Annotated in this window: 48 protein-coding genes, 1 tRNA gene, 1 other RNA gene and 1 pseudogene; 37 read left to right on the top strand and 14 right to left on the bottom strand. The window is 35.1% G+C overall.

What is annotated here, in order from left to right:
• Positions 1 to 277: 277 nt before the first annotated feature.
• The gene (fabB, locus tag QV06_RS10640) at positions 278 to 1,501 is read right to left on the bottom strand and encodes a beta-ketoacyl-ACP synthase I (RefSeq protein WP_065238116.1); all 1,224 of its coding nucleotides are present in this window, start codon (positions 1,499 to 1,501) and stop codon (positions 278 to 280) included.
• A 304-nt stretch (positions 1,502 to 1,805) separates the two neighbouring features.
• Between fabB and mnmC the strand changes: the two genes are divergently transcribed.
• The 18 genes from mnmC to QV06_RS10550 all read left to right on the top strand — a co-directional run bounded on the left by mnmC (position 1,806) and on the right by QV06_RS10550 (position 23,071).
• On the top strand, positions 1,806 to 3,842 hold the full coding sequence (gene mnmC, locus QV06_RS10635) for a bifunctional tRNA (5-methylaminomethyl-2-thiouridine)(34)-methyltransferase MnmD/FAD-dependent 5-carboxymethylaminomethyl-2-thiouridine(34) oxidoreductase MnmC (RefSeq protein WP_209435896.1): 2,037 nt from the start codon (positions 1,806 to 1,808) through the stop codon (positions 3,840 to 3,842).
• Positions 3,843 to 3,846: 4 nt separating this feature from the next.
• A complete protein-coding gene (folP, locus tag QV06_RS10630) occupies positions 3,847 to 4,674 on the top strand; it encodes a dihydropteroate synthase (protein ID WP_065238114.1) in 828 nt (275 codons plus the stop codon).
• Positions 4,675 to 4,751: 77 nt separating this feature from the next.
• The gene (glmM, locus tag QV06_RS10625; protein ID WP_065238113.1) at positions 4,752 to 6,086 is read left to right on the top strand and encodes a phosphoglucosamine mutase; all 1,335 of its coding nucleotides are present in this window, start codon (positions 4,752 to 4,754) and stop codon (positions 6,084 to 6,086) included.
• Positions 6,087 to 6,144: 58 nt separating this feature from the next.
• Positions 6,145 to 6,897, top strand: a complete 753-nt coding sequence (locus tag QV06_RS10620; protein ID WP_065238112.1) for an OmpA family protein — start codon at positions 6,145 to 6,147, stop codon at positions 6,895 to 6,897.
• Between the two features lie 194 nt (positions 6,898 to 7,091).
• Positions 7,092 to 8,207 (top strand): Wzz/FepE/Etk N-terminal domain-containing protein, encoded by a 1,116-nt coding sequence (locus QV06_RS10615; RefSeq protein ID WP_065238111.1) that lies wholly within the window; start codon positions 7,092 to 7,094, stop codon positions 8,205 to 8,207.
• A gap of 1 nt (position 8,208) precedes the next feature.
• Complete coding sequence (locus QV06_RS10610) at positions 8,209 to 9,615, top strand: oligosaccharide flippase family protein (protein ID WP_065238110.1); 1,407 nt, start codon at positions 8,209 to 8,211, stop codon at positions 9,613 to 9,615.
• Positions 9,612 to 10,607, top strand: a complete 996-nt coding sequence (locus QV06_RS10605) for a polysaccharide pyruvyl transferase family protein (RefSeq protein WP_065238109.1) — start codon at positions 9,612 to 9,614, stop codon at positions 10,605 to 10,607. Before QV06_RS10610 ends, QV06_RS10605 begins: the two co-directional genes overlap by 4 nt.
• A complete protein-coding gene (locus tag QV06_RS10600; protein WP_245174288.1) occupies positions 10,604 to 11,512 on the top strand; it encodes a glycosyltransferase family 2 protein in 909 nt (302 codons plus the stop codon). The genes QV06_RS10605 and QV06_RS10600 overlap by 4 nt, the downstream gene beginning before the upstream one ends.
• Positions 11,513 to 11,548: 36 nt before the next feature.
• Positions 11,549 to 12,814: a hypothetical protein gene (locus tag QV06_RS10595; protein WP_065238108.1), complete on the top strand. Its 1,266-nt coding sequence runs from the start codon at positions 11,549 to 11,551 to the stop codon at positions 12,812 to 12,814.
• On the top strand, positions 12,795 to 13,934 hold the full coding sequence (locus QV06_RS10590; protein ID WP_065238107.1) for a glycosyltransferase: 1,140 nt from the start codon (positions 12,795 to 12,797) through the stop codon (positions 13,932 to 13,934). The genes QV06_RS10595 and QV06_RS10590 overlap by 20 nt, the downstream gene beginning before the upstream one ends.
• A gap of 11 nt (positions 13,935 to 13,945) precedes the next feature.
• Entirely contained in the window at positions 13,946 to 14,755 is an 810-nt protein-coding gene (locus QV06_RS10585; RefSeq protein WP_065238106.1) for a glycosyltransferase family 2 protein, read from the top strand.
• Between the two features lie 9 nt (positions 14,756 to 14,764).
• Positions 14,765 to 15,910, top strand: a complete 1,146-nt coding sequence (locus QV06_RS10580; protein ID WP_065238105.1) for a GDSL-type esterase/lipase family protein — start codon at positions 14,765 to 14,767, stop codon at positions 15,908 to 15,910.
• A gap of 12 nt (positions 15,911 to 15,922) precedes the next feature.
• Entirely contained in the window at positions 15,923 to 17,824 is a 1,902-nt protein-coding gene (locus QV06_RS10575; RefSeq protein WP_065238104.1) for an LTA synthase family protein, read from the top strand.
• A complete protein-coding gene (gene ubiG, locus QV06_RS10570) occupies positions 17,821 to 18,552 on the top strand; it encodes a bifunctional 2-polyprenyl-6-hydroxyphenol methylase/3-demethylubiquinol 3-O-methyltransferase UbiG (protein ID WP_065238103.1) in 732 nt (243 codons plus the stop codon). The genes QV06_RS10575 and ubiG overlap by 4 nt, the downstream gene beginning before the upstream one ends.
• Before the next feature lie 12 nt (positions 18,553 to 18,564).
• Positions 18,565 to 18,834: a YcgL domain-containing protein gene (locus QV06_RS10565; protein WP_065238102.1), complete on the top strand. Its 270-nt coding sequence runs from the start codon at positions 18,565 to 18,567 to the stop codon at positions 18,832 to 18,834.
• A 26-nt stretch (positions 18,835 to 18,860) separates the two neighbouring features.
• Positions 18,861 to 19,946: a lytic murein transglycosylase gene (locus tag QV06_RS10560; RefSeq protein WP_065238101.1), complete on the top strand. Its 1,086-nt coding sequence runs from the start codon at positions 18,861 to 18,863 to the stop codon at positions 19,944 to 19,946.
• A gap of 835 nt (positions 19,947 to 20,781) precedes the next feature.
• Positions 20,782 to 21,798 (top strand): porin, encoded by a 1,017-nt coding sequence (locus tag QV06_RS10555; RefSeq protein WP_065238100.1) that lies wholly within the window; start codon positions 20,782 to 20,784, stop codon positions 21,796 to 21,798.
• A 241-nt stretch (positions 21,799 to 22,039) separates the two neighbouring features.
• Positions 22,040 to 23,071 (top strand): porin, encoded by a 1,032-nt coding sequence (locus tag QV06_RS10550; RefSeq protein ID WP_065238099.1) that lies wholly within the window; start codon positions 22,040 to 22,042, stop codon positions 23,069 to 23,071.
• Between the two features lie 909 nt (positions 23,072 to 23,980).
• On the opposite strand, the gene QV06_RS10545 is transcribed toward QV06_RS10550, so the two are convergent.
• Positions 23,981 to 24,487 carry an NlpC/P60 family protein gene (locus tag QV06_RS10545; protein WP_065238098.1) on the bottom strand — a complete coding sequence of 169 codons (507 nt, stop codon included), beginning with the start codon at positions 24,485 to 24,487 and terminating at the stop codon, positions 23,981 to 23,983.
• Positions 24,488 to 24,622: 135 nt separating this feature from the next.
• The gene (gene nfo, locus QV06_RS10540) at positions 24,623 to 25,468 is read right to left on the bottom strand and encodes a deoxyribonuclease IV (protein ID WP_065238097.1); all 846 of its coding nucleotides are present in this window, start codon (positions 25,466 to 25,468) and stop codon (positions 24,623 to 24,625) included.
• A gap of 98 nt (positions 25,469 to 25,566) precedes the next feature.
• Between nfo and QV06_RS10535 the strand changes: the two genes are divergently transcribed.
• The 3 genes from QV06_RS10535 to QV06_RS12035 all read left to right on the top strand — a co-directional run bounded on the left by QV06_RS10535 (position 25,567) and on the right by QV06_RS12035 (position 27,010).
• Positions 25,567 to 26,133, top strand: a complete 567-nt coding sequence (locus QV06_RS10535) for a TorD/DmsD family molecular chaperone (protein WP_065238096.1) — start codon at positions 25,567 to 25,569, stop codon at positions 26,131 to 26,133.
• 74 nt (positions 26,134 to 26,207) lie between these two features.
• Positions 26,208 to 26,510 carry a DUF3800 domain-containing protein gene (locus QV06_RS12040; protein WP_245174287.1) on the top strand — a complete coding sequence of 101 codons (303 nt, stop codon included), beginning with the start codon at positions 26,208 to 26,210 and terminating at the stop codon, positions 26,508 to 26,510.
• Positions 26,511 to 26,542: 32 nt separating this feature from the next.
• Entirely contained in the window at positions 26,543 to 27,010 is a 468-nt protein-coding gene (locus tag QV06_RS12035; protein WP_245174286.1) for a DUF3800 domain-containing protein, read from the top strand.
• Positions 27,011 to 27,238: 228 nt separating this feature from the next.
• Here the strand turns inward: QV06_RS12035 and QV06_RS10525 are convergent.
• Positions 27,239 to 27,328 (bottom strand) — tRNA-Ser (locus tag QV06_RS10525).
• Between the two features lie 210 nt (positions 27,329 to 27,538).
• Here QV06_RS10525 and QV06_RS10520 point away from each other — a divergent pair.
• The 6 genes from QV06_RS10520 to QV06_RS10495 all read left to right on the top strand — a co-directional run bounded on the left by QV06_RS10520 (position 27,539) and on the right by QV06_RS10495 (position 32,224).
• Entirely contained in the window at positions 27,539 to 28,201 is a 663-nt protein-coding gene (locus QV06_RS10520) for a Bax inhibitor-1 family protein (protein ID WP_065238095.1), read from the top strand.
• A gap of 146 nt (positions 28,202 to 28,347) precedes the next feature.
• A complete protein-coding gene (locus QV06_RS10515) occupies positions 28,348 to 28,683 on the top strand; it encodes a TusE/DsrC/DsvC family sulfur relay protein (RefSeq protein WP_065238094.1) in 336 nt (111 codons plus the stop codon).
• 79 nt (positions 28,684 to 28,762) lie between these two features.
• Complete coding sequence (locus tag QV06_RS10510; RefSeq protein WP_065238093.1) at positions 28,763 to 29,647, top strand: metal ABC transporter substrate-binding protein; 885 nt, start codon at positions 28,763 to 28,765, stop codon at positions 29,645 to 29,647.
• A complete protein-coding gene (locus tag QV06_RS10505) occupies positions 29,644 to 30,522 on the top strand; it encodes an ATP-binding cassette domain-containing protein (RefSeq protein ID WP_065238092.1) in 879 nt (292 codons plus the stop codon). Before QV06_RS10510 ends, QV06_RS10505 begins: the two co-directional genes overlap by 4 nt.
• Before the next feature lies 1 nt (position 30,523).
• Positions 30,524 to 31,375, top strand: a complete 852-nt coding sequence (locus QV06_RS10500; RefSeq protein WP_065234080.1) for a metal ABC transporter permease — start codon at positions 30,524 to 30,526, stop codon at positions 31,373 to 31,375.
• 6 nt (positions 31,376 to 31,381) lie between these two features.
• A complete protein-coding gene (locus QV06_RS10495; protein ID WP_065238119.1) occupies positions 31,382 to 32,224 on the top strand; it encodes a metal ABC transporter permease in 843 nt (280 codons plus the stop codon).
• 10 nt (positions 32,225 to 32,234) lie between these two features.
• Here QV06_RS10495 and QV06_RS10490 read toward each other — a convergent pair whose 3' ends face one another.
• Positions 32,235 to 32,507, bottom strand: coding sequence for an acylphosphatase (locus tag QV06_RS10490; protein WP_065238091.1), 273 nt, complete (start codon positions 32,505 to 32,507; stop codon positions 32,235 to 32,237).
• Positions 32,508 to 32,602: 95 nt separating this feature from the next.
• Here QV06_RS10490 and QV06_RS10485 point away from each other — a divergent pair, with 95 nt between their 5' ends.
• The 4 genes from QV06_RS10485 to yccS all read left to right on the top strand — a co-directional run bounded on the left by QV06_RS10485 (position 32,603) and on the right by yccS (position 36,435).
• A complete protein-coding gene (locus QV06_RS10485; protein WP_065234083.1) occupies positions 32,603 to 33,265 on the top strand; it encodes a curli polymerization inhibitor CsgI-related protein in 663 nt (220 codons plus the stop codon).
• A gap of 89 nt (positions 33,266 to 33,354) precedes the next feature.
• Positions 33,355 to 33,813, top strand: coding sequence for a methylglyoxal synthase (locus QV06_RS10480; protein WP_065238090.1), 459 nt, complete (start codon positions 33,355 to 33,357; stop codon positions 33,811 to 33,813).
• 1 nt (position 33,814) lies between these two features.
• The gene (locus QV06_RS10475; protein WP_065238089.1) at positions 33,815 to 34,249 is read left to right on the top strand and encodes a YccF family protein; all 435 of its coding nucleotides are present in this window, start codon (positions 33,815 to 33,817) and stop codon (positions 34,247 to 34,249) included.
• A gap of 5 nt (positions 34,250 to 34,254) precedes the next feature.
• Positions 34,255 to 36,435, top strand: a complete 2,181-nt coding sequence (gene yccS, locus QV06_RS10470) for a YccS family putative transporter (RefSeq protein ID WP_065238118.1) — start codon at positions 34,255 to 34,257, stop codon at positions 36,433 to 36,435.
• 24 nt (positions 36,436 to 36,459) lie between these two features.
• On the opposite strand, the gene QV06_RS10465 is transcribed toward yccS, so the two are convergent.
• The 4 genes from QV06_RS10465 to QV06_RS10450 all read right to left on the bottom strand — a co-directional run bounded on the left by QV06_RS10465 (position 36,460) and on the right by QV06_RS10450 (position 39,213).
• Complete coding sequence (locus tag QV06_RS10465; RefSeq protein ID WP_065238088.1) at positions 36,460 to 36,900, bottom strand: GNAT family N-acetyltransferase; 441 nt, start codon at positions 36,898 to 36,900, stop codon at positions 36,460 to 36,462.
• 340 nt (positions 36,901 to 37,240) lie between these two features.
• Positions 37,241 to 37,607: a transfer-messenger RNA gene (gene ssrA / locus QV06_RS10460) on the bottom strand.
• A 108-nt stretch (positions 37,608 to 37,715) separates the two neighbouring features.
• Complete coding sequence (locus QV06_RS10455; RefSeq protein ID WP_065238087.1) at positions 37,716 to 38,276, bottom strand: hypothetical protein; 561 nt, start codon at positions 38,274 to 38,276, stop codon at positions 37,716 to 37,718.
• Between the two features lie 43 nt (positions 38,277 to 38,319).
• Positions 38,320 to 39,213, bottom strand: a complete 894-nt coding sequence (locus tag QV06_RS10450; protein WP_065238086.1) for a Dyp-type peroxidase — start codon at positions 39,211 to 39,213, stop codon at positions 38,320 to 38,322.
• Between the two features lie 199 nt (positions 39,214 to 39,412).
• Between QV06_RS10450 and guaB the strand changes: the two genes are divergently transcribed.
• The 6 genes and pseudogenes from guaB (at position 39,413) to QV06_RS10425 (ending at position 45,636) form a co-directional block, all read left to right on the top strand.
• Positions 39,413 to 40,882, top strand: a complete 1,470-nt coding sequence (guaB, locus tag QV06_RS10445; protein ID WP_065238085.1) for an IMP dehydrogenase — start codon at positions 39,413 to 39,415, stop codon at positions 40,880 to 40,882.
• A gap of 13 nt (positions 40,883 to 40,895) precedes the next feature.
• The gene (locus QV06_RS12030; RefSeq protein ID WP_245174285.1) at positions 40,896 to 41,051 is read left to right on the top strand and encodes an ADP-ribosylglycohydrolase family protein; all 156 of its coding nucleotides are present in this window, start codon (positions 40,896 to 40,898) and stop codon (positions 41,049 to 41,051) included.
• A gap of 12 nt (positions 41,052 to 41,063) precedes the next feature.
• Positions 41,064 to 41,720 (top strand): annotated as a pseudogene (locus QV06_RS10440) (ADP-ribosylglycohydrolase family protein); the annotation flags it as partial.
• 214 nt (positions 41,721 to 41,934) lie between these two features.
• Positions 41,935 to 42,606 carry an HAD family hydrolase gene (locus QV06_RS10435; protein WP_065238084.1) on the top strand — a complete coding sequence of 224 codons (672 nt, stop codon included), beginning with the start codon at positions 41,935 to 41,937 and terminating at the stop codon, positions 42,604 to 42,606.
• Between the two features lie 50 nt (positions 42,607 to 42,656).
• A complete protein-coding gene (gene guaA, locus QV06_RS10430) occupies positions 42,657 to 44,231 on the top strand; it encodes a glutamine-hydrolyzing GMP synthase (RefSeq protein ID WP_065238083.1) in 1,575 nt (524 codons plus the stop codon).
• 205 nt (positions 44,232 to 44,436) lie between these two features.
• Positions 44,437 to 45,636, top strand: coding sequence for a tyrosine-type recombinase/integrase (locus QV06_RS10425; RefSeq protein ID WP_065238082.1), 1,200 nt, complete (start codon positions 44,437 to 44,439; stop codon positions 45,634 to 45,636).
• A gap of 2 nt (positions 45,637 to 45,638) precedes the next feature.
• On the opposite strand, the gene QV06_RS10420 is transcribed toward QV06_RS10425, so the two are convergent.
• The 5 genes from QV06_RS10420 to rdgC form a co-directional block, all read right to left on the bottom strand.
• The gene (locus tag QV06_RS10420) at positions 45,639 to 45,818 is read right to left on the bottom strand and encodes a helix-turn-helix transcriptional regulator (RefSeq protein WP_065238117.1); all 180 of its coding nucleotides are present in this window, start codon (positions 45,816 to 45,818) and stop codon (positions 45,639 to 45,641) included.
• Between the two features lie 44 nt (positions 45,819 to 45,862).
• Positions 45,863 to 46,021, bottom strand: coding sequence for a hypothetical protein (locus QV06_RS11745; protein ID WP_156542063.1), 159 nt, complete (start codon positions 46,019 to 46,021; stop codon positions 45,863 to 45,865).
• Positions 46,022 to 46,103: 82 nt separating this feature from the next.
• Positions 46,104 to 46,280, bottom strand: coding sequence for a hypothetical protein (locus tag QV06_RS11740; RefSeq protein ID WP_156542060.1), 177 nt, complete (start codon positions 46,278 to 46,280; stop codon positions 46,104 to 46,106).
• Positions 46,281 to 46,282: 2 nt separating this feature from the next.
• Positions 46,283 to 46,438, bottom strand: a complete 156-nt coding sequence (locus tag QV06_RS12225; RefSeq protein ID WP_082985094.1) for a DUF551 domain-containing protein — start codon at positions 46,436 to 46,438, stop codon at positions 46,283 to 46,285.
• Complete coding sequence (rdgC, locus tag QV06_RS10415; protein WP_065238081.1) at positions 46,434 to 47,339, bottom strand: recombination-associated protein RdgC; 906 nt, start codon at positions 47,337 to 47,339, stop codon at positions 46,434 to 46,436. Before rdgC ends, QV06_RS12225 begins: the two co-directional genes overlap by 5 nt.
• Positions 47,340 to 47,501 lie beyond the last annotated feature (162 nt).

Here is a 47,501-nt window from a genome sequence, read left to right as displayed (position 1 = left end):
AGATTTTCAGGCAAAAAAGTGATCATTTTTCGAACACAGTGAGAAAAATCTCTGTTTTTTGCCGCCCGGAAAATCTTATTGGAATGAGGAACAGCAAGTGTGCGAGGGCGTATTTTCTTTTGCCTACTTTTCTTTATACGTATAAAGAAAAGTAGGTCGTCCTTTAGGACGAAACCTAAATATTAATTAGAGTAAAAATATCTAAAAATATTAAATAGTTATCAAACTAAAATCCCTTCGTAATGAAGGGATTTTATAAAAAGTAACAGTTTTAAACTTATTTATTTGCAAAGCGTTTAAATACAAGTGTTGCGTTAGTACCACCGAAACCAAAACTGTTTGACATAACTGTTTGTAAGTTTGCATTACGGCGAGTTTCGGTAACGATATTGCAACCTTCAGCACGTTCATCAAGTGTTTCAATGTTGATACTTGGTGCAATGAAATCATTATTTAACATTAATAGGGTATAAATTGCTTCATGTACACCAGCTGCACCGAGAGAGTGACCTGTCATTGATTTAGTTGAAGAAATAGCTGGCATATTTTCAGCGAAAACTTCTTTAATTGCTTCTAGTTCTTTAACATCACCAACTGGGGTTGAAGTACCGTGAACATTGAGGTAATCAATTGGGCTATCAACAGATGCAAGTGCCTGTTTCATACAACGTACAGCACCTTCACCGCTTGGTGCAACCATATCATAGCCATCAGAAGTTGCTCCATAGCCAACGATTTCAGCATAAATTTTTGCACCACGAGCTAAGGCATGTTCTAATTCTTCAACAACAACGATACCGCCACCGCCTGCAATAACGAAACCATCACGGTTAGCATCATAAGCACGAGAAGCTTTTTCTGGTGTTTCATTATATTTAGTTGAAACTGCACCCATGGCATCAAATTCACAAGCACATTCCCAAGATAATTCTTCTGCGCCACCAGCAAAAACAACATCTTGTTTACCCAGTTGAATTAATTCAACCGCATGACCGATACAGTGAGCAGAGGTTGCACAAGCAGAACTAATACTATAATTCACGCCTTTAATTTTAAATGGTGTTGCTAGACAAGCAGACACGCTAGACGCCATAGTACGAGTTACTGCGTAAGGGCCAATCGCTTTTACACCACGAGGAGTACGCATTGCGTCAGCAGCAACGATTTGATTATGTGCAGAACCTGTTCCTGCACCAACCACTAAGCCAGTTCTTTCGTTAGACACCATTTCTTCTGTTAAACCAGCATCTTCAATCGCTTCTTTCATTGAAAGATAAGCATAAGCAGCGGCATCTCCCATAAAACGCATAACTTTACGATCAATGTGTTCGCTAGGAGTAAGTTTTACTGTACCAGCAACATGAGAACGCATTCCCATTTCCACAAATTCTGGCATAGTGGTAATGCCTGATTTTCCCTCTAATAATGACGCTAAAACTTCTTCCTTATTATTTCCAATACTAGAAATAACGCCAAAACCAGTAATCACAGCTCTTTTCATTCGTAGTCCTTATGTAGCTTGAATGGATTTAAAAAATTCAAAAATTGTCGGTTGTTATACTAGGAATTTCATAGAATACAAGAAATTTTTGTAAAACAAGGAACAGATAAGACCATTCAGGTCAATTTTCATTGCTAAAAATAATCAATATCTTGCTGAAATGTACCCAAAATTACCGCTAATTATAACGTTGTCTGGCAGGATGTTTCAAATAGCAACGGATATTTAGATGAAATTCGCTGGTGATTATAATATCATTAGCCACCTTTGATAAAGTTATCTATTCAATTCACGTTTTATGTCTATCCAAAAAGTATCGTTTGCAGACGTATCCTTTCAAGCGAATACGCCAATTTCAAATCAGTTTGATGATATCTATTTTTCTCCAGAGGATGGTTTAGCAGAAAGTATCTATGTATTTCAACAGGGTAACAATCTGTGGGAGCGTTGGCAGACGTACGATAAAGAACATTTTGTGATTGCGGAAACGGGATTTGGTACCGGATTAAATTTTTTTGCAGTAATGGAGTTATTTTATCAATTCCGCCAGGCATTTCCGCAAGCTAAATTAAAAAGGCTCTACTTTATTAGTTTTGAAAAATACCCTTTGTCCGCAGAAAGCCTAATTCAGGCATATCAACCTTATCCACAATTTCAAGCTGCCGTAACTCAGTTACTACAATTTTGGCAATCACCTATAGCTGGGTGTTATCGTTATGTTTTTTCTGATGAAGTACGATTAGATCTTTGGTTTGGTGAGATTGAAGATAACTTACCTCAATTAGGCGATTCTTATCAGAATTCTATTGATGCTTGGTTTTTAGATGGTTTTGCACCAAGTAAAAATCCAAGTATGTGGACAGAAAATTTATTTCAACAGATGTTTCGTTTGACTGCAGTGCAGGGAACCTTTGCTACGTTTACTGCTGCAAGTTTCGTGCGTAAAGGGTTAAGTGCTGCTGGATTTTCAGTTGTCAAACGAAAAGGATTTGCACATAAGCGAGAATGTTTACATGGCAGTAAATTAGTTGAGATGCCATCATCATTGACAACCCCGTGGTATTTGCCAGTAGCGTCTGATGAAGCTAAAGAAGTCGCAATTATTGGGGGAGGAGTTGCATCAGTCTGTTTGGCTTATGCGTTATGGCAACGAGGAAGCCAAGTCACAATTTATTGTGAAGATGAGGCGTTAGCATTAAATGCTTCGGGGAATAAACAAGGGGCATTTTATCCGCAGTTAAGTGATGATGATGAATGTCATTGTCGTTTTTATACGCACGCTTTTGCATATGGGCAGCAATTTTTAGCAGGATTAACGCAGCAAATTGATGTTGAACATCAATGGTGTGATGTACTGTTATGTGCTTATCAACCTTCGATCAAGCAAAAATTGAGTAAAATTGCAGAGCGTGGCTTTCCTGAATCATTATTTCGTTTAGTTACCGCAGAAGAACTTAGTGAACGTGCTGGGTTGAGTTTGCCTTGTGATGGGGCGGTTATTCCCAATGGTGCTTGGCTAAATCCAAGACAATTAGTACAGAATCTAGCCCATTTTTTACAGCAACAAGGCGTTAAAATTGAATTAAATACAACGATTGAAAAACTGACTTATCAAGAGAATGTTTGGCATTTATCTACGGCAGAACGACAGATTACTCATAGTACAGTTGTGATTGCCAACGGACACAAATTAAATCGTTTTGAACAAACAGTAGAATTACCAACTTATTCAGTACGCGGTCAGGTGAGCCAAATTCCGAGTACGGATAGATTACGCCGTTTAAAAGCTGTGTTATGTTATGACGGTTATTTAACGCCAGTAGATCAAGCAAAAAAGTTCCATTGTATTGGGGCAAGCCATGTGCGGAATTGTGAACAACGTCACTTTAGTGCTGAAGAACAGCAACAAAATCAGACGAAAATTCAGCAAAATCTGGCTCCAGCAGATTGGTTAGCTGATATTGATACAAGTGGAAATTTGGCGAGAACGGGTGTGCGTTGTAGTGTACGGGATAGATTGCCGATTATAGGTAACGTAGGTGATTTTGAACAACAGACGCAAGCTTATCAAAATTTATTTAATTTACGACGCCGTCGTCAAGCCATTAAGCAGGCAGCTTATTATAATAATTTGTATGTATTTGGTGCATTAGGCTCAAGAGGGTTAACTTCTGCACCGCTATTAGGCGAAACATTAGCGTCGATGATTTATGGTGAGCCATTGCCATTAAGTGTAGATATTTTAGCAGAATTGTTGCCAAATCGTTTTTGGATACGTAAATGGCTTAAAGGTACACCTGTACCAAGTCGAGCACAACAGCATACAGACAAACAAGAGTAATAAAATGAAACTATATAGTAAAAATCAACGACCATTAGATCTATCTCAACCACAAGTGATGGGAATCTTGAATGTTACTCCAGATTCTTTTTCGGACAGTGGGAAGTTTTTAGCGTTAGATAATGCGTTATATCATGCAGAAACAATGTTAAAACAAGGTGCAACTATAATTGATGTTGGCGGTGAATCAACACGTCCAATGGCAGATGAAGTGACATTAAATCAAGAGTTAGATCGTGTTATTCCGGTAGTGGAAGCGATTCGTCAACGTTTTGATTGTTGGATTTCAGTAGATACTTCAAAAGCAGAGGTGATGCGAGAGGCGGCCAAAGTCGGGATGGATCTAATTAATGATATTCGTGCATTGACTGAAGATGGCGCATTAGCAGCCGCAGTTGAGTTAGATTTACCTGTATGTTTAATGCATATGCAAGGACAGCCACGGACGATGCAGCATAACCCTGTATATCAAGATGTCGTCACAGAGGTATTAGATTGGTTGTTACAACGTGCGAAACAATGCGAACAAGCTGGAATTCGTCATGAAAATGTGATTTTAGATATTGGATTTGGGTTTGGAAAAACGGTTGAACATAATTATCAATTATTAAATCATTTAACCCGTTTTGTTGAAACTGGCTATCCTGTATTGATTGGTTTATCACGTAAGTCGATGATCGGTAATATTTTAGATAAGCCTGTTGATCAACGTGTAATTGGTAGTGTGGCAGGTGCATTAATTGCAGTGATGAAAGGTGCGCAGATTGTTCGTGTGCATGATGTAGAGGCGACGGTCGATGCATTACGAATTTGGCAAGCCACAATTAAATAAGAGTAATTAAAAGCGATAATAAGTTGTAGTAGAATATCAGCCCATTATCGTTCCACAGAATAGAAAAGGAAAATTATATGGCAGAACGTAAATATTTTGGTACAGATGGTGTGCGTGGTCGTGTTGGTACTTCTCCAATTACGCCTGAATTTGCCTTGAAATTAGGTTGGGCAGCCGGAAAAGTGTTAGCAACACAAGGGTCTCGTAAGGTATTAATTGGTAAAGATACACGGATTTCTGGTTATATGTTGGAATCTGCATTGGAAGCAGGCTTAGCCGCAGCAGGGCTTTCAGCTGCGTTTGTTGGACCAATGCCAACACCAGCGATTGCGTATTTAACGCGTACGTTTCGTGCTGAAGCAGGGATTGTGATTTCAGCTTCACATAACCCTTATTATGATAATGGAATTAAATTCTTTTCTGCCCACGGGACGAAATTACCTGATGAAGTAGAATTGGCAATAGAGCAAATGTTGGATGAACCAATGACTTGTGTAGAATCCGCTGATTTAGGTAAAGCGAGTCGAATCAATGATGCTGCAGGACGTTATATTGAATTCTGTAAGAGTACCTTCCCAGTTCATCTAAGTTTAGAAGGATTGAAAATTGTTGTTGATTGTGCAAATGGGGCGACTTATCACATTGCACCAAATGTAATGCGTGAGTTAGGGGCAACGGTGATTGAAATTGGTACTAAGCCAGATGGAATGAATATTAATGAACGTTGTGGTGCAACCGATGTGAGTGCGTTACAAGAAGTTGTTAAGCAAAGCAAAGCGGATGTTGGTTTAGCTTATGATGGTGATGGTGATCGTATTATGATGGTGGATCATTTAGGTAATAAAGTGGATGGTGACCAAATCCTATTTATTATTGCTCGTGAAGCTTTGCGTTCAGGAAAATTGTCTGGTGGTGTAGTTGGTACATTAATGAGCAATATAAGCTTAGAACTTGCTCTAAAAATGCTCGGTATTCCATTTGTTCGTGCTAAAGTTGGTGATCGTTATGTTTTAGAGCAAATGCTTGAGCGTGGCTGGAAGTTGGGTGGCGAGAATTCAGGTCATATCATTATTTCAGATAAGAATACGACAGGGGATGGAATTATCGCTTCTTTACAAGTGCTTGCTGCGATGGTTACTCACGGTATGTCATTAAATGAATTAGCCAGTGCAGTACAACTGTTCCCACAAGTGTTAATTAATGTACATTTTGAAGGTGGGAAAAATCCGTTAGAAAGCGAAGCCGTCAAACAAGTGGCAGCGGAAGTTGAGAAAAAATTATATGGTAAAGGTCGTGTATTACTAAGAAAATCAGGAACTGAGCCAGTAATTCGTGTGATGGTTGAGTGTGAAGATGAAGCATTAGCTCAACAATCGGCTGAGAAAATTGCTGACATTGTAAAGAATAGTTAATTATCTATAAATATCGTTATAATTGTTTAATGATTTAGCAGAATAAAAGGAACTATCTATGAAATTAAATAAGTTATTGTTACCAGTAATTTTAGCAACAGTATTAGCAGCTTGTGGTAATTTAAGTAAAGTAAGTAAAGAAGGGACAACCGATCAACCTGTATGGCCTAAAGTAGAAAAAAGTACATTTAGTAACCATGGTACAGAGCGTGGAATGTGGCCAAATTGGGATAATGTGCATCAAATTCAAAAAGGTATGAACAAAGATCAAATAGTAGCATTAATCGGGCTTCCTCATTTTAATGAAGGATTATTTGGAGTTCGTGAATGGGATTATGTATTTAATTTTTTGCAAAATGGTCAGCGTAAAGTATGCCAATTTAAAGTCTTATTTGATGAGAATCTAGATGCACAATCTTTTTATTGGTTGCCAGAAGGGTGTGGTAATCATCAATCAGGTCAAACTATTTCTCTTTCTAGTGATTTTCTTTTTGATTTTGACTCAAGTGAATTAAAACCAGAAAGCCGTGGGATAGTGGCTGAGTTAGCAAAAAAGTTGCCTAAAGATAAGAAAATTTCTGTTACTGGATATACAGATCGTTTAGGTTCTGAGAGCTATAACTTAGCACTTTCAAAAAAAAGAGCGGAAGTGGTGAAAGCTGAATTAGTAAAAAATGGGATTTCTGCTAAAAATATTAAAACTGAAGGATTGGGAAAGTCAGTGCAAATCGTGACTTGTGATTCAGTGAGTGGCGATGAGTTAAAATCCTGTCTAGCTGAGAACCGCCGAGTGATCATTTCGACTAATTAATCAATAGCATATTGACTGTTACCGTTAATGAAAGGGCTTCGCGAAGCCCTTTCTTTTTGTATAACGTTTTCTTTTGATAGCCTCAAGTGTAAAATGAGTGACTTTAGATTTCTTAAGATAATATTCAGATTTTGAGTGAAATTTAAATAATCTCAGATTTTATTCTATGAAAGAAAGTAAGGAATAGGAAACATATGATATCAGCAAATAACTCTTATATTGAACAGGATGAGATGTTTAGTTTAGCTAAACTTTTTCAGTATTATTGGCGAAAAAAAGGGTGGATTGTTTTATCTGTCATTATTTTTACAGGTGTTTCTTATTTCTATGTAAACGCTATTAAACCTGAATGGAGTTCTTCGACTGAAATATTACCAGCAAATGCAATATCAGTAGAGAAATTATTAGATTTAAATCAGCGTTATGCATTAATTAATGGTGAAAAATTTGATGCTGCTGGTGTGACGGCTGCACTATTTAATCGGTTAGTAACTAATACTTCTATTTATGATGTACGTAAAAATTATTTTGTAGAATCAGATTTATATAAATCATTAACGGCTCAACAAAGTGATGCTGAAAAGAGAGCAACATTAGAAAAATTAATTAAAAGTATTAGCGTGGTTACACCTGATATGAATAAAAAAGGAAATAATATCACTGTAATTACCGCAGAAAATAAAGCATTAGCCGATACACCATCAGCAAAATTGACTTTTATTGACAATAATGAACAACAGCTACAAAAAACATTAGATGGGTTTGTGCAATTTGCTAATCGAGTTACTTATCAACAAGTAATAGTTGAGTTTTTAATTAAAGTAGAGCAAAAAGCAACAGAATTAAAATTCCAACGCAAACAAATTGAAGAGCAGTTAAGGTTGGAAAAACAGGAACAAATTCAATATTTACAAGCTGCTTTAGCGATAGCACAGTTAGCGGGTAATGGTTCAGATAAAGAAAATTTACATCTCAATATTACGTTAGATAGTGATAAAACCAATTTAGCAAGTCCATACCTCTATTTATTAGGTAGCCAAAATTTATCAGCACAGCTTGAAAATTTGAAACAGCAAAAATTTATTTATCCAACAGCGTATTATGCAGCGAAGCAACAAATAGCTGAATTAGTAAAATTAATAGATGATGCAGAAGCATTAAAAATTGATGCATTTCAATATAAAATCTCACCAACTACACCATATAAGGTAAAACCACAAAAAGCACTTATTTTGGCGATTGGTTTTCTATTTGGTTTGATCTTATCTTGCTTGCTTCTATTATTTATTCGTGTATTAAAGAAAAAATAAGATGGGAAATGCAGTCAGCGATAAACTACTGAAAAATACCTTAATTTATAGTATTGGTAGTTTTGGTTCAAAAATACTTTCTTTTCTCTTATTGCCTCTGTTTTCACTGTATCTCTCTACAGTGGAAATGGGGCAATATGATCTGATTTTAACGTTCACTATGTTAGTTACGCCGGTGGTTACTCTACAATTATCGGATGCGATTTATCGTTGGTTAATTGCTGAAGATAAAAAAGCAGGAATAGAAGCAAAAGTGATTAGTAGTGCTTTGTTGATGTTTATGTTGGCGTGCTTGGTGATGTTACTGCTGGCAGTTGGTATCAATTATTTTTATCCACAACCTTATTTAGTAGAAACCTTACTCTTATTAGTCACTTCATCACTGTTTTATATCTTACAGCAAGTGTTGAGAGGGCTTGAATTAACTCAAAAATTTGCCTTGTCAGGGATTCTCTATTCATTTTTACTGTTGTTGTTTTCAGTGATTGGATTATGGTTACTTAGTGATAAATTATTTGCTGTATTAATCGGTATGATTGCTGCCAATTTGGTGGTGGTTTTAATTATTCTATTTCGTTGGCAAGTTTTGGCATATCTCTCTTGGTTGAGCATTGATCGTCAATTATTAAAACCAATGCTCATGTACGCATTACCGCTTGTGCCTAATGCAGTAAGCTGGTGGCTAATGACGATGGCGAATAAATATATTATCTTTCAACAAATTGATACAGCTGCAAATGGGATCTATGCGGTTTCTTCTCGCTTGCCAAGTATTTTAATGATTGTTTTCTCGTTATTTTTATTAGCTTGGCAGGATGTCATTTTAAAAAATGATAATGGGGATTATCGTCAAGTAACGACAGAAACGTTTGCCCAATTATCTAAATTTATGTTCTCAATTGGCTTAATTTTTATCAGTATCAGCGAGCCATTAATTCATTATCTTTTTGCTAAACAGTTTTATTCTGCATGGCAATATATGCCTTTATTAGTATTGGCAACGGTATTTACTTCATGTTGTGCATTTTTAGGAACAGCGTATCAACAAAAGAAAAATACTCTTAAAATTTTGACTACAACCTTATTAGGTGCAGTGATTAATATTGTGATAAGCTTTTGTCTAATGGCAAAAATTGGTTTATTTGCCGCAGCATTAGGGACATTAGTCAGCTTTATTATTGTCTTTTTAATCCGTCAGCAAGATGTGAAATCTTTTTATCCAGTACAGCTTAGCTGGAAATCTTTTTGGTTTCCTTTTGGGCTGAGTCTTGTTTATTGCTATTTAGTTAATCTAAATCAGCTTACTATTAATTTTGTCTTACTTGCGATTGCGTTGGTGATGTTCTTTATTCTCAATCAACGTTTAGTAGGTAAAGTTTGGAAAAAAATAACAGAGAGAGTTTTATGATCAATCCAAATAGACCGCAATTATCTCGTTTAAGTAACCTTATTTATGATCGTCTTGATCCATTAATTGATAATGATTACGTGCTATTAGATATTCCTGATCATCAGAATATTGGCGATCAAGCTATTTGGGCAGGGGAAGTCGCTTATTTATCACGTTTGCCCTATAAATTAAAATATGCAGCACCTTATTATAATGTTGATCTTAATAAAATTGAGAAAGATGACATTATTCTATTTCATGGTGGTGGTAATTTTGGCGATGTTTGGGATGTATGCCAAAAATTACGTGAGCGTGTCATTAGTCAATGCCCAAATAATAAAGTTATTGTATTCCCACAAACTGTTTATTTCCAATCACAAGAAGCATTAGAAAAAAGTGCGGAAATTTTCAATGCACATGGGAATGTAACGATTTGTGCTAGAGATCAGGTTTCTTATGGCCTATTAAATAAATATTTTACTAAATGTCAGATTTTATTATTACCAGATATGGCATTTTGTTTAAATTTAGATAGCTTCATTTCAGACGAAAAGACAGGTAAAACATTATTTGTAAAACGTACGGATAAAGAGTTGAATACGGCTGTTGATTATCATGAAGTTGCCGAATTAGAAAATGTGACTGTTTCTGACTGGCCGAGTTTTGAGAAAGAGTTTAAACAACTGATCAAATATAACCCAAATTTTGCTAATTTCTCATTTAGAGAGCTTTTATTTCGTGCGGCGAATCGTTTACCGATCTTAATGCCGTTATATGTGCAGCCATTAGAAAAAATTGAAAATCGACATGATTTTTATATGGAATTAGGGATTAATTTCTTAAATCGCTTTGATCAGATTTATACCACGCGTTTGCACTGTTTTATACTTGGTATCTTATTAGGAAAAAAAGTGTATATCTATGATAACTCGTATGGGAAAAATGCCTCTTTTTATCAAACCTGGCTACAAGATTTTAATCAATGTCATTTATTAAATGAGTCAAAATGATGAAAAATGATGTTTTAGTTTCAGTCATTATTCCTTGCTATAACGGCGAGCAATATATTGAAGCAGCAGTGCAGTCAATTTTGCAACAAAGTTACCATCAATTAGAAGTGTTGGTGATTAATGATGGTTCAACAGATAAGTCAGCAGAAATTTTATTGCAGTTAGCACAAGAAGATTTACGCGTTCGCTATATTGAAAATGAACAGAATCTTGGCTTAATCGCTACCTTAAATAAAGCAATTCAATTAGCGCAGGGGAAATACATTGCTCGAATGGATGCGGATGATATTGCATTACCCAATCGGATTGAAAAGCAGGTGACTTTTTTAGAACAACATTCACAAGTGGCTGTGGTTGGCGGGGCGATTGAAACTTTTGGTGAGAATGTTGAAAAACAAACATTAGTTTTGCCACAAGAGGATATGGCAATTAAAGCCCACCTCTTTTTAGCTTCAGCATTCCATCATCCAACAGTGATGTTTAACCTTAACGTATTAAACCCAGAAGATCTTGTTTATCAGCAACAATATTATCGAGCAGAAGACTATGGTCTTTGGGTACATCTGTTATGCAAAGGTTATAAATTTGCCAATTTAGCGGATGTGATACTGCGCTATCGTATTTTGCCAAATAGTGAAACAAGATTATTAGCGAAGAATTTAGCGTTAAAAAATGAGGTATTACGCAAAATTCACTACTATTTATTCACGCATTTAAACTTAAAACTGACGGACGAAGAGATTACCCAATATTCCTTGTCGATTAACCGTGCCAATATTAGCGCATTAAAATTAGGCAAACTATGCAAAATCTATCGCCAAGTTGGGAGAGTACCTTATCCAGTTAAAGGGATTCTTTTTATGCGTTGGCTGAAATTAGTTGGGCTTAAATGGTTAAAAAAATAGAATCTTGTCAGGAAAATCCTTACTAATCACACTACCATGAAGAAATTTATATTTTATTGTTTAGTTTTTACTTGGTTATTTAACATCAAATATAATTTCATTCCTTTGCACCCGTCGGTGACAATGGGGGTGATTGGTGCAGGACTATTATTGCGTGATTATTTGCGTAAGCAATGGATGGCTTATCAAGTTGCTCCTCTTAGTTTAATGGTGATCCCATTTATCCTGTCTATTTTCCCCGCAAAATTAATTAATCCTGCTAGTATGGAAATTGCTTATGTGATTCAAAATGGAATTACACCAGTTATTTATTTGTTTGCGGCTTATTTTCTATATCACTTCGCTGTTGTGGTATATGGCAATGTAAATTATCAACGCTTATCTGGGATTTGGATTAATGTTGTTGTAATTCAATCTGTGCTCACTTTGTGTGTAAATCTATTGCCATTTATGCAGGATTTATTGCTGTTCCTAATACGGTATAGCGAGGGAAGAGGATTAATTGTTGCTTCATTAGAACAAGGAAATCGTTTTATTGGCTTTGGTACCCAATTTTTTGGTTCTGGTATCATTTATGCCTTTACAATTATTCTGCTAGCGTTTCGTTTAGCTCAACAACGGATAGGATTACCTTTTATTCGTGATTTGGTGTTACTCGCGTTTATTAGCTTAGTTGGGCTGTTATTAGCCCGAACGGTCTTAGTTGGTATTGCGATTGGTGCAGTTATTTTCTGCTATCAGCGCTATTTTACTAATTATTATCGTTTAGCCTGGTTCTGTTTTTTACTTATTCCAACAGCATTATTGTTATTGCTTATTTTTTTATATGCAGTATTAAACAATTTATTGGGAATAGATTTACTCCATTCAAAGTTATTTTATTTTGCAGCAGAACTTTTCATCAATCTTTTCTCTGGTGCGGGATTAGAAACAGAATCAACAGATATTTTGTTAGAAATGTATCAGATTTTACCAACGACATTAGCTACTTGGTTGATTGGGGATGGATTCTATTTAGCACAAAATAGCCTAGATGGTCTGTATTATATGGGCACTGATGTTGGCTATTTGCGAATTATTTTTGCGGTAGGGCTAGTTGGATTAATTGTGAATTTAATGACCCATAGTTATTTAACTGCAAAAATTATGGCGTTGAAACCGCAGCGTGCATTACTCTATTTTGCGCTATTAACACTTTATTTTATCCTCTTGATTAAAGGGATGGTTAGTTTTATTGCTTTACTGGGCTATTTTTATCTAGCTGAGTTGGCAGAGGTCAAAAATGCAAACGAAAGAGCCTAAAATTCATATTTTATATTTATGTGGTATTGCGGTACATGGTGGTGTTGGTAGCTATCTAACAAGCGTTGCACAACACTTTCCACAAGATAAATATGTATTGCATATTACTTATTATGCTGCACAACGCTTTGAGGAGTTTGAGGCGACAATTTTAGCCCGTAATCCTCACGTCGTGTTTCATCATTTACCAGCATTTTCGATAAAAAATTTAGTAACGGGTAAATTATGGCAAGCGACAAAGAAATTATATCAGCAGTATCATTTTGATTTGGTACACGCACATAACCCTTATTTGTCGTTTATCCATTTTTATTTTGCTAAACAGCATAATATTCAAGGTCGAATTTTACATTCACACAGTAGTCAGCCATCAGGCAGCAAAATTAAAGCACAGATTAATAGCTTGTTTTATCAATTAACCAAGTTATTTGTGACAGATCGTATTGCGTGTAGCCGTGTAGCAGGGGAGTTCTTATTTAAAAATTCACCTTATCAAATTATTTATAATGCGATTGCTTGTGATCGTTTTGCCTTTAATCCGCAACAACGTCAGCAATTACGTGCACAGTTTCAATTAGATGAAAATACAATTGTTTTAGGTCATGTCGGTAATTTTGAACCAGTAAAAAATCATCAGTTTTTATTACAGTTATTGGAAAAGTTAGCGCAGCAATCGCAATCATATAAGCTTTTTTTGATTGGGGTAGGATCACTACAAGCGGAATATCAACAATGGGTAGCGGAGCATCAATTACAAAATCAAGTGATTTTCCTCGGATATCGCAAAGATGTGCCAAAGTTATTGAATTTATTTGATATTTTTTTATTACCTTCTTTGTTTGAAGGGTTTCCATTATCAACGTTGGAATCACAGTGTAATGGCTTGCCAACGTTAGTAAGTAATACAGTAACAGATGAAGTAGCCATAACAGATTTAGTCAATTTTTATCCAATTAATCAAACTGTCGAACCTTGGGTGAGTGCAATTCAACAAACGATACGCAATGCACAACGTGAAAGTTATGCAGACAAAATGCGTGAACAAGGATTTAGTATTGATCAACATATTCAACAGTTAATTGATTGTTATCAGCAAGTTTTACAGCGTCAAAAGAAATAAGGAACGCCACAATGAATTTTTCTGTATTAATGTCGTTATATTTCAAAGAGAAGCCAGAATATTTAACCCAATGTTTTGCAAGTTTAGCTGCGCAAACCGTACCAGCCACCGAAATTGTGTTGGTTTATGATGGTCCGATTCCACAACCATTACAAGATTGTGTTGCTGAGTGGCAATCACGTTTACCCCTGAAAATTGTACCTTTACCTGAAAATGTTGGTTTGGGGAAAGCCTTAAATGCTGGCTTAGCAGAATGTAGTTATGAATGGGTATTCCGAATGGACACCGATGATCTGTGTGTGGAAGATCGTTTTGCTAAACAAGTGGCATATATTGAAGCTCATCCAGAGGTTTCTATGGTGGGAGGGCAAATTGAAGAGTTTGATACGGATAATCCAGAAGTCAAATCAATTCGCCGTGTGCCAATCGAAGATAACGAGATCAAAAAAATGGCACCTATGCGTAGCCCATTTAATCATATGGCATTAGCCTATAAAAAATCCGCCATTCAGGCAGTCGGTGGTTATCAGCATCATCTCTTTTTAGAAGATTACAATTTATGGCTGCGTTTTCTAAGTGCAGGCAATATTACGCATAATTTACCTGATATTTTAATCAAGATGCGTGCTGGACAAGGTATGTATAACCGTCGTCGTGGTCTTCAATATTTCAAAAGTGAATGGAAATTAGCTAAATTAAAAATAAAGTTAGGCATACAAAATCCAATAAGTGCCTTAATTGTGTTTCTCATTCGTGCTACCACGCGGATTTTACCGGGTAAAGTTTTAGGCAAAGTGTATAAATTATTGCGTAAGTTATAAGGAACAAAGATGAAACGTATTGCATTAATTCCTGTGCGAGCAACAGAACAAGCTGATTTACCAAATAAAAATGTATTAATGTTAGAGGGTAAATTAGTCGCAGGTTATACCATTGAAGCGGCACTTAACAGTCACTGCTTTGATAAAGTGGTGGTAATGACAGATAAACTTGAATATCAAGATGCCCTAAGTCGTTATGCAATCGATATTCAATTATGTGAAACAGCGCAGTTAGCGACACCAGAAGCATTAATCCGTTGTCGGCAAACAGAAGATCTATTAGCCGATGAATATCAATATTGTGCAATTTTAGCGCCAGAAGCGCCGTTACGATCAGCCTCCCATATTCAGCAAAGTTGCCAATATTTTGAACAAACACAAGCAGATTATTTAATTTCAACGGATGCTAAAGGCAATCAGAATGACGCAATTTTTATAGCAAATTTAGCTGATCGTTTAACCTCTGCAACGACAGTGCAGTATAAATTAGATAAAGAAGCAGCATTATGGATTGAAGATAGTTTTGAATATGAATTAGTTAAAGCGATTTTGCAATTAAGAGTGCGTTATCAAACTTCATTACTGAATGTTCAGCGTCGTATTAAAGAAAAATCAGCAGATTTTGCAGCGACAAAAGAGATTACATTAATTGGTCATTCACTCTGGGATTATTGGGATATTGATTGTTTAAATAATACGCCAGTTAATAACCTCGGGATTGGTGGGATTACAACGCAACAATATGTCGAATTGATTTTACAACCACAATTAGTAAAAGGCTTAGGCAACTATACTTTAATTTTCTTAGGCATTAATGAAATGTGCCGACCAAGCTGGCGAGCAGAAGATACATTGTATTGGTTGGATCAAACAATTTCTTACTTAAAACAAATTAATCCATCAACTAAACTCTATTTAATGGAAGTGAGTTATATGGCGTTTAAGCGTGAATGTAGTAATGCTGAAATTGATCAATTCAACTATCAATTACGCCAACATTTTGCAAATCAAGAGATCATATTATTATCGCCAAATACAGTCTTGCAAGATGGCTATCGTAAGTTAAATTTAGACTTTACCGATGATGGCTTACATTTTAATCAAGTAGGTTATGCACAAATTACAACATTATTAACTCAAGCGCTATTTGGCTAGATAGGATAAGGAATGAGATATTTAAAACTACCTATAAAGTTGTTTCTGTTTGCAATAGGTCTATTTGCTGTTTTACGGTTATTATTTGTTATAACTTATTTAGAATATTTTGTTGATGATTTAAGTATTGGACAGTTATTGCAGGCATTTTTTTATGGCATTCGTTTTGATCTTAATGTCACCACAATATTTTTAGCACCGATTCTCTTGATCTGTGCGTTACCTTTTCGTTTCATTTATCAGGCTAACTTACAAAAAATCTTAGCGTATTTAGCGTTAATTGTTTTTGTTGCCTTTGGTGTAATTTCATTAGTGGATTTAACCTATTTTGGTGAAGTTTATCGTCATCTGGGACGGGAAGTGACTGTGATCGGAGAGGATATCTCCTTTATTTTTGAGTTAGCGTTTGGTTCTCGCTTGTTAAATACTGTTTTAGGTTGCCTATTTTTGTTATTGGTTATCGGTAGTTTTTATTACTGGATTATTAAACCGCTTTCTAAAACTCAGCTACAAACAAAATTACCTTCTTTGCCAATACATCTAGTTTCTAGTCTATTCTTTGTGGTTTGCTGTGTTTGGTTGGCGCGAGGAATGATTATTCAAGGTCGCCCAATTAGTTATGCAGATGCATTTGAAAATACCACAGCGACTAATCAAGCCAATCTTATTTTAAATACGCCATTTGTGGTAATGAAACAAATTCGAGCTCAAGAAGAATTTAAACCATTGAATTTGCTGAATGCAGAGGAGAAAAAGTTAGCTTTACCAAATGCAGAAGAGCAATTTAAATTTCAATCAGCAGTTGCACCAACGAGAAAGAATATTGTGCTTATTCTGTTAGAGAGTTGGAGTTATAAATATATTGATGGGTTAGCACATAGAGGTTATCACGCTACCCCATTTATAGATCAGTTGATTACTCAATCTCAAACATGGGATCACTATTACGCAGCAGGAAAGCGCAGCATTATTGGTATCCAAGCAATTTTATCTTCAGTTCCCGTCTTAAGTAATCATCCAACGTTAGGCTTTGGATTAGAGCTTAACCATCTTAGTCAAATTGGTAAAATTCTTAATGAACGGAATTATCGAACCATTATGATGCAAACCTCTAATCGCCGATCATTTAATGTGAATAGTATTGCGAGTGTATTAGGTTTCCAAGAGTATTATGGCAAAGAGGACGTACCAATTATTAAAGAGTATCCTCAAGCACCGCCACACTTCGGATGGGATTATGACAGTTTGCAATTTTTGTTAGGCAAAATTAATCAGACTCCAGCTGATCAACCTTTTTTTGCATTTTTATTTACTGGTACAACGCACGAACCGTTTGCGGATGCAGGAAAAGAGTTTCATATCTATCCGCATGATCCTCGCAGTGAACAAGGGTTTTTAAATGCGTTACGTTATTCTGATTGGTCATTAGAACAATTTATGCAAGCAGCGCAGAAACAACCTTGGTATCAGAATACAATCTTTATTTTTTCAGCGGATCATACATTGAATTCATTACCATCAGAAAATTTAGATGAGCAGTTTCATATTCCATTGGTCATCTTTGCACCAGATGGCAGTTTACCGCCACAACGATTGCAGCAATATGCTTCACAGTATGATGTATTGCCAACCATAATGGATTTACTTGGTATTCAAACGCCGATTTCAACATTTGGGCAATCATTAGTTCACCCAGTGAATACAAAGCCAGCGTTATTAGTCGGTAATGCACAGGTATTGGGAATGATTAGTCCATTAGGGAATGCAACTTTTATTGGTCAAAAACAGATAACCATTTCTGATCAAGGGGAAGCATTACAACAACAAATTTTACGCTTTAAACAGCGAGTAACCTTGGCAGATCAACTATTGGATAAAAATCAATGGGTTGAGGAAGAGGATCAGAATAGATGACAGAAAAAACACTAACAGCAAATGTAGATCAACAAGAGCTGGCAAAATTTGAAAAAATGGCAGCCACTTGGTGGGATTTAAATGGTGATTTTAAACCGATTCATCAACTTAACCCATTACGGGTTAATTACATTTTGCAGCATACGGGTGGTTTAGCGGGCAAAAAAGTATTAGATGTCGGTTGTGGTGGCGGTATTTTATCGGAAAGCTTGGCTAAAGTCGGTGGCGAAGTAACCGGAATTGATATGAGTTCTGAACCACTTGCGGTTGCACGTCAACACGCCAGTAAAAGCCAATTACAGATTGATTATCAACAAATTACTATCGAAGAGTTTTTACATCATCAGCAGCAAACAGGTGCAGAAAAATTTGATGTGATTACTTGTATGGAAATGTTAGAGCATGTTCCTGATCCGCTTTCCATTATTCTCAGCTGCCAGCAGTTATTAAAACCGAATGGGGTTTTATTTCTATCAACTATCAACCGAACATTAAAGGCTTGGGCATTGGTGGTGATGGGTGCGGAATATGTATTGAAACTATTACCGCAAGGAACGCATGATTACGAGAAATTTATTAAGCCAGCCGAGTTATTAGGTTATTGTGATCAAGTAGGATTGGTTTGTGAACAGTTAAAAGGCTATCACTATAATCCAATTACAGGCAATTTCTGGCTGAATAATGATGTAAGTGCGAATTACTGGGGTGTATTTAAACAAGGGAAATAGGTAAGAACAAAGATGTTATGTGCAATTTATAAAAGTCATAAAAAAGAGGGAATGTATCTCTATATTGAAAAACGTGACAACTTTACTAATGTACCAGAAGCCTTGCTTAATCTCTTTGGTAAACCACAATTTGTGATGTTATTTAATTTATTAGGACTGAAGAAATTGGCGCAATTAGATAATCAGGCGGTATTAGCACAAATTAAACAGCAGGGTTTCTATTTACAGATGCCGCCACCACCAGAGAATTTATTAGAGAGTTTTAAGAACAATAAAATATAGTTTAGTGTGATTAGTGTAGTAAAAAGATGTTAAAAAAAGCAATTTTAGGTTTAGGGGCATTACTCTTAGTTGGATGTAGTAGTTCGCCTTCTGTACCGACCAATGTTGGTGATATTAATTTCAATTATCCACATAGTAGAATATCAACAAATTTTAATCATTATGTGGATTATTTACGGCAACAAGCAGTGGCACAAGGAATTGATCCAACCGTAGTTTATTCACAACAAAATATTCAATTTGTAGAACGTTCGATTGCATTAGATCAGCAGCAAGCGGGGCGTAAGCGTTCTAGTTCAACACCTCCTCAACACAATCCGAAAGGGGTAACGAATTATCTGAATCGGGTTTTAACCAATACGAAAGTCGCATTGGCGATGCGTTATTTTGCTGAACAACGTCAAGAAGTGGAAACTGCCAGCCAACGTTTTGGGATTCAACCACAATATTTGGTTGCGTTATGGGGCATGGAAAGCAGTTTTGGTCGTTATCAAGGAAATTTTGATGTGTTGTCTGTGTTAGCGACCTTAGCGTTTGAAGGACGTCGTGAATCGTTATTTGCGAATGAATTTATTAAAGCGTTAAGGATTATTGAGCGTGGGTATATAGAACGGGAAAAAATGAAAGGATCTTGGGCCGGTGCAATGGGACAATCGCAATTTATGCCAAGTTCTTACCTAAGTTATGCAAAAGATGGTGATAACGATGGAATCGCCGATATTTGGCAAAACTATTATGACGCATTTGCCTCTATTGCAAATTATTTAGCAACTGTGGGTTGGAATAATCAATTACCTTGGGGGGTTGAAGTACAATTATCAGGTTGGTTAGATCCAAATATAGCTGGCACAGAAAATAATAAGGCACGTTCAGTTGCGGAGTGGCAGCGATTAGGCGTGTTATTGCCACAAGATGCGTTTTCACAACGTGCTATCTCTCAATTACAACGCACTAGAGTGTGGTTAGTGTTACCAAATGGTTTAGCGGGTAGAGCATTTTTAGTTTCTAAAAACTTTAAAACCATTATGGATTGGAATAAATCTTACTATTTTGCGATTAGTATTGGTAAATTTGCCGATCAAATTGCACAAGGTGCTGGTTTAGTTAATTAATTTTTCTATTTTATTTATATCAATAGCCTAGAAAATTCTAGGTTATTACTATTAATACATCTAATTTCAGATTATTTTTCATATATCAATAAATGGTTTCAGGTAATTACGTTATTCACTGGATTATAAGATTAGGAATAACAGAATTTTATCATCAAATTAGCCTGTCATTTTTGATAGTTTTTTGTTATTAACCAGTTTTGTTAATTTGATCATATTTTAGGGTGATATAAAAATTGGTATTGATATTTAAAGAAGAAATCAAAAGTTAATGAATAATTGTTTATTGAAGATAGAGTAATAAATAGGCATTTTGATTAAGATAAGAACAATTCTAATTTAGAAATATTTTGATAAAAAATGAACAGGCTAATTTAAAAAAGTGAGTTAGATCACAAATTTATCTCAATATAGAAAGAAGTAAAAAGTAAGTTATTAGGGAATAAGTTGGCTGAAAAATGAATTTTGATATTTTTTATTGTGATATGGTTCACAAAATTTAAAATTGATTCAAAAAATTTGGAACTTTTAGTTTTTATAGCATATTTAATAAAAATACATATATATCATATAATTAAAGTATATTGTAACATGTGTTACTTTTTTTGATGTTATTTTTCAAATGAAAGTAAATAATGGAATTTTTCTCAAGTTATTGAAATATAATGATTTTATAAAAAGTTCCGTAAGTTTGTGAAAAAATTGACAGAATTTGGAAAGCTTGTATATTTCATTTTGAAATGAGTAATCGTTGAGCAATCTAGATTGTTCAGCATAATCCAGTTATTTAATGGCTTACTGTTAAATAACATCACTTAACACAGAGGTGTCAATTATGAAAAAAACATTAGTCGCAGTAGCAGTAGCTGCATTAGCAGCAACTTCTGCAAACGCAGCAGTAGTTTATAACCAAGATGGTACTAAAGTAGAAGTTGGCGGACAACTTCGTTTATTACTTGCTAAAGATAAACATGAACGTGCAGATTTAAAATATGGTTCATCACGTATTGTAGCAAAAGCAACTCATGATTTAGGTGATGGTTTTAGTGCATTAGCAAATATTGAAGTTCGTTTTGATGATGTTGCTAATGAAAAACAAAAAGATGGTAACGCGTATGTTAAACGTATTTATGCAGGGTTTGCAAAAGATGGTGTTGGTCAAATTACATTCGGACGCCAATTAACAAATCTTGATGATGTGGGTGTATCAGATTATACCTATGATTTAGGTAACGTAAATGGTTTATTAACTACTGAAGTTAATAAAGACATCCGTTTCCGTAGTGCTGATTTTGCTGGCTTCCAATTTGGTTTAGATTATTTCTTTGGTAACCCATATAATGGAGATGAGGCAACTCAAAACCGTTATAATGATAAGTCTGGTTTTGGTGTATCTGCATTTTATACAACAGAACTTGCAGCAGATACAAAATTAAATTTAGAAGCTGGATATTCGCAAGTAAAACACGGTAATACAAGTACTACCGCACCTGAAGGTCCTTATAAAGAAAAAGCTTATTTAGTTGGTGTTGAGTTAGCATCTGGTCCTTTTGCATTAGGTGTTGATTATAGCGAGCAAAAAATTGTAGATGAAAAAGAAAAACGTTTAGGTGTTGGTGTTAAATATCAATATTTAGATAATGCGAAAGTTTATGCGCAATATAGATTTGCAAAAGAACTTTCAGAGGGGGAGACAGTATCTAAGGCAAATCGTTTTGTTTTAGGTACAGATTATAAATTAACTAAAAATGTCATTACCTATGTTGAAGGAAGCACGGAGAATACTAAATATGCAAGTGGTACAACAGAGAGAGATAATAAGTTTCGTGTAGGTTTACGCGTATTATTCTAATCTGAATTGGTAAAACTTGTGTAGATAAAGTCTTCAACTTAATAAGTTGAAGACTTTTATTGTTTAAAAAAAGAACATTTAATGTATTTTCTGTTTATTTTTTATTCTTGAATAATAAATAAAGATTGATTATCAAAAAGAGTTAGCGTAGGATTTTTGCTCGAAATGACGGCTATTAGACCAGCGTTTCAGAAAAAAGTTCACTGAACTTAAACTTAAAAATTTTTAAGAGGTATTTATCATGAAAAAAACATTAGTCGCAGTAGCAGTAGCAGCATTAGCAGCAACTTCTGCAAACGCAGCAGTAGTTTATAACCAAGACGGTACTAAAGTAGAAGTTGGTGGTCAAGTTCGTTTAGTATTAAGCAAAAATAAAAATGAACGTAGTGACCTTAAATATGGTGATTCTCGCCTTTCTGCTCAAGCAACACATGAGTTAGGAAATGGTTATAGCGCATTAGGAAACATTGAAGTTCGTTTTAATGATGTTTCTAATGAAGAAGAGAAAGATGGTAGTGCATATGCATATAATCTTTATGCAGGTTTTGCAAAAGATGATATTGGTACATTAACTTTTGGTCGCCAAGATACCAACTTAGATGATTTAGGTATTTCTGATTATACTTATGATTTAGGTGATGTAAATCAGACTAATACCCATAGTAATAAAGCAATTAAATTCCGTAGTGCTGAATGGAATGGCTTTAGCTTCGGTTTAGACTATTTCTTTGGTGGAGCTGTGAAAAACTCTGCTAATGAGCAAAATGAAAAAGGTTGGGGTGGCGCATTATTCTATACTGCTGAAGTGGCTAATGATACTACCTTAACTTTAAATGGTGGTTTTTCAAAAGTTAAAACTTTTGTGAGAGATACTAATTCAAATACTATTGCAGCAGATTATAACAAAAATGCATTTATTGTTGGTGCTGAATTAGCATCAGGTCCATTTGCGGTAGCAGTTGATTATTCTCAAAGTAAATTAACAAATCAAGTTGATGTAGATGGATTCAATAAAGTACGTGCATTAGAATTAGGTTTAAAATATAACTATTTAGAAAATGCTTCTGTATATGGTGAGTATCAATATGTAAAATCTACTTCATATGATAAATCTCAATATGAAAAAGCACACAACTTTATTCTTGGTACAGACTATGAATTAACTAAAAATGTAGTCACTTATTTAGAAGCTGGTACATTCCAATCTAAAGATCAAGATAATAACAAAGATAGAGATAACCAAATTGGTTTAGGTTTACGTGTTTATTTCTAATCTCACAATTTAGTTAGTCATTAAAAACACTTCAGTTCTGCTGAGGTGTTTTTTTATGGCTAAAATAAAGAGGAAAATAAGGTTAAATGATATTTACTGTATGCTCATTTCAGAATAGATAGGAGATATATTGATGATAAAAGACAGCATAGAAAAATGACTTAATTCAACTTTCTATTGCTAGTCAGCAAAAGTTTATAAGAACATTAATGTCATCACTAGAAGCAAATCAGAAAATGAAAGAGATTTTACGTTTAAATTTAGCGTTATTGGATGTTAATGTACCTAAACTAGAGAGTAAGTATTATCTTTTACTATGACTTAATAAATTGTTATTTCCTTTAGAAAAATAAGAAAGTAATTACAAGAAAGAAGTCTACTAAAATAGTACAAGCAGTTGATCCTAATTAGGATCAATCATTTTATCTATTATGCTTTTTATAAGAGAGGAATAGAGGCTAAATTTGAATTGATTTTCTACATTTATAGATGGAAAGTGATAGTTTTTTAATGGTGATAAGTTTAAAACACTTCTTATTACTTTCCACATAATATTTTTTAGGATGGTGAATGTTTTTCTAAAACAATAACTGAGGGGGCTTAATATTTAAAGTTGTTGCAATTTGTTGTTGTGATATCTCAATTCCTTGCGAATATGTTGAAACTAAACTGTAATTTTATTCCTATTTCATCAGCATTGATTTAAATTTATTTTGGTGCTCTATTGTATGATATAGCCTTAAGAGTATCCTATACACGGACATACCTTATTAAGGCATAAAGATACACATTTTATCTGTGTACATAGATAGTGCATATTATTGTGGAAAAATAAACCTACGATAAAAATCGTAGGTTTATTAGTAATCTAAATATCTAAAGGAGACATATTTCTATCAGAAAAATCAACTAATCAAGGATTCTACGAGATTGTGTATAAGTTCTAGACCAATAATTTTCATTTAAAGAACTAATAGTTACACCTTGGCTAGTACTAGAGTGAATAAATAAATTGCCTCCTAGATAAATCCCAACATGACGATTTTTTCTAAAGAAAACCAAATCCCCCTGTTTTAATTGATTTTTCTGGATTTGACGACCTAAAGATTTTTGTTCTGATGTGCTACGAGGAAGACTAATATGGAATTTTTCTGCAAATGCAGTTTGTACAAATGCTGAACAATCAATACCGCTTTTAGTGCTACCACCAAGTTTGTAACGAACTCCAGCCCATTCTTGATAGAAATTATTGAGTTTTTTATTAATAATTTTATGTTCGGTAGCGTTTGTTTTTAAAATTAATTCACCAATTGGATAATTTACATCAGAATGTGTAGCAGCTGTTTGCGTAGTAGATAAGTTACTACATGCTGTCAGAAATAAGAAACATATTAGTACAATAACTCGATAAAACATGACTCAACAATAAAAAATTAAATATAAAAATGACAACATCCTACCGAAAAAGCACTAGCCTGGCTAGTTATTTTTGATAAAAAATAGTAATTAAAGCTTATTTTTGTGAGTTTGTTCAATGTTTAAACTGGATTTTTAACAATTTTCTAACAAACGTAGCCAAGAAATTTCATCTTTCCAAATGTCAGGGTTAATTGTTTCTAGAATCATTGGAATATTATCAAAACGAGAGTCATTCATAATATATGAAAATACAGCTGTGCCAATCGTTCCAGCTTGTAAACAATCATGACGATCAACACGGCTACCTAATGGGGTTTTAGAACCATTGAGATGCATACCACGGAGAAATTGAAAACCGACAATATTGGCAAATTGGGTAAAAGTTTGTTCACAAGCATCAAGCGATGAGAGATCATAGCCAGCAGAGAAAGTATGGCAAGTGTCTAAACAGACGCCAACACGCTCTTTATTTTCAACATGGGCAATGATTTCTGCTAAATGTTCAAATTTCCAACCTAAATTTGAGCCTTGACCAGCAGTATTTTCAATTACTGCAACGACATTTGGTACTGTGTCTAGGGCAATATTAATTGATTCAGCAATACGTTTTAAACAGCTGAGTTCATCAATTTGTTGTAAATGGCTACCAGGGTGAAAATTCAGTAGTTTTAAACCAAGTTGATCACAGCGTTGCATTTCATCAATAAAAGCGGTTCGTGATTTTTCTAACCCTTCGGCAGTAGGATTGCCTAAATTAATTAAATAGCTATCATGTGGCAAAATTTGATCTGATGAAAACTGATATTTCTCACAAAATGTTCTAAATTTTTTGATACTTTCTTGGCTTAAAGCAGGCGCTTTCCATTGGCGTTGATTTTTTGTAAATAGAGCAAAGGCATTGGCATTAATTTCTACTGCACGTAACACAGCATTTTCTACGCCACCAGATGCACTAACGTGAGCACCAATATATTTCATTGTTTCTCCTAAAAATGATTTATTGAAAAATGAGAATTATAGTAAACTTAGCCACTTTCTTCATAATTTATTAATGATTACTAAGATAGCTAAAATATATGAGTGAACAACCTATTGAAATTAATAACTTTTCTTTAATTTGTCGTCTTTTTGGAAATCTATTTTATCGCCAACCGCAGGATTCAGTATTAACTCCCGCTTTACAGTGGATCAAACAGGGTGGAGTAAGATCAGTTTGGGCTTTGGTGTTGGATCAACAAAGCGAAGTGGCGATGATGAATTTACAGTCTAATTGGATAATCGAACAATTAGCTGAAGATTATCAGCATTTACAAGAGTCAGTTGATTTTCATTTATCAGATTATGATATTGCGGTAGCGGATTTTGTGCAATTTAGACAAGAACGAGCAATGCCTGCGTTAGAAAATCCAGATCATATCGCTTTATTGTTATTAACTGCTTCTTGGATTGAAGATCAAACAGGGTCTTTAACTGCACAACAAGCGTTTTTCCAAACTTTTTTATTGCCTTGTATGGGGCGCTTTTTGGGGCAAGTCGAAGCCCACGCTAAAACAGGCTTTTATCGTAGCCTAGCTCAACTTTGCCGTGATTTATTAGCAGCAATGGCAGATGAGTTAGAGGAAGAATTGGTTTGTGAGGAATAAGTTAATATTTTGCAAAAATCTGATTCTTTTTTATAGTAAGAGAAATATATGAATTTCTCTTCAAGGAACAAATTATGACTGCCACTAAGCAACCAGAGCTTCCACTATTTTCTAAACAAGTTAGTCAAATGAGCGAGTTTAGTAATTATATTGTTTATGTAGATGAAAGCGGTGATTCTAATTTGACTAAGATTGATGTTGGTTATCCTATATTTATCTTAGCTTTTTGTATTTTTTATAAAAAGAATTATGCCAAAAATCTTGTTCCTAGAATTCAAAATTTTAAATTTAAGTATTTTGGGCACGATATGATTATTCTGCATGAATTGAGGTTAGGAAGAAAATTACACCATTCACATTTAAAAATAAGAAGATAGAAGAAGAGTTTATATTAGAACTATCAGATATTTTGGATGAGAGTAAATTTGTTCTAATTGCAACAGCGATCAAAAAAGATAAGTTGTCATTAGGGAAATCTAATCAGAATGCTTACCACATAGCGTTGAAGTTTTGCTTGGAACAATTATATTCATTTTTAAGTGAGAAAAATCAGCATAATAGGAAAACTTTTATGGTTTTTGAGGCAAGAGGAGAAAAAGAGGATAAAGAGTTAGAGCTTGAATTTAGAAGGATCTGCTCTGGAATCAATAGGTTTAATGTTGTATTTCCTTTTGAAGTTCTGATTAAATCAAAACAAACTAATTCAACGGGGCTACAAATAGCAGATCTTGTTGCACGACCTATAGGCAGGAAGTTAATAGATAACCAAATGGTCGAAAATAGAGCTTTTAGAATTTTAGAGAAAAAATTTTATTATAAAGATAGCTGTAATCTTGGATGTCATTATTATGATTATGGGTTAAAAGTTTATCCTTAAAAAGCGAAAAGCCCCCGAATACAGGAGCTTTACGCCGACCAGAGAACCCTCCAATCCATTTCCAAACATTCTATACTAATGTAGATTAGTATTGCAATTTATTTTGTAAAAATGAATTTATAATAAATAAAATTTTTTATAAATCAATAAGATAAAAATATCTATGGAAATACTACTTTATAACTCTAAGAAAAAATGAAATATAGAGAGGGATAAAAATAGAGTTGATGGCGGAGGAAGTGAGATTCGAACTCACGGAGGACGTAAATCCTCGCCGGTTTTCAAGACCGGTGCCTTCAACCACTCGACCATTCCTCCGCAGAGCTGGTTGTTTTCAGCGGTGTGCAATATAGTATAGTTTGATCTTGCAGTAAATAAAAAAATTGAAATTTTAATGCAATAGCTTACTTTTTAAGCCTTATGTTGTTTTTTTACACTTTTTAGGCTTTTTATCGCCGTTATTATTGACATTGTCAGTATAAATTATTACCGTTATTGAGTTATTTTGTTAATTAGGAGACTTACCTTATGCAACCAAAAATTGTTGTCGATACTCGAGAAAGTTCAACTTCCATACTAAGTACGAATCGTGTATTACGTAATACTTACTTTTTATTAGCATTAACCATTGCTTTTTCTGCATTTACTGCTTATTTATCAATGGCATTTAATCTTCCTTATCCGGGATTAATTGTAATGTTAGTCGGTTTTTATGGTTTACTCTTTTTAACATATAAATTGGCTAATAGTGGGCTTGGCATTTTAGCAACATTCGCTTTTACTGGCTTTTTAGGCTATACCTTAGGACCGATTTTGAATATTTATGTTAGTCAAGGGCTAGGTGATGTTGTTGTTACTGCATTAGCTGGTACAGCATTAGTCTTTTTTGCTTGTTCTGCTTATGTCTTAACCACGAAAAAAGATATGTCTTTCATTGCTGGAATGATGTTCTCTTTATTTATTGTGTTAGTCGTAGGTGTGATTGCAAGTCTATTTTTAAATATTCCAGCATTACATTTAGCAATTAGTGCGTTATTTATCGTATTCTCAAGTGGTGCAATCTTATTAGAAACCAGTAACATTATTCATGGTGGTGAAACAAACTATATTCGTGCGACTGTAAGTATTTACGTGTCACTTTATAATATCTTTGTAAGCTTGTTGAATATCTTATCGGCAAGCCGTGATTAATCATCAATGAAGTAACGATAAAAATGAAAGAACCGCATCAGATGATGCGGTTTTTTAATGGATTAATTATAGCGATAGATATTTTAATCAGTTCTTCTGTGTGGAATTTTGTACAATATTTGAATTAGTGGAAAAGGAAAAACGATATGCAATATATTGAATTTAATGGGCAACAAATTGAAGTTGATGGACAAGGTTATTTATTAAATAGTGCTAGTTGGTGTCCAGAGATTGCATTAGTAATCGCAGAAAAAGAAAACTTAACATTAACAGATGCACACTGGGAAGTGATCTATTTTGTACGTGATTTTTATCAAGAATATAAAACTTCTCCTGCAATCCGTATGTTAGTGAAAGCAATAGCACAAAAATTAGGTGAAGATAAAGGGAATAGTCGCTATTTACAGCGGTTATTTCCAGATGGACCAGCAAAACAAGCAACAAAATTGGCAGGATTACCTAAACCTGCAAAATGTTTATAGTTGATAATAATTCTCATTTACATGTGATGATGATTGGGCTAAACTAACTATAATAGCAATTAACTTTAAGGAAATTAGTATGTTAAAAAAATTGATATTTTCACTGTCCCTATTATTTTTATCAACTTACAGTTTAGCAAAACCTTTTAAAGTAATAACTACTTTTACTATTATCCAAGATATTGCGCAAAATATAGCAGGTGATAGTGCTATAGTGGAGTCTATTACTAAACCAGGCGCTGAAATTCATAATTATCAGCCAACACCAAAAGATATTATCAAGGTACAAGATGCAGATTTGATTTTATGGAATGGATTACATTTAGAACAATGGTTTGAACGTTTCTTTAAAACATTACCAAAAGAAATACCAAATATTGTTGTTAGTGAGGGTATTCAACCTCTATCTATTTATGAAGGACCTTATAAAGGTATTCCCAATCCTCATGCATGGATGTCGCCGAAAAATGTGATGATTTATGTAGAAAATATTCGCCAAGCATTGGTGAAGTATGATCCTGTACATACTGAGCAATATAACCAAAATGCAGCAAAATATCGTGAAAAATTGATGGCACTCGATACCGAAATTCGTGAGAAATTGGCAAACATTCCAGAATCCCAGCGATGGTTGGTGACGAGCGAGGGGGCTTTTAGTTATTTAGCCAAAGAGTATGGTTTTGCAGAGTTATATTTATGGCCAATTAATGCGGAGCAACAAGGATCTTCTCAGCAGATTCGTAAAGTGATTGAACAAGTCAAGGCTCATCATGTTCCAGTTGTGTTTAGTGAAAGTACCATTTCGGATAAGCCAGCAAAACAAGTCGCCAAAGAAACGGGGGCTAAATATGGTGGTGTACTTTATGTGGATTCATTATCTACACAAGATGGACCAGTACCAACCTATTTAGATTTACTTTCCACTACCGTGAATACGATCAGCAAAGGATTTAACCAAAAATGAATAAAATAGCTTCTTTACAGGTAGATAAGATTAGTGTGCGTTATAACAATGGGCATACAGCTATTCGAGATATGTCGTTTCAATTAGCTGGTGGCACGATTTGTGGTTTAATCGGGGTAAATGGTAGTGGGAAGTCAACATTATTTAAAAGCATTATGGGATTAATTACTCCACAACAAGGCAAAATCACCTTATCTGATTTATCAGTAAAAGAGGCGCTGAAACAGCATTTTGTTGCGTATGTACCGCAAAGTGAAGAGGTTGATTGGCAGTTCCCGATTTCGGTTTATGATGTGGTGATGCAAGGCCGATATGCTCATATGAATTTTTTGCGAATTCCGAAAAAGGACGATAAAGATGCGGTAATGAAAGCAATGCAGCGTGTAGATATTGCTCATTTACAAGATCGACAGATTGGAGAGCTATCAGGCGGGCAAAAGAAACGTGTCTTTTTAGCCAGAGCATTAGCGCAACAAAGTAAAATTATCTTACTAGATGAACCGTTTACAGGGGTTGATGTGCAAACGGAACTTGCGATTATTGAGTTATTACAAAAATTACGTGAGGAAGGTTGTTTAATTTTAGTTTCTACGCACAATTTGGGAAGTGTGCCTGATTTTTGTGATCAAGTAGTTATGATTAATCGTACTGTGATCGCTAGCGGTTCAACGCACTCTACCTTTACGCAAGAAAATCTCGAAAAAGTATTTAGTGGGGTGTTGCGTCATATCAAACTACATGGTGAAACCTTGCACGAAGATGGTGATGAACGTGCTGTAACCGTGCTTACTGATGATGAAAAAGCAGCGGTATTCTATGGTAAAACGAAAAATGAACCACCAGCAACATTAGTAGAACACGATAAAGGACAATAATATGTGGGAACTTCTGTTTGCGCCGTTTCAATATGATTATATGTTTAAGGCGATTTGGGTAAGCGCTGCCATTGGTGGTGTATGTGCTTTTTTATCCGCTTACTTGATGTTAAAAGGTTGGTCATTAATCGGTGATGCACTTTCACATTCTGTTGTTCCTGGCGTAGCGATTGCTTATGCGCTATCGTTGCCTTATGCAATCGGAGCATTCTTTTCAGGGATGTTTGCCGCAATAGCGATCTTATGGGTTAAAGCGATCACGCCATTAAAAGAAGATGCAATTATTGGTTTTATTTTTACTACTTTCTTAGCATTAGGGCTGTTTGTTATCTCACTTAATCCTACGTCAGTTGATGTTGAAAGTATCATTTTAGGCAATATTCTTGGGATTGCTGATAGTGATATTTGGCAAGTGGTGATTATTTTAAGTGTCAGTATGGTTTTGTTGTTACTGTTTTGGAAAGACTTATTATTAGTCTTTTTTGATGAAATCCAAGCTAAAGCCAGTGGACTAAATCCAACAAGACTAAAAGTATTATTTTTCACTTTGTTAAGTGCTTGTATTGTTGCTGCGTTACAGACAGTGGGGGCAATTTTAGTGATTGCGATGGTCGTAACACCAGGAGCAACAGCCTATTTATTAACAGATAGATTTTCTACCTTATTGAAAATTGCGGTAGCCTTTGGTTTTTTCACCAGTGGGATAGGGGCGTATCTTAGCTTTTATCTGAATGGTGCAACCGGAGGCATTATTGTGAGTTTGCAAACTTGTCTGTTTTTATTGGTATTTGCGTTTTCACCGAAATATGGCTTTTTTACGCAACGTTATTATGCGGTTAGAGAGAAAAGGTAAATGGCTATGAATACATTATTAAATTGGTTTATTGAGCCACTTTCTTATCCTTTTATGCAAGTATCTTTGCTTACAGCATTAATGATTGCAGTGATTTGTGCAGTGCTATCCTGTTATTTGGTGTTAAAAGGATGGGCATTGATGGGAGATGCGATTTCTCATGCGGTATTGCCAGGTATTGTATTGGCTTTTATGTTTAATTTACCTTTGACGTTAGGTGCTTTTGTTGCAGGAGTTTGTTGTGCTGGCAGTGTAGGATTTTTAAAAAATCATATGCGTTTAAAAGAAGATACGATTATGGGAATTGTGTTTTCTGGTATGTTTGCCATTGGGTTAGTGTTATTTAATCATGTAGAAACCACACAGCATTTAACTCATATATTATTTGGCGATATTTTAGGGATTGATCGGCAGCAGATGTGGCAGATGCTTGGTTTCGGTAGTGTAATTTTGTTGATTATTTATACACAATGGCGAGATCTATTGTTGTACTGTTTTGATCCGATACAAGCAAAAGTGGCAGGATTAAATATTACATTATTACACTATGGTTTATTAGCTCTCCTTTCTTTAGCGATAGTATTGGCGATGCAAATTGTTGGCGTGATTCTGGTGGTGGCAATGTTAATATCCCCAGGCATTACCGCCTATCTATTGACTAAACGTTTTTCGACAATGTTAGGCATTGCGATTGGTAGTGCATTAATTTCTAATTTGGTCGGAATTGTATTAAGTTATCATTTAGATAGTGCCACAGGGGCAACAATTGTCTTAACACAAGCGTTATTATTTATTTTTGCTGTTATTTTGAGCAAATTAAAATATCGTCAAAATAAAAGATATGGCTAAGAAAATAATATTAATGAAGAATTTGAAAGTCTGAATAAATCGTATTATTTTCTACAATAAATGATTCAACATAATTAACAGTTGCTGTTTTAGGCCCTTGTTGTAACCAGTGATAAAAGGTTTCTAGTTGTTGTTCTGTGCCTTGTGCGAGTACAGCAACGCTACCGTTAGATTGATTTTTTACCCATCCAGTAACACCAATTCGTTGTGCTTCTCGCCAAGTAAAAAAACGAAATCCAACACCTTGTACGTGTCCATAAATAATAAATTGTTCTGTTTTCATAATAAATATTTCCTAAATTGTTATTTAATTTTGCTAGAAAATAGCATAGGATAAGAGCCTCTTAAACTAGCTCGTAATTTTTACTAGGAGTGTACATGAAATTATCTCGTTTTGCATTGGCATGTGTGGCAGCGACCCTTTCGATGAGTACATTAGCAGCGAAAGTCACTGTAACCCCAAATATTTCCCTCCTTGCCATTGATGGTGAAAAAGCCAAATCTTCATTAACTAAATCACAAAACAGTTTTGACGCAAGTGATAACAACACTCACCAAGTTGTTGTGCGTGTTTCTGAAGTGGTAACCAATGGTTCAGATAGAACATTATTTGAATCTAGTCCAATTATTGTGACTTTCCAAGGTAATAGCCAAGATTTAGTTATTACTGCACCACGTTTAGACAATATGCGTAATGCAAATTTATTCGCTAAGAATCCGAAAATTACGGTGAAAACGAGCGGTAATCAAGAAATTAGTACTAAACAAGATATCTTACAACAAAGCGGAATTTTCCCTGATACTCGTGTTGCAGAAGATTTAGCAGAGTATAATGCATCACAAGGTGTTGCAGCTGTACCAAGCTTTGTGTCTGTGAGTATGCCAGCAGCAATTCCAACAGCAGCAGGTGCTAAAGCAGCGAAAGCGAAAATCACTGTGCAAGGTGAGAATGTTGCAGAACAAATGTTGCAATATTGGTATCAACAAGCAGATAAAGAAACTCAAGCTCGTTTCTTAAAATGGGCTCAAGGTAGCAAATAAAATAATCCTTTAAGGTTATAATTTGAGGTACAATAAGCGGGCAAATTTGTCCGCTTTTCTTTTTATTTCTATTGCAAAAGGAGACCGCAATGAAACAAACCACTCGTCAATTACAAACACAAAAAACAATTGCTTTAGTTGCGCATGATCACTGTAAAGAAGATTTGATTTTATGGTGTAAAACACATCAACAACAGTTATCACAACATCATTTAGTCGCTACTGGAACAACAGGCCATCTTATTGCGAAAGAAACTGGATTAACGATTAATAGTTTACTTAGTGGGCCAATGGGGGGTGATCAACAAATTGGCGCATTAATTGCAGAAGGTAAAATTGATGTATTAATTTTCTTTTGGGACCCAATGAATGCAGCGCCGCACGATCCTGATGTGAAAGCATTAATGCGTATTGCGACCGTATGGAATATTCCAACGGCAATTACACGTTCTTCAGCGAATTTCTTAATTTCTTCTCCATTATTTACACAAACAACAGAGATCCAAATTCCAGATTATCAAGGTTATCTGAAGGAGCGTTTGCAATAATATGTTGAATTTTATCTTAAATTTATGGAATTTCTTTTTCGGTGGTTTTGCGATCTCTTTAGGATGGTTGATCACGACTTTTTTGAGTGCCATTCTGATTGTAACGCTACCTTATACACGCAGTTGTTGGGAAATTTTCAAACTTTCTTTAGTGCCATTTGGACATGATATTGTTCATGTTAGCCAAATAGAACCGCAACATTCAGTCATGAATGGCTTGGGTACTGTGTTAAACCTCGTTTGGTTTATTCTCTTTGGTTGGTGGTTAGCGATTGCCCATATTATTGTTGGTGTGATGCAATGTTTAACGATTATTGGTATTCCAACGGGAATTATGCATTTTAAATTAGTGCGGATTTCACTCTTTCCAGTAGGACAAAGAGTGGTAGAAAAAGATTATGCAAATTATCTAAATCAAAGGAAATTTTTTAAATAAAAATGATGTTCAAGCAGTTTTTAGAACGTATTAATACCACATGGCTAAATAGCAAAATTTTAGCGGTTATTCCAATTTTCCTTGCTGTCAATATTGTTTCTCTGATTGTTTGGTATTTTGATATTTCATCAGTCAGTATGCCACTTATTCTCGGTACTATTGCTGGGGGATTGGTAGATTTAGATAATCGATTGAGTGGGCGATTAAAAAATTTATTTTATACATTGATCGCCTTTTCGATTTCCTCGTTAGTTATTCAAATTACTTTTGTTGATCATTACTTGTTTATTTTAGTAATGGCGCTATTAACATTTTTCTTCACTATGTTAGGAGCGATTGGACAACGTTATAGTACGATTGCTTTTGGTAGTCTGGTTGTCGCACTTTATACTATTTTGGCTTATAACCCAGAACAAGTTTGGTTTGTGAATCCGCTCCTTATTTTGGTGGGAACCTCGTTATATAGTTTGTTGACGATGTTAGTCTATCTATTGTTTCCATTACGACCAGCACAAGAAAATTTAGCGAATGCTTATCTTGCATTAGCAGATTATTTGCAAACAAAAGCAGAATTTTTTAATCCTGATAATCGAGCGCAAGATCTCGATCATCATCAAACTGCATTAGTGATGGCAAATAGCAAAGTGATCCAAGCGTTTAATCTATGCCGTAGTGCTTTGTTTTATCGCTCAACTGGGACCTATGTGCAAAATACAACGTTACGTATGATTAATAGCTATTTTATTGCACAAGATATCCATGAACGGATTAACTCTAATTATTTTAGTTATCCTGAGTTATTAGCCGATCTTAAATATAGCGATTTGATCTTTAGAATCCGTTATTTACTTGAGTTACAAGCTAAAACTTGTCGTGCTTTTGCGAGAACTTTGCAACGGAATCAAGCATTTTTTTATTATGGTAAAGTAAAACACGCGATGTTATCGCTAGAACAATCCTTTGCCCACTTTCAGCAACAAACACCGAATAGTGAACATTTAACCAATTTGTCGGTATTGCTAGAAAGTTTACATAAAATAGAGCAACAACTTTCACATTTAGATGCAAAAGTGAAAGAACCCGATAGCAGTGCAATTAATTGGCGTATTCATCAAGATCGCATTACTGGTTTAGCGAATATTTTCCGTGTAATTAAAAATCAATGTACTTTTGAATCCCAACTATTTCGTCATGCGGTACGATTAACCATTGTGGTAACGATATGTTGTTTGATTGCGAATAATGTACCTATTGAGCGTGGTTACTGGATTTTATTAACTGCTGTGTTTGTATGTCAGACAAATTACACAACCACTCAAGCCCGCTTAAAACAACGGATTATTGGTACGATTTTAGGGGTATTAGTGGGATCATTAATGCCATATTTTACGACTAGTCTAGAAAGTAAGTTAGGGATTGTTGTTATTGCGAGTACCTTATTCTTCTTCTTTAGGACCAATAATTACAGCTTTTCAACATTTTTCATTACTATCCAAGTGTTGATGAGCTTTAATATTATTGGGGTGGATATTGCTTCAGCTACATTACCGCGTGCAGTAGATACAATTATTGGTTGTTTTATTGCGGGATTGGCTGTTTCATATTTATGGCCAGATTGGAAATATCTACGCTTAAAATATACTTTAATTAACGCGTTAAGGAGTAATGCACGTTATTTATTAACGATTATGGTGCAACTGCAATTTGGTAATCATCATGATCTAAAATATCGGATTATTCGTCGTCAGGCACATGATAATGCAACAGCGTTAAATACCGCAGTATCGAATTTAAATTACCAAGGTTATAAGGATAAAACCCGTTTAAATAATGCGTTTGAATTATTGAAGCTAAATTATTCTTTATTAAGCTATATTGCGGCATTAGCGACATTTCGTTCGCAAATGGATAGCACAAAATTAAGCACACAAATGTTAATTCATTTATATCCAATTTCACGCCGTATTATTACGATTTTGGATAATTTTGATCAGCTTTCAGCAGAGAACTTTAAACAAGCGATGCAAGATGTTGAGGAGTTATTACAACAGTTACAACAACAATGTATTTTGCAACCATCATTAGCGACATTCTTGCCATTAGTGAAGCAATTAGATGCGATTGCAAAAACGTTACCAACATTATTCATTGATTATCAAAAAGAAATTGAGTTTAAAGCTGCTTAATTGATATATCAATTTTATTTGAATTTAAGTATCGATCCGCACCATTTCACATAGGGCTTTATTGCGATAGATAATATCTTCTCGTGCTGTAAAGCCCATTTTCTCCCAGAAAGCATTCCCAGCTTGATTATGAGCAAAAACTAATAATGCAACTTTATGAATTTGAAGTTGTTGAAACGCATTTAAAACGGAATAGGTTAATGCGGTAGCAATACCTTGATGGCGATATTGAGGAGCAACCGCAGTATGATAAATATAGCCTCGACGACCATCATGACCAGAGAGAATAACGCCTACAACTTTTTGTCCACTTTTAGCCACAAAACAGGTATCAGGATTTCTTTGCAGAAAGCGTTCAATCCCAATTTTTGAATCATCAAGATCATTTAGTCCCATTCCTTTACAAGAACACCATAATTGATAGATATCTTCATAATCACTGATTTGCATTGGATAGATTTTCATATAAGAGCCTTTTGACAATATATTATTGATCATTAGAAATGTGCATAAATTAAAAGCAATTTATCAGGAAGCTAAACTCAGTTTAAGTTTTTGATTTTTTTATTTGTTTTTTATTTTAAGGTGTCTGGTGGATCTACATTAATTTGTTTCACAGAGAATAGTTTCCCTGGGCTAGCCATATAATCCTCAAAATAGTAGTAAGGTTTTTGAGATTGTAATATCTTACTACTATCTTTACTACCATTACGTTAACTCTGTATGTTTTTGAGACTTTTTGATATGAATAAAAAAGAAAAACCTTGATAAATCAAGGTTTTTTATGCTTATTGAAATTGTTATCTGGTGGAGCTGGGGGGAGTTGAACCCCCGTCCGAAATTCCTCTACCTTCAGTACTACATGTTTAGTCTAGTCTTTAATTTCACTTACTCACTGCGGACAGACACGCGATAAATAAGCTAGCTTGATTTAATTTAGTGCTTCGATCCTCAAGCGGTGGCGTCCACACGATCTCGTTTTGGATGACTTATCTGAACCCTCGTCTTACGAGCGGAAGCTGAGGAGATAAGGCTTTAAGGCAGGTTATTAAGCTGCTAAAGCGTAGTTTTCGTCGTTTGCGACTATTGTTTTGCGGTTTATTTACGAGGCCTACCGCACCTCGACATGCACCTTGGGCTTCGCTAATCCCGTCGAATCCTAGATCAGCCCCAAAATTCCGGCTATTCTAACAAAAAATGTAATAGATAGAAAGGCAACATTGTATTGATAAGCAGCAGTTGTGGCTTTTATCAACAATAATGGCAACTTTTATTATCAGTTAAGCTGCATTTTTTAATAGTAATTCTTCCACATCTTGGAATAACTGCGATAATGATTGTGCTTCTTCCAATAAAAGTGAGAGCATTTCTTTTCTGAAATCATTTACAGATTCTTGTTCAAACGCTTTGATACTATCTTCTTTCTGACGTAATAGCTGATTAAAATTATCTTGATGTTTAATGATTTCCATAAAATATTGGTGAATTTTACGGTGTTTTTTTAATGTATTGTATTTCACACAGACTTTAACAAAAGGCAGAATATAAGTGGTTTCAATTAATTCTTGATAATCACGAATTGCTTGATAAATTTTTGTATGATTATCAACTTGCAAAGAATTAATTTTTACTTTACGCATTTCAGTAATGATATTAATTCTAGCCATTCTAGTGTAATAATAAATTTCACCTTTAATTTCATTGGCTGATTTTTGATTATCTTCTTTATGTTTAATCGTTTGTTGTACTAGAAATAATGCCCCACCTCCAAGAATAGGGCCAATTACATCAAGTACATTATCAAAAATTTCTAAAGTAGGACTAGATAAAAACTCAAGCATTTGGCACCTCTTCTTTAGTAATGAGTGGAAATGATGATTGAAGTTATAAAGTTAATAAACGCTCAAGGGATGGCGCAAAATAATAACTGCCAGTTACAGGTTTGGTAAAACCTAATAAACGGTCAGTTTTGCCATCGGTTTCACCAAACATACTGAGTAATTGTTGTTCAATATTGTGCAAGGTACCACAGTAAGAGATGAAATAAAGCCCATGTTTACCGCTAGCTGTACCATAAGGCAAACTTTGGCGTAAAATTTTTAAGCCTTTACCATTTTCTTTTAAATCAACACGACCAACATGAGAAGTTGGAGGCACTTCATCTAATTCAACGCTATCGGGTTTAGTACGACCAATGACTTGCTCTTGTTTATGTTGATCTAATTTTTCCCATTTATCTAATTGATGTTCCCAGCGTTGAGTAAGAACGTAACTTCCGTCTTGGTCGATACCACTAGCAACTAAACCGACTTGACGGCGTAAGGCATCGCCAGCAGGATTTTCAGTACCATCAATAAAACCAGTAAGATCGCGATCTTCCACCCAGCGGAAACCGTGATTTTCTTCTACAACTTGGATAGCCGATCCAAAAGCTTTTAGTGCTAACTGAGCTAAAGAGAAATTAACATCGTGACGTAGTGACAGGATATGAATTAATAAATCATTTTGTGTTGCTGGTGCGGCTAAATTACCTTTTCCTAATTGAGTGAATGGTTTTAATTCTTGTGCATCAGCCGCATTAGAAAGTTTACGCCAAGCGTTATGACCAAAAGCGATGACACTATGTAAATGTGCATCAGGATGTTGTTTTTGTAATGTTTCTGTCATTTTTACGACATTTTTGCACGCCTCTGCAATAGCTGCATAATCTTCAATTTTTGCTTCGATATAGATAGCGGCTTTACAGTTTTCAAATAAAATACCGGTTTGTGCTGTCATAATTTACTCCATGTTTTTTGATTAAAAATAATGATTTATTATAACGCAAATAGCGTTTGAGAGATGTTGAAATTTGTCAAAGTAATCGTTTGCGTATTTTCTATTAAAATAGATTTTCATTAAGCAAAAAACTCTGTATAATGCCGCCGCAATATTTTTCATCTATTTTTTATTAACTACATAACAGAGAGATATTGCAATGCTTAGAGTAATTAAAGAAGCCCTCACTTTTGATGATGTTCTTCTCGTACCTGCACACTCCACCGTACTTCCAAATACGGCAAATCTTTCAACCCAATTAACTCAAAAAATTCGTCTAAATATTCCAATTTTATCTGCTGCAATGGATACCGTGACTGAAGCTAAAATGGCGATTGCGTTAGCTCAAGAAGGTGGAATTGGTTTTATCCATAAAAATATGAGTATTGAGCGCCAATCAGAACGTGTGCGTAAAGTGAAAAAATTTGAGAGCGGGATTGTTAATGATCCAATCACCGTACGTCCAACTACCACACTCGCTGAAGTAGCAGAATTAACCAAGAAAAATAAATTTGCTGGATATCCAGTAACTTCAGAAAATGGAGATTTATTGGGAATTGTGACAGGGCGAGATACGCGTTTTGTTTCTGACCTTTCATTACCAGTAACAGAAGTAATGACCCCAAAAGAACGTTTAGTTACTGTGACAGATAGCGAATCATTTAATCGCGAACATATCTTTACTTTAATGCACCGTCACCGTGTAGAAAAAGTGTTGGTTGTAGATAGTGCATTTAAATTAAAAGGAATGATTACCTTAAAAGACTACCAAAAATCAGAACAAAAACCGAATGCGTGTAAAGATGAGTTTGGTCGTTTGCGTGTAGGTGCCGCTGTCGGTGCTGGTCCAGGTAATGAAGAACGTATTGATGCGTTAGTTAAAGCCGGAGTAGATGTATTATTAATTGATTCTTCACATGGACATTCAGAAGGCGTATTACAACGTGTTCGTGAAACACGTGCAAAATATCCAGATTTACAAATTATCGCGGGTAATGTAGCGACTGCTGAAGGTGCGATTGCGTTAGCTGATGCTGGAGCGAGTGCGGTGAAAATCGGGATTGGGCCGGGTTCAATCTGTACAACTCGTATTGTGACAGGGGTAGGTGTACCACAAATTACAGCGATTGCTGATGCAGCAGAAGCCTTAAAAGATCGCGGTATTCCTGTGATTGCTGATGGTGGTATTCGTTATTCAGGTGATATTGCCAAAGCGATTGCCGCAGGCGCATCTTGTGTTATGGTGGGGTCAATGTTAGCAGGAACAGAAGAAGCACCGGGCGAAATTGAACTTTATCAAGGGCGTGCATTTAAATCTTATCGTGGAATGGGATCATTAGGTGCGATGGCAAAAGGTTCATCAGATCGTTATTTCCAATCTGATAATGCTGCCGATAAATTAGTTCCAGAAGGTATTGAAGGACGAATCGCTTATAAAGGTTATCTCAAAGAAATTATTCACCAACAAATGGGGGGATTACGTTCTTGTATGGGATTAACTGGATGTGCAACTATCGAAGAACTTCGTACAAAAGCTCAATTTGTACGGATTAGTGGTGCAGGGATTAAAGAAAGCCACGTTCATGATGTTACCATTACCAAAGAAGCGCCAAATTATAGAATGGGGTAATTAGGCTTAAGCAATGAATAATATTTCTTTGCTAGAACGAGCTAAAGGTTGTCTTTTAGGATTAGCCTGTGGTGATGCTGTTGGGACAACCTTAGAGTTTAAGGCAAGAAAATGGGTTAAAACACCACTAACCGATATGGTTGGTTGTGGAAAATTTAACCTTGAATGAGGAAAATGGACAGATGATACCTCAATGGCCCTCTGTTTAGCAGAAAGTCTTATTCATTGCGATAAGTTTGATCCAATAGATCAATTAGAACGTTACTATTTATGGGCAAGTACAGGGTATAACTCAAGTACAGGTAATGCTTTTGGAATAGGTAAACATACGGTTCAAGAGTTAATTAACTTTCATCGTACCAAGCGAGCATATAGTGAAAATATAAATCCTAAATATTCAGGGAATGGTTCATTGATGCGTTTAGCTCCAATAGCTTTATATTATTTTAATCACCCTGATTTAGGAAAGTATGCTCAACTAAGTTCTAAAACAACACATGCTTCATCAGCGTGTTTACAAAGTTGTGAATATTTTGCGTATCTGTTGCAAAATGCACTGCAAGGAAAAGCTAAAGCTGAATTATTTGCTATTGATGATGATCTTGATTGTTTTGATACGTTGCAAGGAGTTATTGATTTAAGTTTTCAAATAAAAAGTGCCGAAGATGTTCAAGGGAATGGTTATGTTATTAATAGCCTTGAAGCTGCTTTGTGGGCTTTTTGGCATACTGAAACATTTAAAGATGCGATTTTACTGGCAGCAAATTTAGGCGATGATGCAGATACAACTTCAGCAATTTGTGGACAGATTGCTGGTGCTTTTTATGGTATCAACTAGATCCCTCAGACTTGGCTATCTTGGTTATATCGTAGGTATGATATTGAAAATTTGGCTATGAATTTAATCTCACGATCGATAGATAACGATACCTGTGTATGAACTAGAATGAGATACAGGTTATGCTGCTAGTAAACATAAATAAGCCACGATATTTGGTGGTAATTCGTTACAAATAAAAGCAATAAAAACAGATAAGGGAAAGAATATAATTATGCTGCAAGCAATTATCTTTGATATGGATGGCGTCATTGTCGATACCGAGTATGTTGAATTTGATGCACAAAGACAATTTATGCGGGAATTATTAACTAATAATCAAGAGATTACGTTGGAGCAACATTCACAACTAGTGGGGCTTTCTGTTAAAGAAATTCCTGCAATGATCAAAAAATTGTGTTCCTCACCATTATCTGTTGCAGAAATTACAGAACGATATCAGCGTTTTACACAACAGTTATTTAGTCAATTAGATTATTTATCGATTTTCCGTCAAGACATCAATAAAATTATTCAGTTTGCGAAACAGAATGGAATTAAGTTAGCAGTAGCATCTTCTTCCCGTAAAGCACATATTGGTAATATTTTGTCGATTTGTGGAATAAAGGAAGAGTTTGAGCTGATTGTGAGTGGAGAAAATTTCCAACGCAGTAAACCAGATCCAACCATTTATCGTTATACTCTGGAGCAGCTAGGTGTTAGAGCAGAGAATGCCGTAGCAGTAGAGGATTCTTTTTATGGAATGGTTGCAGCCAAAGAAGCTGGAATAACGGTGATCGGCTATCAAGAAACTCGAATGATTATTGATCAATCATTAGCAGATTATATGGGCAAAGATATGCAAGAAATTTTAGGCATAATTTGTCAATTACATCAGGAAAAGTAACTAATTTTAGCAGTACATCAGTAATTACTTTAATCAACTAGAGAAATAACATGAACAACATTCACCAACATAAAATTTTAATTTTAGATTTTGGTTCACAATACACCCAATTAATCGCACGCCGTATTCGTGAAATTGGCGTTTATTGTGAATTATGGGCATGGGACGTTGCAGAAGACGATATTCGCCATTTTGCACCAAATGGGATCATTCTTTCAGGTGGTCCAGAAAGTACAACTGAAGCAGGAAGCCCACGTGCACCAGAATATGTATTTAAAGCAGGCGTACCTGTACTTGGTATTTGTTATGGTATGCAAACTATGGCAATGCAATTAGGTGGTTTAGTTGAACCATCTAATGAACGTGAATTTGGTTATGCATCAGTTGAAGTTGTTACACAAGATAAATTATTTGCCAATTTAGCAGATGCACATTCTGCACAAGGCAATGCATTGCTTGATGTATGGATGAGCCACGGCGATAAAGTAACGCAAATTCCGCCACAATTCCACATTTCTGCCGCAACCGAAACTTGTCCGATTGCAGCAATGGCAGATGAAGAACGCCGTTTTTATGGTGTGCAATTCCACCCAGAAGTAACTCATTCTAAACAAGGCTTAGCACTATTAGAAAATTTTGTAGTTAATCTTTGTGGTTGTGAAAAACGTTGGACAGCTGAAAATATTATTGAAGATGCCGTAGCTCGGATTAAATCACAAGTAGGTAATGATGAGGTCATTTTAGCCTTATCAGGTGGTGTGGATTCATCGGTTACTGCACTATTATTGCAACATGCGATCGGTAATAACTTACATTGCGTGTTTGTGGATAATGGTTTACTGCGTTTAAACGAAGGTGATCAAGTAATGGAGATGTTCGGTAATAAATTTGGGTTGAACATCACACGTGTGAATGCAGAAGATCGTTTTTTAGGTGAGCTAGCAGGAGTTAGTGATCCCGAAGCAAAACGAAAAGTGATTGGTAAAGTGTTCATTGATGTATTTGATGAAGAGTCACATAAACATATTAACGTGAAATGGTTGGCTCAAGGGACAATTTATCCAGATGTGATTGAATCGGCAGCAAGCAAGACAGGTAAAGCACATGTGATTAAATCTCACCATAATGTGGGCGGTTTACCAGATTATATGAAACTTGGCTTAGTAGAACCATTAAAAGAGTTATTCAAAGATGAAGTCCGTAAAATTGGTTTAGCTTTAGGGCTACCTTACGATATGCTTTATCGTCATCCATTCCCAGGTCCAGGTCTTGGTGTGCGTGTACTTGGTGAAGTGAAGAAAGAATATTGTGATCTGTTACGTCGTGCAGATGCAATTTTTATTGAAGAGTTACATAATGCAGGTTGGTATCATAAGGTGAGCCAAGCCTTTACAGTATTCCTACCAGTAAAATCAGTGGGTGTTATGGGCGATGGGCGTAAATATGATTGGGTTGTTTCATTAAGAGCAGTAGAAACTATCGACTTTATGACCGCACATTGGGCACATTTACCTTACGATCTGTTAGGTAAAGTATCTAATCGTATCATTAATGAGATTAATGGAATTTCTCGTGTGACTTATGATATTTCTGGTAAACCACCAGCAACGATTGAGTGGGAATAAAATCTTCACATTTCATAACATATCATTTTATTTCAAAATAAATACAAAGCCTTGTTATGCAAGGCTTTTATCATTTCAATGTATTTCATAGCATTTCAAGTTATATCAAATTTTTTGCGGTATAAATGTCGGTATAATATTGCGTAACTCTTAAAAAAGATCAAAAATACCGTCAACTTAATAACGGTATATTAGGAGACATATTATGCTTACTGATACAAAAATCAAGTCTTTGAAGCCTAAAGAGAAATTGTATAAAGTTGCTGATCGTGACGGACTTTATGTTGCGGTATTAACATCAGGCTCTATTGTTTTTCGATACGACTATAGAATTAATGGAAGACGTGAAACTTTGACTATCGGTAAGTATGGTGTTGATGGAATTAATTTATCTAAAGCTAGAGAGCTATTGATGATTGCTCGGAAACAAGTCAGCGAAGGAATTTCTCCCGCTGCTGAAAAACGTAATGCAAAAAATCAAATTCGTAACGCGGAACGATTTTCTTCTTTTGCGGAAAGATATTTGGAAGATGTTAGATTAGCAGAAAGTACAAAAGCATTACGTATTGCGACTTATGAGCGAGATATCAAAAATACTTTCGGTAATAGATTGATGATAGAAATTACCTCAGATGATATTCGGAGGCATTGTGAAAAAATAAAAGAAAGAGGAGCGCCATCCACAGCTATTTTTGTAAGAGATTTGATCGCAAATGTGTATCGTTATGCAATTGCTCGAGGGCATAAGTACACTAATCCTGCCGATGAAATTTCTAATTCATCTATTGCCACATTTAAAAAACGCGAGCGTGTGTTATCTCCGAGAGAAATCCATTTATTCTTTAATGCCTTGGATGAAATGCAGTCTGATTTTGCTTTACGCAAAGCAGTAAAATTTATTTTGCTAACTTTGGTGCGAAAAGGGGAATTAATTAATGCGACTTGGGACGAGGTTAATCTTAAAAACAAAGTATGGACTATCCCAGCTGAAAGAATGAAAGCAAAGCGGACGCACAATGTTTATTTGTCAGAACAGGCGCTTGATTTAATTATTGCTTTTCAAATTTATTCTGAGGGTTCTCCATATCTGTTACCAGGGAGAACAAATAGAGGAAAACCAATTGCGAACAGTTCTATTAACCGAGTAATTGATCACTGTATTAAATATATAAACCGTGAAAAACCTCTAATTGATTATTTTACGGTCCACGATTTACGCAGAACTGGCTCAACGTTATTGCACGAAATGGGATTTAATAGTGATTGGATTGAAAAATCTCTTGCCCACGAGCAGCAAGGAGTTCGTGCCGTGTACAACAAGGCGGAATATGAAGTACAAAGGCGTGAGATGATGCAAGCGTGGGCGGATAAGATTGATGAGTGGATTAGAGGTGAAGGGATTTAGTACTAAGATCTTTCTTCGATCCATTTTTCAATATCCTTAGCGAGCCAAGCTACACGGCGATTTGATGCACTAACACTTTTCGGAAAATCTCCTTTTTTCATCATTCGCCAAATAGTCGGGTAACTTAGGGTTGTCATATTAATAACTTTTTCTTTACTGAGTAAAGCGATCTTGTTTTCCATAGCATTATCTCCATAAAAAAGCCTGATTTTTTCAGGCTTTTTATTCACTCATTTTCAAACTGCTCATCTTCTTCATCTTTAAAGAAAACGATTAATGTATTATCGTTATAGCTGATAATCATATTTTTCACATACTCATCTTTTTTTAATTGTTTAACTATTTTCTTCATTTGCTCATGTATTTTTTCGTTATCAATTTTCATTTTAATACCATTATTTAATTGATGTATTTAAAATAAAAAAGCCTAACTTGCTAGGTTAGGCTTATAGTGGTCAGATCTATAATTAGTCATATAGATCCCCAGAATTATTCATTACTTGATCTATTGCTTTCCGAAGATTTGTTTGACCTACAATAATACGTAAATTTATTTTAATTTCATTAATACCTTCATCAACAGTACACCAGTTTTTCTCGATAAAGTCTAATCTCATTTCATCTGTAATTTTATTTTCATTCATATTTAATCCTTCGGTGGTTTTGGTAGTGGTTGCCAGTGTGAAACTTCAACTGTTTCATCAGTGCATACGCCAGAAAAGTTGACTGGGGAAAACCAATACTCTCCGTCTCCCACTTCTCTAGATACGATAATAATTAATTCTTTATCATTGTTATTAATCCTCTTTTATCCCACCAAACTCATCAATAAGATTTTTCATTAATTCAGATAATTCACCTGTCATTAATACAAAGTCAGCATCAAAACGTTGAGAAATATCTTCTTTCAAAATATCGTCATTTCTTTCATGTATAACATCGGCAAATTTAATACGCTTTAAAGAAGCATCTTCATTAAGCACAAAAGACAAGTGATTTTCCCAATCTAAGGCTAGATTAGTTACTACTTTACCTGCCATTAAGTGTCCTTTAATGTCTCGATCGTAAAGGTCTTGATTTTTGCAACGAATGCTTGAGCCTGTATTTAAATCTTCAAATTTTCCATCATCAAGGCAAGTTAGCCATTGTGGTAATTCATCATTAAGTAACCAGTATGTCATCGTGTGAGCCAATTCTTTTGTAAAAGCAAAAGGTATTACTGGCAGTGAACCAAGCGATTTTCTTAATAATGCCAAGACATCTTCAGCTCGCTTACTAGAAGCCGCATCAATATAAATTAAATCTTGTGTGGTATCGATCCAGAGTGCTGTGCGTTGATGACGACTAAAAGCACGCATTAATAATGTGGCGACAACATCGTCTTTTAAGGCTTGTTTTTCGGTTTTTTTCAGCTTGCGTTGTTGTGCGGCTTCTAATTCTTGAACACGATTTTCTAATGTTTCTTTAACCACATTAGTTGGTAAGATTTTTTCTTCTCGATGGGCGACTAATAAAATCTGACCGCCAACACTAAAGTGTAATAATTCACTGGTTGATAAAGGCGATTGCCAGCCAAATTTACTTTGGTCTGCTGAGCCACAAGGTGTAAATTGGTATTGAGTAAGATTATTTTGCAATGTATCTAATGACCAATCTAATTTTTTAGTTAAACGATAAATAAAAATATTTTTAAACCAAAACATTTCGTTGTCTCCATAAATAAAAAAGCCACCTGTGCGGTGGCGGTTTGTCTAAATATCGAAGTTAGACGAGTTAAAAAGGCATATCATCATCAAACTCAGTAGTAGGTTGTCCATAAGATTGATTTTGAGCTAGTGTTGATTGCGGTTGCTGTTTTGTTCGTT

It is taken from the genome of Gallibacterium genomosp. 3 (assembly GCF_001678475.1).
Lineage (GTDB): Bacteria > Pseudomonadota > Gammaproteobacteria > Enterobacterales > Pasteurellaceae > Gallibacterium > Gallibacterium faecale.
The sequence above is the reverse complement of the archived record's forward strand: the minus strand, read 5'-3'. Positions and strand labels throughout refer to the sequence as shown.

Bases quoted from the DNA above. Each gene is read 5' to 3' on its own strand.
- fabB (WP_065238116.1), bottom strand. From the start codon at position 1,501: ATGAAAAGAGCTGTGATTACTGGTTTTGGCGTTATTTCTAGTATTGGA.
- folP (WP_065238114.1), top strand. From the start codon at position 3,847: ATGAAACTATATAGTAAAAATCAACGACCATTAGATCTATCTCAACCA.
- glmM (WP_065238113.1), top strand. From the start codon at position 4,752: ATGGCAGAACGTAAATATTTTGGTACAGATGGTGTGCGTGGTCGTGTT.
- QV06_RS10620 (WP_065238112.1), top strand. From the start codon at position 6,145: ATGAAATTAAATAAGTTATTGTTACCAGTAATTTTAGCAACAGTATTA.
- QV06_RS10615 (WP_065238111.1), top strand. From the start codon at position 7,092: ATGATATCAGCAAATAACTCTTATATTGAACAGGATGAGATGTTTAGT.
- QV06_RS10610 (WP_065238110.1), top strand. From the start codon at position 8,209: ATGGGAAATGCAGTCAGCGATAAACTACTGAAAAATACCTTAATTTAT.
- QV06_RS10605 (WP_065238109.1), top strand. From the start codon at position 9,612: ATGATCAATCCAAATAGACCGCAATTATCTCGTTTAAGTAACCTTATT.
- QV06_RS10600 (WP_245174288.1), top strand. From the start codon at position 10,604: ATGATGAAAAATGATGTTTTAGTTTCAGTCATTATTCCTTGCTATAAC.
- QV06_RS10595 (WP_065238108.1), top strand. From the start codon at position 11,549: ATGAAGAAATTTATATTTTATTGTTTAGTTTTTACTTGGTTATTTAAC.
- QV06_RS10590 (WP_065238107.1), top strand. From the start codon at position 12,795: ATGCAAACGAAAGAGCCTAAAATTCATATTTTATATTTATGTGGTATT.
- QV06_RS10585 (WP_065238106.1), top strand. From the start codon at position 13,946: ATGAATTTTTCTGTATTAATGTCGTTATATTTCAAAGAGAAGCCAGAA.
- QV06_RS10580 (WP_065238105.1), top strand. From the start codon at position 14,765: ATGAAACGTATTGCATTAATTCCTGTGCGAGCAACAGAACAAGCTGAT.
- QV06_RS10575 (WP_065238104.1), top strand. From the start codon at position 15,923: ATGAGATATTTAAAACTACCTATAAAGTTGTTTCTGTTTGCAATAGGT.
- ubiG (WP_065238103.1), top strand. From the start codon at position 17,821: ATGACAGAAAAAACACTAACAGCAAATGTAGATCAACAAGAGCTGGCA.
- QV06_RS10565 (WP_065238102.1), top strand. From the start codon at position 18,565: ATGTTATGTGCAATTTATAAAAGTCATAAAAAAGAGGGAATGTATCTC.
- QV06_RS10560 (WP_065238101.1), top strand. From the start codon at position 18,861: ATGTTAAAAAAAGCAATTTTAGGTTTAGGGGCATTACTCTTAGTTGGA.
- QV06_RS10555 (WP_065238100.1), top strand. From the start codon at position 20,782: ATGAAAAAAACATTAGTCGCAGTAGCAGTAGCTGCATTAGCAGCAACT.
- QV06_RS10550 (WP_065238099.1), top strand. From the start codon at position 22,040: ATGAAAAAAACATTAGTCGCAGTAGCAGTAGCAGCATTAGCAGCAACT.
- QV06_RS10545 (WP_065238098.1), bottom strand. From the start codon at position 24,487: ATGTTTTATCGAGTTATTGTACTAATATGTTTCTTATTTCTGACAGCA.
- nfo (WP_065238097.1), bottom strand. From the start codon at position 25,468: ATGAAATATATTGGTGCTCACGTTAGTGCATCTGGTGGCGTAGAAAAT.
- QV06_RS10535 (WP_065238096.1), top strand. From the start codon at position 25,567: ATGAGTGAACAACCTATTGAAATTAATAACTTTTCTTTAATTTGTCGT.
- QV06_RS12040 (WP_245174287.1), top strand. From the start codon at position 26,208: ATGACTGCCACTAAGCAACCAGAGCTTCCACTATTTTCTAAACAAGTT.
- QV06_RS10520 (WP_065238095.1), top strand. From the start codon at position 27,539: ATGCAACCAAAAATTGTTGTCGATACTCGAGAAAGTTCAACTTCCATA.
- QV06_RS10515 (WP_065238094.1), top strand. From the start codon at position 28,348: ATGCAATATATTGAATTTAATGGGCAACAAATTGAAGTTGATGGACAA.
- QV06_RS10510 (WP_065238093.1), top strand. From the start codon at position 28,763: ATGTTAAAAAAATTGATATTTTCACTGTCCCTATTATTTTTATCAACT.
- QV06_RS10505 (WP_065238092.1), top strand. From the start codon at position 29,644: ATGAATAAAATAGCTTCTTTACAGGTAGATAAGATTAGTGTGCGTTAT.
- QV06_RS10500 (WP_065234080.1), top strand. From the start codon at position 30,524: ATGTGGGAACTTCTGTTTGCGCCGTTTCAATATGATTATATGTTTAAG.
- QV06_RS10495 (WP_065238119.1), top strand. From the start codon at position 31,382: ATGAATACATTATTAAATTGGTTTATTGAGCCACTTTCTTATCCTTTT.
- QV06_RS10490 (WP_065238091.1), bottom strand. From the start codon at position 32,507: ATGAAAACAGAACAATTTATTATTTATGGACACGTACAAGGTGTTGGA.
- QV06_RS10485 (WP_065234083.1), top strand. From the start codon at position 32,603: ATGAAATTATCTCGTTTTGCATTGGCATGTGTGGCAGCGACCCTTTCG.
- QV06_RS10480 (WP_065238090.1), top strand. From the start codon at position 33,355: ATGAAACAAACCACTCGTCAATTACAAACACAAAAAACAATTGCTTTA.
- QV06_RS10475 (WP_065238089.1), top strand. From the start codon at position 33,815: ATGTTGAATTTTATCTTAAATTTATGGAATTTCTTTTTCGGTGGTTTT.
- yccS (WP_065238118.1), top strand. From the start codon at position 34,255: ATGTTCAAGCAGTTTTTAGAACGTATTAATACCACATGGCTAAATAGC.
- QV06_RS10465 (WP_065238088.1), bottom strand. From the start codon at position 36,900: ATGAAAATCTATCCAATGCAAATCAGTGATTATGAAGATATCTATCAA.
- QV06_RS10455 (WP_065238087.1), bottom strand. From the start codon at position 38,276: ATGCTTGAGTTTTTATCTAGTCCTACTTTAGAAATTTTTGATAATGTA.
- QV06_RS10450 (WP_065238086.1), bottom strand. From the start codon at position 39,213: ATGACAGCACAAACCGGTATTTTATTTGAAAACTGTAAAGCCGCTATC.
- guaB (WP_065238085.1), top strand. From the start codon at position 39,413: ATGCTTAGAGTAATTAAAGAAGCCCTCACTTTTGATGATGTTCTTCTC.
- QV06_RS12030 (WP_245174285.1), top strand. From the start codon at position 40,896: ATGAATAATATTTCTTTGCTAGAACGAGCTAAAGGTTGTCTTTTAGGA.
- QV06_RS10435 (WP_065238084.1), top strand. From the start codon at position 41,935: ATGCTGCAAGCAATTATCTTTGATATGGATGGCGTCATTGTCGATACC.
- guaA (WP_065238083.1), top strand. From the start codon at position 42,657: ATGAACAACATTCACCAACATAAAATTTTAATTTTAGATTTTGGTTCA.
- QV06_RS10425 (WP_065238082.1), top strand. From the start codon at position 44,437: ATGCTTACTGATACAAAAATCAAGTCTTTGAAGCCTAAAGAGAAATTG.
- QV06_RS10420 (WP_065238117.1), bottom strand. From the start codon at position 45,818: ATGGAAAACAAGATCGCTTTACTCAGTAAAGAAAAAGTTATTAATATG.
- QV06_RS11745 (WP_156542063.1), bottom strand. From the start codon at position 46,021: ATGAAAATTGATAACGAAAAAATACATGAGCAAATGAAGAAAATAGTT.
- QV06_RS11740 (WP_156542060.1), bottom strand. From the start codon at position 46,280: ATGAATGAAAATAAAATTACAGATGAAATGAGATTAGACTTTATCGAG.
- rdgC (WP_065238081.1), bottom strand. From the start codon at position 47,339: ATGTTTTGGTTTAAAAATATTTTTATTTATCGTTTAACTAAAAAATTA.